This window comes from Streptomyces sp. NPDC005492 (assembly GCF_040605995.1).
In the GTDB taxonomy this organism is placed as follows: domain Bacteria; phylum Actinomycetota; class Actinomycetes; order Streptomycetales; family Streptomycetaceae; genus Streptomyces.
Genome location: NZ_JBEXDX010000043.1, coordinates 1 through 57,671, shown reverse-complemented (window position 1 = coordinate 57,671; position 57,671 = coordinate 1). Strand labels below are relative to the sequence as shown.

At 70.5% G+C, this 57,671-nt stretch carries 48 protein-coding genes and 1 pseudogene; 25 read left to right on the top strand and 24 right to left on the bottom strand.

The features are described from left to right. Positions 1–69 precede the first annotated feature (69 nt). Both ABZT04_RS37030 and ABZT04_RS37025 read right to left on the bottom strand, forming a co-directional pair. On the bottom strand, positions 70–840 hold the full coding sequence (locus ABZT04_RS37030; RefSeq protein WP_356062525.1) for an IclR family transcriptional regulator: 771 nt from the start codon (positions 838–840) through the stop codon (positions 70–72). Positions 841–869: 29 nt separating this feature from the next. Then, a complete protein-coding gene (locus ABZT04_RS37025; protein WP_043671884.1) occupies positions 870–1,295 on the bottom strand; it encodes a MarR family transcriptional regulator in 426 nt (141 codons plus the stop codon). Positions 1,296–1,501: 206 nt separating this feature from the next. Here ABZT04_RS37025 and ABZT04_RS37020 point away from each other — a divergent pair, with 206 nt between their 5' ends. From ABZT04_RS37020 to ABZT04_RS37005, 4 genes are read left to right on the top strand one after another with little or no spacing between them, the layout of a single operon-like run. After that, positions 1,502–2,419, top strand: coding sequence for an SDR family oxidoreductase (locus ABZT04_RS37020; RefSeq protein ID WP_356062522.1), 918 nt, complete (start codon positions 1,502–1,504; stop codon positions 2,417–2,419). An 11-nt stretch (positions 2,420–2,430) separates the two neighbouring features. After that, on the top strand, positions 2,431–3,300 hold the full coding sequence (locus ABZT04_RS37015; protein WP_356062556.1) for an amidohydrolase family protein: 870 nt from the start codon (positions 2,431–2,433) through the stop codon (positions 3,298–3,300). 10 nt (positions 3,301–3,310) lie between these two features. Then, positions 3,311–4,897 (top strand): long-chain fatty acid--CoA ligase, encoded by a 1,587-nt coding sequence (locus ABZT04_RS37010; RefSeq protein WP_356062519.1) that lies wholly within the window; start codon positions 3,311–3,313, stop codon positions 4,895–4,897. A 56-nt stretch (positions 4,898–4,953) separates the two neighbouring features. Further along, positions 4,954–5,409: a MaoC family dehydratase gene (locus ABZT04_RS37005; RefSeq protein WP_356062516.1), complete on the top strand. Its 456-nt coding sequence runs from the start codon at positions 4,954–4,956 to the stop codon at positions 5,407–5,409. A gap of 49 nt (positions 5,410–5,458) precedes the next feature. On the opposite strand, the gene ABZT04_RS37000 is transcribed toward ABZT04_RS37005, so the two are convergent. From ABZT04_RS37000 to ABZT04_RS36965, 8 genes are all read right to left on the bottom strand, one after another. Beyond that, positions 5,459–6,298 carry a hypothetical protein gene (locus tag ABZT04_RS37000; RefSeq protein WP_356062554.1) on the bottom strand — a complete coding sequence of 280 codons (840 nt, stop codon included), beginning with the start codon at positions 6,296–6,298 and terminating at the stop codon, positions 5,459–5,461. Positions 6,299–6,309: 11 nt separating this feature from the next. Beyond that, on the bottom strand, positions 6,310–7,983 hold the full coding sequence (locus tag ABZT04_RS36995; protein ID WP_356062513.1) for a PHP domain-containing protein: 1,674 nt from the start codon (positions 7,981–7,983) through the stop codon (positions 6,310–6,312). Positions 7,984–8,010: 27 nt separating this feature from the next. Then, the gene (locus tag ABZT04_RS36990) at positions 8,011–9,840 is read right to left on the bottom strand and encodes a LamG-like jellyroll fold domain-containing protein (RefSeq protein ID WP_356062510.1); all 1,830 of its coding nucleotides are present in this window, start codon (positions 9,838–9,840) and stop codon (positions 8,011–8,013) included. Between the two features lie 52 nt (positions 9,841–9,892). Further along, entirely contained in the window at positions 9,893–12,880 is a 2,988-nt protein-coding gene (locus tag ABZT04_RS36985; protein WP_356062507.1) for a glycoside hydrolase family 2 TIM barrel-domain containing protein, read from the bottom strand. Continuing rightward, positions 12,880–13,743 carry a carbohydrate ABC transporter permease gene (locus tag ABZT04_RS36980; RefSeq protein WP_356062504.1) on the bottom strand — a complete coding sequence of 288 codons (864 nt, stop codon included), beginning with the start codon at positions 13,741–13,743 and terminating at the stop codon, positions 12,880–12,882. The genes ABZT04_RS36985 and ABZT04_RS36980 overlap by 1 nt, the downstream gene beginning before the upstream one ends. Before the next feature lie 13 nt (positions 13,744–13,756). Beyond that, positions 13,757–14,716, bottom strand: coding sequence for a sugar ABC transporter permease (locus ABZT04_RS36975; protein WP_356062502.1), 960 nt, complete (start codon positions 14,714–14,716; stop codon positions 13,757–13,759). Further along, positions 14,716–16,002, bottom strand: a complete 1,287-nt coding sequence (locus ABZT04_RS36970; protein WP_356062499.1) for an extracellular solute-binding protein — start codon at positions 16,000–16,002, stop codon at positions 14,716–14,718. The genes ABZT04_RS36975 and ABZT04_RS36970 overlap by 1 nt, the downstream gene beginning before the upstream one ends. 120 nt (positions 16,003–16,122) lie before the next feature. Then, positions 16,123–17,139: a carbohydrate kinase family protein gene (locus tag ABZT04_RS36965; RefSeq protein WP_356062496.1), complete on the bottom strand. Its 1,017-nt coding sequence runs from the start codon at positions 17,137–17,139 to the stop codon at positions 16,123–16,125. Positions 17,140–17,266: 127 nt separating this feature from the next. Here ABZT04_RS36965 and ABZT04_RS36960 point away from each other — a divergent pair, with 127 nt between their 5' ends. From ABZT04_RS36960 to ABZT04_RS36945, 4 genes are all read left to right on the top strand, one after another. Continuing rightward, positions 17,267–18,031, top strand: coding sequence for a DeoR/GlpR family DNA-binding transcription regulator (locus ABZT04_RS36960; protein ID WP_317879370.1), 765 nt, complete (start codon positions 17,267–17,269; stop codon positions 18,029–18,031). Beyond that, positions 18,028–19,365 carry a 6-phospho-beta-glucosidase gene (locus ABZT04_RS36955; protein ID WP_356062493.1) on the top strand — a complete coding sequence of 446 codons (1,338 nt, stop codon included), beginning with the start codon at positions 18,028–18,030 and terminating at the stop codon, positions 19,363–19,365. Before ABZT04_RS36960 ends, ABZT04_RS36955 begins: the two co-directional genes overlap by 4 nt. A 100-nt stretch (positions 19,366–19,465) precedes the next feature. Then, positions 19,466–22,522 (top strand): glycoside hydrolase family 38 C-terminal domain-containing protein, encoded by a 3,057-nt coding sequence (locus ABZT04_RS36950; RefSeq protein ID WP_356062490.1) that lies wholly within the window; start codon positions 19,466–19,468, stop codon positions 22,520–22,522. Between the two features lie 91 nt (positions 22,523–22,613). Further along, entirely contained in the window at positions 22,614–23,864 is a 1,251-nt protein-coding gene (locus ABZT04_RS36945) for an alpha-L-fucosidase (protein ID WP_356062488.1), read from the top strand. A gap of 77 nt (positions 23,865–23,941) precedes the next feature. On the opposite strand, the gene ABZT04_RS36940 is transcribed toward ABZT04_RS36945, so the two are convergent. Together ABZT04_RS36940 and ABZT04_RS36935 are read right to left on the bottom strand one after the other, a co-directional pair. After that, complete coding sequence (locus tag ABZT04_RS36940; RefSeq protein WP_356062485.1) at positions 23,942–25,627, bottom strand: carbohydrate binding domain-containing protein; 1,686 nt, start codon at positions 25,625–25,627, stop codon at positions 23,942–23,944. Positions 25,628–25,757: 130 nt separating this feature from the next. Beyond that, positions 25,758–26,909: an ATP-grasp domain-containing protein gene (locus tag ABZT04_RS36935; RefSeq protein WP_356062482.1), complete on the bottom strand. Its 1,152-nt coding sequence runs from the start codon at positions 26,907–26,909 to the stop codon at positions 25,758–25,760. Positions 26,910–27,258: 349 nt separating this feature from the next. Here ABZT04_RS36935 and ABZT04_RS36930 point away from each other — a divergent pair, with 349 nt between their 5' ends. Together ABZT04_RS36930 and ABZT04_RS36925 are read left to right on the top strand one after the other, a co-directional pair. Beyond that, positions 27,259–28,164 (top strand): metallophosphoesterase, encoded by a 906-nt coding sequence (locus ABZT04_RS36930; RefSeq protein ID WP_356062480.1) that lies wholly within the window; start codon positions 27,259–27,261, stop codon positions 28,162–28,164. Further along, the gene (locus tag ABZT04_RS36925; RefSeq protein ID WP_356062477.1) at positions 28,112–28,792 is read left to right on the top strand and encodes a 4'-phosphopantetheinyl transferase superfamily protein; all 681 of its coding nucleotides are present in this window, start codon (positions 28,112–28,114) and stop codon (positions 28,790–28,792) included. Before ABZT04_RS36930 ends, ABZT04_RS36925 begins: the two co-directional genes overlap by 53 nt. Before the next feature lie 37 nt (positions 28,793–28,829). Here ABZT04_RS36925 and ABZT04_RS36920 read toward each other — a convergent pair whose 3' ends face one another. Further along, on the bottom strand, positions 28,830–29,057 hold the full coding sequence (locus ABZT04_RS36920; RefSeq protein WP_355923188.1) for a hypothetical protein: 228 nt from the start codon (positions 29,055–29,057) through the stop codon (positions 28,830–28,832). A gap of 218 nt (positions 29,058–29,275) precedes the next feature. Between ABZT04_RS36920 and ABZT04_RS36915 the strand changes: the two genes are divergently transcribed. Further along, the gene (locus ABZT04_RS36915) at positions 29,276–30,304 is read left to right on the top strand and encodes an alpha/beta hydrolase (RefSeq protein ID WP_356062474.1); all 1,029 of its coding nucleotides are present in this window, start codon (positions 29,276–29,278) and stop codon (positions 30,302–30,304) included. Between the two features lie 12 nt (positions 30,305–30,316). Here the strand turns inward: ABZT04_RS36915 and ABZT04_RS36910 are convergent, their stop codons facing one another. Next, entirely contained in the window at positions 30,317–30,973 is a 657-nt protein-coding gene (locus ABZT04_RS36910; protein WP_356062471.1) for a helix-turn-helix transcriptional regulator, read from the bottom strand. Positions 30,974–31,197: 224 nt separating this feature from the next. Here ABZT04_RS36910 and ABZT04_RS36905 point away from each other — a divergent pair, with 224 nt between their 5' ends. The 12 genes and pseudogenes from ABZT04_RS36905 (at position 31,198) to ABZT04_RS36850 (ending at position 43,610) form a co-directional block, all read left to right on the top strand. Further along, positions 31,198–31,857, top strand: coding sequence for a hypothetical protein (locus ABZT04_RS36905; protein WP_356062468.1), 660 nt, complete (start codon positions 31,198–31,200; stop codon positions 31,855–31,857). A gap of 94 nt (positions 31,858–31,951) precedes the next feature. Beyond that, complete coding sequence (locus tag ABZT04_RS36900) at positions 31,952–33,106, top strand: FAD-binding oxidoreductase (RefSeq protein ID WP_356062465.1); 1,155 nt, start codon at positions 31,952–31,954, stop codon at positions 33,104–33,106. Then, the gene (locus tag ABZT04_RS36895) at positions 33,103–33,405 is read left to right on the top strand and encodes a (2Fe-2S)-binding protein (protein WP_356062462.1); all 303 of its coding nucleotides are present in this window, start codon (positions 33,103–33,105) and stop codon (positions 33,403–33,405) included. The genes ABZT04_RS36900 and ABZT04_RS36895 overlap by 4 nt, the downstream gene beginning before the upstream one ends. Then, positions 33,398–34,825 carry an FAD-dependent oxidoreductase gene (locus tag ABZT04_RS36890; RefSeq protein WP_356062459.1) on the top strand — a complete coding sequence of 476 codons (1,428 nt, stop codon included), beginning with the start codon at positions 33,398–33,400 and terminating at the stop codon, positions 34,823–34,825. The genes ABZT04_RS36895 and ABZT04_RS36890 overlap by 8 nt, the downstream gene beginning before the upstream one ends. Further along, positions 34,822–35,718, top strand: a complete 897-nt coding sequence (locus ABZT04_RS36885) for a dihydrodipicolinate synthase family protein (protein WP_356062456.1) — start codon at positions 34,822–34,824, stop codon at positions 35,716–35,718. Before ABZT04_RS36890 ends, ABZT04_RS36885 begins: the two co-directional genes overlap by 4 nt. 36 nt (positions 35,719–35,754) lie before the next feature. After that, positions 35,755–36,756: a proline racemase family protein gene (locus tag ABZT04_RS36880; protein ID WP_356062454.1), complete on the top strand. Its 1,002-nt coding sequence runs from the start codon at positions 35,755–35,757 to the stop codon at positions 36,754–36,756. A gap of 105 nt (positions 36,757–36,861) precedes the next feature. Continuing rightward, complete coding sequence (locus ABZT04_RS36875; RefSeq protein ID WP_356062451.1) at positions 36,862–37,557, top strand: GntR family transcriptional regulator; 696 nt, start codon at positions 36,862–36,864, stop codon at positions 37,555–37,557. Between the two features lie 94 nt (positions 37,558–37,651). Further along, positions 37,652–38,650, top strand: coding sequence for a LacI family DNA-binding transcriptional regulator (locus ABZT04_RS36870; protein WP_355923208.1), 999 nt, complete (start codon positions 37,652–37,654; stop codon positions 38,648–38,650). Positions 38,651–38,760: 110 nt separating this feature from the next. Beyond that, positions 38,761–40,107, top strand: a complete 1,347-nt coding sequence (locus ABZT04_RS36865; RefSeq protein WP_356062448.1) for an extracellular solute-binding protein — start codon at positions 38,761–38,763, stop codon at positions 40,105–40,107. Positions 40,108–40,111: 4 nt separating this feature from the next. Continuing rightward, positions 40,112–41,094 (top strand): annotated as a pseudogene (locus tag ABZT04_RS36860) (sugar ABC transporter permease). Next, complete coding sequence (locus ABZT04_RS36855; protein WP_356062445.1) at positions 41,091–41,969, top strand: carbohydrate ABC transporter permease; 879 nt, start codon at positions 41,091–41,093, stop codon at positions 41,967–41,969. Before ABZT04_RS36860 ends, ABZT04_RS36855 begins: the two are co-directional and overlap by 4 nt. A 39-nt stretch (positions 41,970–42,008) precedes the next feature. Next, complete coding sequence (locus tag ABZT04_RS36850; protein ID WP_356062442.1) at positions 42,009–43,610, top strand: glycoside hydrolase family 13 protein; 1,602 nt, start codon at positions 42,009–42,011, stop codon at positions 43,608–43,610. A 1-nt stretch (position 43,611) separates the two neighbouring features. Here ABZT04_RS36850 and ABZT04_RS36845 read toward each other — a convergent pair whose 3' ends face one another. The 4 genes from ABZT04_RS36845 to ABZT04_RS36830 are packed head-to-tail and all read right to left on the bottom strand — an operon-like array spanning position 43,612 to position 46,974. Then, on the bottom strand, positions 43,612–44,439 hold the full coding sequence (locus ABZT04_RS36845; RefSeq protein ID WP_356062439.1) for an ABC transporter ATP-binding protein: 828 nt from the start codon (positions 44,437–44,439) through the stop codon (positions 43,612–43,614). A gap of 20 nt (positions 44,440–44,459) precedes the next feature. Beyond that, on the bottom strand, positions 44,460–45,239 hold the full coding sequence (locus ABZT04_RS36840; RefSeq protein WP_356062436.1) for an ABC transporter permease subunit: 780 nt from the start codon (positions 45,237–45,239) through the stop codon (positions 44,460–44,462). Continuing rightward, positions 45,236–46,009 carry an ABC transporter permease gene (locus ABZT04_RS36835; protein WP_356062433.1) on the bottom strand — a complete coding sequence of 258 codons (774 nt, stop codon included), beginning with the start codon at positions 46,007–46,009 and terminating at the stop codon, positions 45,236–45,238. The genes ABZT04_RS36840 and ABZT04_RS36835 overlap by 4 nt, the downstream gene beginning before the upstream one ends. Further along, entirely contained in the window at positions 46,006–46,974 is a 969-nt protein-coding gene (locus tag ABZT04_RS36830) for an ABC transporter substrate-binding protein (RefSeq protein ID WP_356062430.1), read from the bottom strand. The genes ABZT04_RS36835 and ABZT04_RS36830 overlap by 4 nt, the downstream gene beginning before the upstream one ends. Before the next feature lie 200 nt (positions 46,975–47,174). On the opposite strand from ABZT04_RS36830, the gene ABZT04_RS36825 reads away from it, so the two are divergent. Then, a complete protein-coding gene (locus tag ABZT04_RS36825; protein WP_356062427.1) occupies positions 47,175–47,948 on the top strand; it encodes an IclR family transcriptional regulator C-terminal domain-containing protein in 774 nt (257 codons plus the stop codon). Here the strand turns inward: ABZT04_RS36825 and ABZT04_RS36820 are convergent. From ABZT04_RS36820 to ABZT04_RS36805, 4 genes are all read right to left on the bottom strand, one after another. Continuing rightward, positions 47,899–48,834 carry a PDR/VanB family oxidoreductase gene (locus tag ABZT04_RS36820; protein WP_356062424.1) on the bottom strand — a complete coding sequence of 312 codons (936 nt, stop codon included), beginning with the start codon at positions 48,832–48,834 and terminating at the stop codon, positions 47,899–47,901. The genes ABZT04_RS36825 and ABZT04_RS36820 overlap by 50 nt on opposite strands. Further along, complete coding sequence (locus ABZT04_RS36815; protein ID WP_356062421.1) at positions 48,831–49,013, bottom strand: hypothetical protein; 183 nt, start codon at positions 49,011–49,013, stop codon at positions 48,831–48,833. Before ABZT04_RS36815 ends, ABZT04_RS36820 begins: the two co-directional genes overlap by 4 nt. Further along, complete coding sequence (locus ABZT04_RS36810; RefSeq protein ID WP_356062418.1) at positions 49,010–50,074, bottom strand: aromatic ring-hydroxylating dioxygenase subunit alpha; 1,065 nt, start codon at positions 50,072–50,074, stop codon at positions 49,010–49,012. The genes ABZT04_RS36815 and ABZT04_RS36810 overlap by 4 nt, the downstream gene beginning before the upstream one ends. A 138-nt stretch (positions 50,075–50,212) precedes the next feature. Beyond that, positions 50,213–51,472, bottom strand: a complete 1,260-nt coding sequence (locus tag ABZT04_RS36805) for an MFS transporter (RefSeq protein ID WP_356062415.1) — start codon at positions 51,470–51,472, stop codon at positions 50,213–50,215. Positions 51,473–51,633: 161 nt separating this feature from the next. On the opposite strand from ABZT04_RS36805, the gene ABZT04_RS36800 reads away from it, so the two are divergent. Further along, positions 51,634–52,704, top strand: coding sequence for an ABC transporter ATP-binding protein (locus ABZT04_RS36800; protein ID WP_356062552.1), 1,071 nt, complete (start codon positions 51,634–51,636; stop codon positions 52,702–52,704). On the opposite strand, the gene ABZT04_RS36795 is transcribed toward ABZT04_RS36800, so the two are convergent. Both ABZT04_RS36795 and ABZT04_RS36790 read right to left on the bottom strand, forming a co-directional pair. Then, the gene (locus ABZT04_RS36795; protein WP_356062412.1) at positions 52,591–55,368 is read right to left on the bottom strand and encodes a hypothetical protein; all 2,778 of its coding nucleotides are present in this window, start codon (positions 55,366–55,368) and stop codon (positions 52,591–52,593) included. The two genes, ABZT04_RS36800 and ABZT04_RS36795, sit on opposite strands and share 114 nt — an antisense overlap. A 178-nt stretch (positions 55,369–55,546) precedes the next feature. Beyond that, a partial coding sequence (locus ABZT04_RS36790) for an ABC transporter permease (RefSeq protein WP_356062409.1) occupies positions 55,547–57,671 on the bottom strand: 2,125 nt, incomplete at its 5' end.

Genomic DNA, 57,671 nt, shown 5'->3' with positions numbered 1-57,671 from the left:
TATCGCGAGCCCCCGCGGACCCGGCCTCGCCGGTGAGAGGGATATCCCCGCCCGGCAGGGCGGACCTTCCTACGGCTCCGGCCGCCACCCCAGCGCCCGGGATATCCCGCGTGCCGCGAGCCGCACCGCCGGGATCAACGCCGGTACCTGGGCGTCCACTTGAGGCACCACGACCGACACCGCGGCCACCACCGCACCGCCAGGACCGCGCACCGGAGCGGCCACCGACAGCGCGTCGTCCGTGACCTGACGGCTGCTCACCGCGACGCCGGTGCGCCGGACTTCGGCCAGCACCCGCCGCAGCCGTACCGGATCGGTGATCGTGTACGGCGTGAAGGACGCCAACGGGCCCGCGCAGTACGCCTCCTGGGCGTTCGGGCCGTCGTGGGCCAGCAGGGCCAGGCCCACGCCGGTGGCGTGCAGCGGCCAGCGGGCGCCGACCCGGATGTGCACGCCGACCGCCGAACGGCCCGAGATCCACTCGGTGTAGACGACCTCGTCGCCGTCCCGCACCGCCAACTGCACGTTCTCGTGCGTCGATTCGTACAGGTCCTCCAGGTAGGGGAGGGCCAGTTGGCGCAGGGCGAGGCCGCGCGGTGCGAGGGCGGCGATCTCCCACAGCCGTAGACCGACGTGGTAGACGCCCGACGCGTCCCGCTCCAGCGCGCCCCACTCGGTGAGGGCGCCCGCGAGCCGGTGGGCGGTGGTCAGGGTGAGGCCGGCCCGGCGGCTGATGTCGGACAGGGACAGGGCCGTGTGCTCGTGGTCGAAGGCGGCGAGCACGGCGAGCAGCCGGTCGGGCGCGGACCGTGTGGTGGGCACGGACCGGGTGGTGGTCATGGCGGCCGGGCCTCCGTCCGGTGTCGGTGTCAGGCGAGTCCGTCCTCGGCGACCCGCTGCAACAGCGTGTGCAGGGTCTCCCGCTCGGTCGCGTCCAGCGGGCCGAGCAGTTCGTTCGTGACGCGCAGCCCGGCCTCGTCCGTGTCGCGCAGGAAGCCGCGGCCGTTCTCCGTCAGGACCACGATGCGGCTGCGGCGGTCGTCGGGGGAAGGGCGGCGCTCGGCGAAACCCAGCTTCTCCAGATCGTCGACCAGGCCGACGATCGCGCTCGGGTCGTAGCCGAGCCGGGTGCTCAACTCGCGCTGGAGGGCGCCCTCGGATGTGGCGAGGAAACGCAGCAGGGCGTAGTGGCGCAGCCGTAGACCCGACTCCTGGAGGAACGTGTTGAACAACTGGCCGGAGCGCAGCCCCAGTCGGTACATGAGGTAGCCCGTGTCCGCGTGCAGCCCGCGCATCCACGGCTCGTGCGCGTCGATGGGCTTGGGGGTGACGTGCTGGCGTGCGATGGCGGGCTCCCTGGGTCCGAGGCGTCCTGGAGATTCCAGCATGTCGCACTGCGAGGCTGCCAACAACTATTGACGTCAACAATTATTGCTCTTAGCTTCGATCCTGGCACCGCACCCCATGCGGGACGCCGCACCCCATGTGAAGGGACCCATCCGTGCCCAGCATCGATCTGACCGGCAAGGTCGCCGTCGTCACCGGCAGTGGCCGGGGCCTCGGCCTCGCCTACGCGCACGCCCTGGCCGCCCACGGCGCGTCCGTGGTGGTGAACGACATCGACGAGGCGGTCGCCGAGCAGGCCGTGAAGTCGATCACCGGGGCGGGCGGCACCGCCGTCGCCGAGGTGGTCCCGGTCGGTACGACGGAGGCCGCCGAGCGGCTGGTGAACCGGGCCGTCGAGGAGTTCGGCCGGCTCGATGTGCTGGTCACCAACGCGGGCATCCTGCGCGACAAGGTGCTGTGGAAGATGACCGACGACGACTTCGACGCGGTGATCACCACCCACCTCAAGGGCACCTTCACTTGCGCCCGCGCCGCCGCCGTACGGATGCGCGAGCAGGGCGAGGGCGGCACGCTGATCCTGGTCGGCTCGCCGGCCGGCCAGCGCGGCAACTTCGGCCAGACCAACTATTCGGCCGCCAAGGCGGGCATCGCCGCCTTCGCCCGCACCTGGTCGATGGAGCTGGGGCGCGCGGGCATCACCGTCAACGCGATCGTGCCGGTCGCCGCGACCGCGATGACCGAGACGATCCCCGCCTTCGCCCCGTACATCGAGGCACTGAAGAACGGGGAGCCCTTCCCGGACTTCCTCCGCAAGGGCGAGGGCTTCGGCACCCCCGAGGACTGCGCCGCCCTCGTCCCCTTCCTCGCCTCCGAGGCCGCGCGCTCCATCACCGGCCAGGCCATCGGCATCGGCGGTGACAAGGTGGCACTCTGGTCCCACCCGCAGGAGATCAGCGCCGCCTACGCCGACGGCGGCTGGACCCCCGACACCCTGGCCGACGCCTTCCCCACCTCGGTCGGCGCCGAACTCCAGTCGGTGGGCATTCCCGCACCGAAGCTCCCGGAGGCGTGATGGCATCCCCCATGAACCTCGGCGAACTCGTCGCGATCGACGTCCACACCCACGCGGAGGTGTCCTCCAAGGGCCACGCCTCCCTGGACGACGAACTGCACGACGCCTCCTCCGCCTACTTCAAGGTCGAGGGCAAGCGGAAGCCGACCCTGGAGGAGACCGCCGCCTACTACCGCGAACGGAAGATGGCCGCCGTGATCTTCACGGTCGACGCCGAGTCCGCGACCGGCACCGAGCCCGTCCCGAACGAGGAGGTCGCGGAGGCCGCCGCCGCCAACGCCGACGTGCTCATCCCCTTCGCGTCCATCGACCCGTTCCGGGGCCGGGCGGGCGTGAAGCAGGCACGGCGGCTGGTCGAGGAGTACGGGGTCAAGGGCTTCAAGTTCCACCCCAACATCCAGGGCTTCTTCCCCAACGACCGGGCCGTGGCCTACGACCTGTACGAGGTCATCGAGGAGACGGGCACCATCGCCCTCTTCCACACCGGACAGACGGGCATCGGCGCGGGGGTACCGGGAGGCGGCGGCATCCGCCTCAAGTACTCCAACCCCCTGCACGTGGACGACGTCGCCGCCGACTTCCCGCAACTCAAGATCATCCTGGCGCACCCGTCCTTCCCCTGGCAGGACGAGGCCCTCGCCGTCGCCACCCACAAGCCGGGCGTGCACATCGACCTCTCCGGCTGGTCGCCGAAGTACTTCCCGCCGCAGTTGGTGCAGTACGCGAACACCCTGCTCAAGGACAAGGTCCTCTTCGGCTCCGACTATCCCGTCCTCACCCCGGACCGCTGGCTCGCCGACTTCGAGAAGCTGCCGATCAAGGACGAGGTCAGGCCGAAGATCCTCAAGGAGAACGCCGCCCGCCTGCTCGGGCTGACATAAGGGGCGCCGGATGCGCAACGAGGGACTGGGGTCATGGCCCGCACGCCGGGCCCGCAAGACCCCGCACCGCACCGCCCTGGTCCACGGTGGATCGTCGACCGACCATGGCACATCGCATACGTCGACCGACGACAGCACTTCGCATACGTCGACTGACTACAACACATTGCATACGTCGACCGACTACGGCACATTGCATACACGAACCACTCGCCTCGCCCACGCTCTGCGCTCCCGGGGCGTCCGCCGCGGTGACCGCATCGCCTACCTCGGCCCCAACCACCCCTCCTACCTGGAGACCCTGTTCGCCGCCGGCATCCTCGGCGCGGTCTTCGTCCCCCTCAACACCCGCCTCGCCGGCCCCGAGATCGCCTACCAACTCGCCGACTCCGGCGCCAAGATCCTCGTCTACGGCCCGACGCACGCCGGACTCGTCGCCGGACTGCCGGGCAGCACCGACGTACGCATCTACGTCGAAGTCGGCGCCGAATACGAGGAGTTGCTCGACGCGGCCGCCGAGGACCCCATCGACGAGCCCGTCGCGGCCGACGACACCTGCATCATCATGTACACCTCGGGCACGACCGGCCGCCCCAAGGGCGCCATGCTCACCCACGGCAACCTCACCTGGAACGCGGTCAACGTCCTCGTCGACACCGACCTGATCGCCGATGAACGCGCCCTGGTCTCCGCCCCGTTGTTCCACACGGCCGGCCTCAACATGCTCACACTGCCGGTGCTGCTCAAGGGCGGCACCTGCGTCCTGGTCGAGGCCTTCGAACCGGCCGCCACCTTCGACCTCATCGAACAACACCGGATCACCTTCATGTTCGGCGTGCCCACGATGTTCGACCAGCTCGCCCGGCACCCCCGCTGGGCCGGCGCCGACCTCTCCTCGGTGCGCATCCTCACCTGCGGCGGCTCCCCGGTCCCCTCCCCGCTGATCGCCGCCTACCAGGAGCGCGGACTCACCTTCCTCCAGGGCTACGGCATGACGGAGGCCGCGCCCGGCACCCTCTTCCTCGACGCCGAACACGCCGTGAGCAAGGCCGGATCGGCGGGTGTGCCGCACTTCTTCAGCGACGTACGGGTCGTACGGCCGGACCTCACCCCCGCCGACGTCGGCGAGACCGGCGAGGTCGTGGTGCGCGGACCGCATGTCATGCCCGGCTACTGGGGGCTGCCCGAGGAGACGGCCGCGGTCTTCGCCGACGGCTGGTTCCGCAGCGGGGACGCGGCCCGGACCGACGAGGACGGGTACGTGTACATCGTCGACCGTATGAAGGACATGATCATCTCCGGTGGGGAGAACATCTACCCCGCCGAGATCGAGGACCTGCTGTTGGCCCACCCCGACATCGTCGAGTGCGCGGTCATCGGTGTCCCCGACGACAAGTGGGGCGAGGTGCCGAGGGCGGTCGTCGTGCCACGCGAAGGCGCCTCGCCCGACCCCGACGAGGTGCTCGCCTCGCTGGCAGGCCGGCTCGCCAAGTACAAGATCCCCAAGTCGATGGTGCTCGCCGACGAACTCCCGCGCACCGCCTCCGGAAAGCTCCTCAAGTCCCGGGTGCGCCAGCGCTTCGGCAGCAACTCCTGAGTACCGGCTCCCAAGCACCAGTTCCCAATTACCAATTCCTAAGTAGGGAAAGCCATATGGGCATCACCGTGAACGGCCTCGACGAACTCAAGAAGCTCGCGGACAGCGACCTGGGCACCAGCGAGTGGATCGAGATCACCCAGGAACGCATCGACACGTTCGCCGACGCGACGGGCGACCACCAGTGGATCCACGTCGACCCGGAGAAGGCCGCGGCGGGGCCGTTCGGCGCGCCGATCGCGCACGGCTATCTGACCCTCTCCCTCTTCATCCCGCTCTTCACCGAACTGCTGGACGTCGAGGGCGTGTCGACGAAAATCAACTACGGCCTGAACAAGGTGCGTTTCCCCGCACCGGTCAAGGTGGGGTCGCGGATCCGGCTGGTCGCGAGGCTCGCCTCGGTCGAGGACGTGCCGGGCGGGGTACAGATCGCCGTCGACGGCACGATAGAGATCGACGGCGGGCCGAAGCCCGCCGCCGTCCTGCAGAGTCTCTCGCGGTTCTACGCCTGAGCGACGCCTACGGTCGATTGTCTACTGCTGCCCGTCTACTGCCGCCTGTCTACTGTTGTTTGTACGAGTAGACGCTGGTCGACACCACGCACACGCCCGGCTGTACGACCTCGGCGCGGAGCGTGCCGCTGTTCACGTCGTAGTCGATGCCCTCGGCCTCGAACGTGCCCGTGCAGATGCTGCGTTGGGGCAGCGCGAACAGGCTCGTGACCGTACCGGTGATCGGCTGCCCGTCCAGCTTGTGCGGTAGGTCGACCTGGAGCAGCGGGCGGATCTCGGGGAACTTGCTCCCCGAGGCGTCGTCCGAGACACACACCAGGCGGGTGTCCGTCACGAAGTCGCAGCCCTGGATGTCGTTCACCGTCCTGTCCAGGGTGATCTGCCCGGCCTGCGGCAGCGCCCCGCCCGTCGCCGGCGTGGACGGGTTGAGCAGGGGAGTGGGGAAGACCTGGAGTCTGGACTGGTCGCCCCACTCGCCCGACACCATCCACTGTGTGTCGGGCGAGACGGCGTCGAAGGAGTTGTTGATCTTCTCGCCCGAGTCGAGCGTGTGGACGTACGTGTAGCGCGTCCCGGACGGCGTGGTCACCGCGAACATTTTGGACGTGCCCGTGTCGGCGGCCTGGTAGGCGTCGAAGACATAGCCGTTCGCGATGTCCGGGTCACCGATGTGGTTCCAGCCCTGGCTGCGCAGATCCAGCGGGATGGACGCCAGGCCGCGGTACAGCAGCGAGCCGTCCGCACGACTGGCGACACCCTCACCGCCGCCCAGGCTGTCGGTGTAGGCCGTGCCGGTCTCCACCCAGGGGGAGCCGACCGCGGAGGCGGTGCTCACGCCGAGCGTGAGAGCACCCAATAAGGCGGCGAGGACCGTGAGTTGACGCTTCATCAGAGACTTCATCAGATACCTGCCAGGTCGACGAAGATGGGGTTGGAATAGAACCATGTGTCGGCCCACGGGTCACCGTTGCCGGGCTCGTGGGGGATCGGGCCGTGCGGGTCGATCGAGGCGCCGAGGTAGCCCGCGCCGTGTCGCTTGCCGTCGCTGCCGCGCAGCCGCAGATAGAAGGACTCGTCCCCGGCGGTCACCGGGATGCGCAGGGTGTACGTCCCCTTGCGGCCGCTCACGTCGGCGGTACGGACCACCTTCGTGTCCGGCGCCCGCCACGCGTCCCGGTCGGACACCGCACCGCGCACCGCGCCCTGGATCACGTCCACGTGCGCCAACTCGGGCAGGATTCCCTGGGCGTTGGGCCGCGAGGCCGTCGTCACGGTGACCTCCAGGGTGAGCCGGTCACCCTTGCGGACCCGCAGCCGGCCGCCCAGCGTCACGCCCCGACCGTGGTCGCAGTCCCGCTTCAGCCGGACGTCGAGCCCGTCCAGCAGATGCCCGTGGTCGACCCAGACCCGGCCCGCACGCATACCGGCCATCACGGCGCCGTAGCCGTAACGCGTGACACCGACGTGCGTACGGCTGAACTCGCCGGGCCAGAAGTCGCTGCCGGGCTGCGGGGTGTCGGTGTTCACCGGGTCGGGCAGCTTGCCGGTGTTGTCGAAGTTCCGCCCCGCGGGCCAGGCGCCGTTGGCCCAAGTGTCGTAGACCGTACGGTGGTTGTCGGAGTTGGTGGTGATCGAGAACAGCCGGCCCTCGGCCAGCATCGAGTCCCACAGCCCGCCGACGGTCGCCGTCGCCCAGTCGAAACCGCCGTACGTCACATACGCGTCCGCCGGATAACCCGACCAGGACTGCGCCGACGGCTTGTTCTCGTACTCGCCGCGGATCGACGTGGCGCCGCGCCAGCCGGGGAGGGCCGCTCCCTGGGCGCCGGGTGCGCCCTCCATGCCGATCATGATCTCGGGGGCCGCGTCCCGCCAGGCCCGCATCTCGTGCGGGGAGTCGATACCGAGCCGCAGCGGGTGGTTGGCGAGCACGAGGACGTCGTCGACATAGCCCGAACGGCGCTGCTCGGCCAGCCACTTGATGGCCTTGACCGCGTGGGCCTCGTTGCGGGCGGTATCCGTGGCGCCGGCGGCGCCCTCCGTGTAGGCCAGGAGCTTGCCGTCGTAGGCCAGCTCGAACTGGGTGAGCAGGTCCACCTCGTGGCGGCCGGGCGCGGCGAACACGGTGCAGTGCTCGGCGGCCGGGACGTACCACTCCAGGCCCTGGAAGATGAGCTGGCGCGGGTTCTCGGCGCGCGCCTTGAGGATCTCGGCGTGCTCCAACTGGGCGCCGTAGTAGGCGTGTCCGAAGTTGGAGTGCTCGTTGAACACCATCCAGTCGAGGCCGTACTTCGCGGCGGCCTGCGCCTGCTGGGAGAACGTGTACTTGGCGTCGTGGCTGTACACGGAGTGCACATGGTGGTCGCCGACGAGGTAGGCGAGGCGCGGGTCGTTGCCGCCGTAGCCGCGACCGGCCGCCGAAGCGGAGGTGGCGAGCGGTCCCGCGCCGAGCGTGAACGCGGCGCCGAACAGGCCCGCGCGGCGCAGGAGTTGACGTCGGGAGACGCCCTGCGCGTCGAGGGCGGCGGGGGAGACGGACGGGTCGGCCCAGGTGGGCAGTTGCTGCTCGGTCATGATCGGTGCGGTTCCTCTGGAGGGCTGTCAGTGGGTCATGAAGGAGGACACGGGCAGCGCCCGGGAGACGATCCGTACGTCGCCGAGGCGGCCGTGCAGGATCTGGTCGATCTTGTCGGCGTACTCGTAGCCGCCGAGCAGCCACGGCTGCCCGGAGGAGGCGATGCCGATCGCGGGGGCGTGCGGATTGCGGGCCACCGGGCAGCCCTGCACATACATCGTGGTGTGCCGTCCGTCGTTGACGACGGCGAGGTGCCACCAGATCTCGGGGTCGGTCTCGTCGCCCCAGTTGGTCGCCAACTGCCGCTGGTTGAGCGGGTGCACCGCCCACTGCGGTCCCGGGCCGTCGGAGAGGGACAGGGTGGCGAGCGGCTCGTCGGGGTCGTCCGTGACCGTGCCGACGGAGCCGTTGCGGCCGGTGCGGCTGACCAGTCCCGCCCAGGCGTTGTGCGAGGCGTTCCAGTCGGCGGGCAGCCAGTAGAACGCCTCGATGGTGTAACCGTCCTTGAACGTCGCCGAGTTGAGCGGCGCACCGTCGACGGTCCGCAGGTACGCGCCCTTCAGCGGGGACTTGTAGCCGGTGAACTCCAGGCTGCCGTGGCCCGGTTGGTCGGGGTGGTGCTCGGCCGACCAGCCCAGGGTGCCGCCGTTCACGGAGACCACGGTGAGGTCGTTGCCGCGGCCGGACAGGTCACGGACGGTGCCGGAGACCGGGGACTCGAAGCGCCAGTAGGCGGCCGTGCCCGGGATCACCATCTTCGACGCGGGGCGCGCCGGCCGCACCGGCACCGGGTCGAAGCCGGCGAAGCGGTCCGCGAAGTCGATGTCGACGGAGAACCGGTCGGCGTCGCCGCTGAGTTCGATCTCCTGCCGCTCCAGCTCGTTGAGACCCTTCGCCGCCCGGCCCAGGATCCACGGTGACACCGTCTCCACGTCGATGACGTCGCGGTCCAGGTCGAAGTGGTAGAGGCGGATCATCGCCGCGCCGCCGAAATAACGGTTCTGATAGTTCGTCAGGTGAAGGTGGACGTCGTTGCCCGCCGCGTTCCTGCGGGTCGCCCGGCGGGCGGGCCAGTAGTGGCCGTTCAGGGTCAGGAAGATCTGATCGTGGTCGGCGACGAGTTGGTCCCACAGTTGCTGCCCGTAGTCCGACAACGCGTCGTCGTCGACGACCAGTTCGTGCGTGGTGAGGATGACCGGAGTCTTCGGGTGCCGGGCGATGACGTCCTTGGCCCAGGCGTAGCCCTTCGCGGACAGCCGCCAGTCCAGCGCGAGCACGAGCCACTCCCGCCCGGCCGCCTTGAACACGTGATACGTGTTGTAGCCGTCCGAAGAGGCCCCGCCGAACGTGGACTTGTTCTTGAAGCGCTGCGGGCCGAACGCGTCCAGGTACGGCGACGTGCCGCGCTGGTCGTCCGTCGACGACCGGATGTCGTGGTTGCCGGCCAGCACGCTGTAGCCGACGCCCCGCCGGTCCAGCAGCCCGAACGCCTCGCCGATCGCGGCGAATTCGGGCTCGGCCCCGTTCTGCGTCAGGTCGCCCAGGTGGGACAGGAAGACGATGTTCTTCTCCTTGCCGTGCTCCAGGAGATAGCGCAGCGAGGCCTCGATCGGCGCCTTGTCGATGCTCGGCCCGTCGAAGAGGTACTGGGTGTCCGGCATCACGGCCAGCGTGAAGCGGCGGCTGTCGGTGTCGGGCCGCCAACTCGCCGTCGCCGGGGCCGCTTCGGCGCTGGCCGGCAGCGCGACACCGGCCGTCGCGGCGGCGCCGAGCAGGGCCGTCGCGCGGAGGAAATTGCGCCGTCCGGCGCCGGCCTGGGCCGTCTCGCACTGATCGTGCTCATGCGAAGTACACACGTGTGCTCCGTACAGGGTGAGTGCTCGTGAAAGCAGCTGAGAACTGGGGAGTTCAGAGAACGCGCAGGGTCCAGCTCCAGCGATGGACGCCCGGTGCGACGAGGTACTGAGCCGAGGTGTCGGGGCCGCACGAGGCCGTGCCAATACCCCGGTGCGCCGCGTCGAGATGCACCACGCAGGAGGCGCGCAGCACCAGTTCGTCGTGATGCCGTACGGCGGTCAGATCCTCGGCGCGATAGCGGGTGACCGAGATCTGGCGGGGCTCGTCGAGGTCGACGGTGAAACCGGTGGCGTCCGGCGCCGACAGCGTGAACCGCCGCACCCCGTGCCGGCCACCGCTCTCCTGCGGCCGCAGATACGGGGTGAACAACTCGTCGACGGGGACCGAGTGATGACCCACGGGCGCGCCCGTGCTCCGGTCGGGGTACGACTCCCACGGACCCCGGCCGAACCACTCCAGCAGATCAAGACCGGGCGCCGTCTCGAACACGGTGCCCACCCGGGCCACGTCGTCGAACTCCTCGGGCAGTTCGGCCGACTCCTCCACCCGGACCCCGCCCTCGACCGGCGTGAACACCTGGCAGTGCCGGACCACACCGACCGCCCCGGCGTACTCGGCGACCGTCGTCACACGCTCGCCGTCCCGCCGTACCGAAACGACCTTCCGGACCAGCGAATCGAGCCCCCAGGCCCGCCAGCGCAGCGCCATTCCGCCCAACTCGTCGTTGTCGGTGGGCGCCCGCCACAGGGACAGGGTCGGGGCGAGGGCCAGCAGCGGGTGGAGGAGGAGGCCCTCGCCGTCGACCTCCACCCGACCGCTGGTCACGGGGCGTGCCGTCGCGCGCGCCGCCGCCCGCAGCCGTACCTGGGGCGTACACACCTCCGTGCCGCGAGGCGCCCACGCCTGGTCCTCGGCCGTTCTCACCCGCAGCGTCAGCCAGGCCTCCCCGCCGTCCTCCGGCAGCTCGAACGGCAGCGGAACCGCCACCGTCTCGCCCGGGCACAGCGCGGGCAGTTCGGCCGGAGCCGTCAGCGTGCGGCCGTCCGCGAGCGCCAACTCCCAGGTCCCGGCAAGCCAGTCGAGGCCCCGGAAGTGCTGGTGGTTGCCGAGGACGATGCCCTCGTGCCGGAAGCACTCGATGCGCACCGGCGCCGCGATCTCCCGGTGCTCGAACATCACCGGCTTGGGTGTCCGGTCGGGAAACACCACGCCGTCCGCGATGAACGCGCCGTCGTGGACGCTCTCGCCGAAGTCACCGCCGTACGCCCAGCGGTGACCGGGCGCGGCGACACCGTTGTCGTAGAGGCCGGCTCCCGCTCGGCCGGTGGGTCTTCCGTCGCTCACACGCTGCAGGATCCCGTGGTCCCAGAACTCCCAGATGAAGCCGCCCTGAAGACCCGGGGTTGACTCGATGGCAGCCCAGTGGTCGGCGAGCGTGCCGTTGCTGTTGCCCATCGCGTGCGAGTACTCGCACTGGATCAGCGGTTTCGTCTGCTCCCCGGACAGCGCGTGCGCGACACAGTCCTCCAGCGACGCGTACATCGGGCAGGCGATGTCGGAGGCGAGATCCGGGTCCGCCCAGCCGCGCTTGGCCGCGCCCTCGTACTGGATCGGCCGGGTCGGGTCGTGCCGGCGGACCCAGCCGGCCGCCGCGTCGTGGTTCGCGCCGTAGTCGGACTCATTGCCCAGCGACCACACGATGACGGAGGGGTGGTTCTTGTCGCGGAGCACCATCCGCGACACCCGGTCCACGAACGCGTTCAGATAGCGCGCGTCGTCAGCGATCTCGTGGGCGTGGTCGTGCGACTCGATGTTCGCCTCGTCGACGACGTAGAAGCCCAGTTCGTCGGCGAGGTCGTAGAACGCCGGGTCGTTCGGGTAGTGCGAGGTGCGGACCGCGTTGAAACCGAACCGCTTCAGCAGGACCAGGTCCGCGCGCATGTCGTCGTACGTCACGGTCCGGCCGGTCAGCGGATGGAAGTCGTGCCGGTTGACGCCCCGGACGAACACCCGCTCCCCGTTGACGAGCAGGTCCCGTCCGACGATCTCCACGTCACGGAAACCGATGCGACGGTACGACGTGTCCGCGACCGATCCGTCGGCCCGGTGCAGCCGGACCGTCAGGCCGTACAGCTCGGGCGTCTCGGCGTTCCAGGCGCGGACCTCGGGGACCGTGGCCCTGATGCGGGCCTCACCGAGGAAGTCGGAGACCCGGTCGTCCTCCTGGTTGAACCGGTCGAACTCCTCGTCCTGGCACAGGAGTTGGCCGTCCAGATCGCCGACGACATACCACCCGGCGGGCAGCGCACCGCCCGCGTTTCGCACCTGGCAGTCGACCCGCAGCTCCCCGTCGTACCGAGCTCGCACGGTCACGTCGGCGAGATACAGCGGATCGGTCGCGTACAGCAGCACCGACCGGGTGATACCCGCGTGCCACCACTGGTCCTGGTCCTCGATGTGCGAGGCGTCCGACCACTTGACGACGGTCAGCCGTACGGTGGCGCGCCCGCCGGGACGTACGACGTCCGAGAGGTCGAAGTCGGCGGCGAGGTGGGAGTCCTTGGAGACGCCCACGGGCCGCCCGTCCACGTGCACGAGCAGCACGCTCTCGGCGGCCCCGACCTGGAGCACGATCCGCCGCCCGGCCCACTCGGCCGGGATGTCGATCTCCCGCTCGTACACACCCGTCGGATTGTCGACCGGCGACAGTGGAGGGAATTCTGCATACGGCATACGGACGTTCGTGTACTGCGGAAGGTCGGCACCGGCGTCGGCACCGGCACCGGCACCGGCACCGGCGTCGGCGGTGCCGGTGACGCTGGCGGCGTCGGTGGATTCCATAGTCCATACACTCGGCACGTATACCGAGGACCACGCGTCCCCGACCGGCGCGTCCGGCGCCGGCAGCAGTTGGAAGCGCCAGTCCCCGTCGAGCGCGAGCGCGCCGACGCGGCGGTCGACGGCTGACATCGGCAACCGCCCCCAGGAGGTCACTTCGGGTGACTCCCAGGGGCGGAGCGCGAACAGCGGGTCCGTCATCAGCGGATGGCTCCCTTGCCGAGGTCGCCGATGATCTGCTTGGCGCCGACCGCGAACACGATCAGCAGGGGGACGAGGGCGAGGAGCGCGCCGGTCATGACCATTCCGTAGTCGGTGGTGCCGTGCGTGCCGTTGAGCTGGGACAGCGCGACCTGGAGCGTCACGTTGTTCGGGTTGGTGAGGGCGATCAGGGGCCAGGCGTAGTCGTTCCACTGGCCCATGAAGGTGAAGATGCCGAGGAAGGCGAGGCCCGGCCGGACCACCGGGAGGGCCACGTGCCAGTACTGGCGCAGGAAGTGCGCGCCGTCGATGCGGGAGGCGTCGAGGAGTTCGTCGTGGATCGCGCTCCTCATGTACTGGCGCATCCAGAAGATGCCGAACGCGTTGGCCGCCGCCGGCACGATCAGCGCGGTCATCGAGCCGATCCAGCCGAGCTTCGCCATGATCACGAACTGCGGGATCGCCGCGAGCTGCGCCGGCACCATGAAGATGACCATCAGCAGGGCGAACAGCACGTTCCTGCCCGGGAAGTGGAACTTGGCGAAGACGAACGCGGCCAGCGAGTCGAAGAACAGGACCAGGAAGGTCACCGACCCCGCCACCAGCACCGAGTTGAACATCGAGCCGAAGAAGTCGATGTTGTCGAAGAGGCTGCGCACGTTCTCCAGGAAGTGCGAACCCGGCAGCAGCTTCGGCGGGTAGGAGAAGATCTCCGACGAGGTGTGCGTCGACATGATCACGGCCCAGTAGAACGGGAAGGCCGAGAGCAACACGCCCAGGATCAGGGAGACATGCAGGGCGACGCCGCGGCTCCGGGTGCCCCGGATCGCCTTCGGTCGCCGTGTGCCTTGAAGGAATGCCATGGTGACCGACTCCCTAGTCTTCGCCCCGGCGCTGCACCAGGCGCCAGTTGACGATGGAGAAGAGGATGACGACGAGGAAGATGCCCCAGGCCACGGCGGCGCCGTAACCGAAGTCGTTGTTGTCGAAGGTCTGTTGGAAGAAGTACAGGACCATCGTCTGGCCGGAGTGGCCCGGGCCGCCCGCGAACGTCGAGTCGTTCGAGGTGTTCTGTAGCAGCACCTGTGGTTCGGAGAAGCTCTGCAGTCCGGTGACCGTCGAGATGACGAGCACGAACAGCAGCACCGGGCGCAGCAGCGGCAGCGTGATCCGGAAGAAGGTCTGCACCGGTCCGGCGCCGTCCATACGGGCCGCTTCATACAGTTCACCGGGGATTGTCTGCAGTCCGGCCAGGAAGATGATCGCGTTGTAGCCGGTCCACTGCCAGGTCATCAGCGTCGCGATGGCGATCTTGATGCCCCACGGGGTGTTCAGCCAGGCGATCTGGTCGATCCCCACCGCCTGCAACAGGGCGTTCACCAGGCCGAAGTTGGTGGAGAACACCGAGCCGAAGACGATCGCGATCGCTACCACCGAGGTGACGTTCGGCAGGAAGTAGGCGAAGCGGTAGACGTTCTTGAAGCGGACCGCCGAGTTGAGCATCACGGCCGTGACCATCGCCAGGAAGATCATGGGGAAGGTGGCCAGCGCCCAGATGATCAGCGTGTTGCCGATCGAGTTCCAGAAGTCGGTGTCGCTCAGCAGGTACTTGTACTGCGACAGACCCGCCCACTCCATCGAGCCGAGGCCGTCCCAGCGGTGGAAGGAGAGGTAGAGCGAGAAGCCGACGGGGATCAACCCGAAGCAGAGGAACAGCAGATAGAACGGAGAGATCGCGGCATACAGGTGCCAGTACTTGCGGAACCCCTTCTTGGGCTGCGGGGAGGCGGACGTCCTGTCCACGGCGGCCGGGGGCCTGTCCAGTGCGGTGGCCATCAGTAGCTCACCCCCAGGTGGTCCGCGATGCGCCGGCACTTGCTCATGGCGTCACTCCAGGCCTTCTCGGGGTCCTTGCCGAGGACACCGACGTTCTTGATCTCGTCCTTGATGGGCTGCCCGAGCGCGACGTCGAACGGGCTGTTGTAGGCGACGGTGATCTTCCGCGCGGCCGGACCGAAGACGTCCGTCGTCACCTGACCGCCGAAGAACGGGTCGGGCGCCCGCAGTTGCTTCAGGCCGTACGAGGCGGGCGTGGACGGGAAGAGGCCCGCATCCACGTAACCCGAGGCCTGGTTGGCCGCGTTGAGCATCCACGCGATGATCTCGAAGGCCCGCTCGGGCTCCCGGCAGGCCTTGGTGATCGACAGGAACGAACCGCCGTTGTTGGACGGTCGCACCGGCATGTCGGCGACCCGCCACTTGCCCTTCGTCTTCGGGTTGCCGCTCTTGATGTCGTACGTCGCCCAGGACGCGCCGAGTTGACTGGGCAGCTTCCCGGTGTCGACCGCCGAGATCTGGTCCGGGGTACCGGTGACGAGGTCCGAGACGATCCCGCGCCGCTTGGCCTCCACCGCGAGCGCCCAGGCGTTGCGCACATGTTCCTGGTCGCCGATGAAGTGCCGGTCCTTGTCGACGTAGCGCTTGCTTCCCTGCTCGACCACCTTCTCGAAGACGCTGTTGACGTCGGTCAGCAGCGAGGTCCCCGGGATGCGCTTCTTCAACTGCACACCGGCCGCGAAGAACTTCTCCCAGGTGTTCAACTCCCTGGAGACGTCGGCCGGTTCGTACGGCAGCCCCGCCTTGCGGAACACCGCGTACTGGTAGAAGTGCGCCACCGGCCCGCAGTCGATCGGGAAGCCGACCATCGTGCCGTCGTCGGCGATGCCCTGCTCCCACTTCCAGGTCAGGAACTGGCTCTTGTACTTGTCCGCGCCGAGCGTCCTGAGGTCCACGAACTGGTCGGAGTTGGGCAGATAGGACGCCATGTCCTCGCCCTTGAGGCCGGCGATGTCGGGGATGTGGGCCCGGCCGGCCATCGTGGTGATCAGCTTCGACCGGTAGTAGCCGCCGATCTTGATCGCCTGGAGGTCGACCGTACTGTCGTAACGCGCCTTGGCCTTCTTGACGACCGTGTCGCCGAGGCCGCCGTCCCAGTACCACAGGACCATGTTCCGGCCGGTGGAACCGGTCGGAACGGCACAGCCGGACGCCAGGCCGCCGAGCGCCGTGGCGGCCGTACCGGCCAGGCCCGCACGGAGCAGGCCTCTTCGTGAGAGCCGCACAGCTCCCACCGCCTTTCGGATCTGTTCGATCTGTTCGGGTCGTGCACAGAGGGGCTGAGTGGGGGGGGAATTCCGGGGGACTTGCGAGGGGGTGACCAAGGGGGGGCTGCGATGTGGGGGCTACTGCGGTGCGGGGGGAGTGACCGGCGCGTAGGCGATCGGCGGGCCGGGGTCCGCCGGGATCCTGTCGACGAGGAAGCCGTATGCACGCTGCAGTTCGGGATCGTGGACTGTATGCAGCCAACGGTCGACGCCGTACCAGCCCGGCGCCGCCAGTGCGCCGCCGTGGTGCTGGACGGACAGCCCGGCCGCGAGCACCGCGAACCGGAGCCGTTCCTCCAGCGGCCAGCCGCCGAGCGAGGCCGCGACGAAACTCGCGCCGAACACGTCACCCGCGCCCGTCGCGTCCAGCACGTCCACGTCCAGCGCCGGGACCTCCGCGTACTCGCCCGTCGTCTGGTCGACGGCCACCGCACCGTCGCCGCCGCGCGTGATCACCGCGACGGGCACCAGTTCGCTGAGCGTGCCGAGCGCCGCGACCGCGCTGTCGGTGCGGGTGTAGGCCATCGCCTCGGCCTCGTTGGGGAGGAAGGCGTGGCACAGGGCGAGCTGGTCCAGGAGGTCGCGGGACCACTGCTGGGTGGGGTCCCAGCCGACGTCCGCGTAGATGTGCGTGCCGTTCGCGGAGGCCTTGGCGAGCCACTCGCGCGGCTCGGCCTCGATGTGCACCAGCGCCGTCCGCGCCTCGGGCGGGTCGCCCATCAACTCGTCCTGGGAGTACGGCGGTTCCTGGCCGTGGGTGACCAGCGCCCGATCGTCCCCGTGCGCGAGCGAGACGGTGACGGGGGTGTGCCAGCCGTTCGCGGTGCGGGACAGGGAGAGGTCGACGCCCTCCTGGTCGGCGAGGACCTCGTGGCAGTACGTGCCGTAGAAGTCGTCGCCGAAGACCGTGGCCAGGGAGGTGTTCAGGCCGAAGCGGGACGCGGCGACGGCCAGGTTGGCGATGCCGCCGGGGCCGCAGCCCATGCCGGACGTCCAGATCTCCTCGCCCGGCGTCGGCGGCTGCCCCAGACCCGTGAGGACGAGGTCGTAGAAGAGCAGCCCGGTCAGCAGCACATCGGGCCGGTCGTCATCCACGCGCACATCCTCTCGTCAAAATTCTTCATTTCGGTGACGGGAATCGTGCGCCGCTCGACGAGATTGGTCAATACCCGAGCAGAACTGAGCATAGAAATGATTGAAGATGACGAGTAGTGTTCGCGGCGTGCTGGCAGAACGACGACATCAACTCATCCTGCGGGCCCTGCGCTCCGGTGGCCCCGCGGCCGTGACCGATCTCTCCGAGCAGTTGGGTGTGAGCCCCGCCACGATCCGGCGCGATCTGCTCAAGCTGGAGGAGGACGGGCTGCTCACCCGGGTCCACGGCGGTGCCGTGGCCGACGAGGGCGACCAGCCCTTCGCCGAGGTCGCCGAGGTGCGGGTGGCCGAGAAGGACGCGATAGCCGCACACGCCGCCGCCATGGTCGCGGACGGCCAGTCGGTCCTCCTCGACATCGGCACCACCGCCTACCGCCTCGCCCGGCAACTGCACGGCCGCCGGCTCACCGTGATCACCAGCAACCTCGTGGTCTACGAGGAGCTGGCCGACGACGAGGGCATCGAACTGGTGCTGCTCGGCGGCATGGTCCGACGCGAGTACCGCTCCCTGGTGGGCTTCCTCACCGAGGACAACCTGCGCCAACTGCACGCCGACTGGCTCTTCCTCGGCACCAGCGGGGTGCGCCCCGGCGGGCAGGTGATGGACACGACGGTCGTCGAGGTGCCGGTCAAGCGGGCCATGATCAAGGCCGGCGAAAAGGTCGTCCTGCTCGCCGACGCGCAGAAGTTCCCGGGTACGGGCATGGCGAAGGTGTGTGGTCCCGAGGACCTGGACGCGGTGGTGACGAACGCCCCGGTCGACCCGGCGACCCGCTCCTCCCTGGAGGAAGCGGGCGTCGAGGTCGTCGTGGCAGGAAAGGTGAAAGCGTGAAGCTGACGATTCTGGGCGGCGGCGGGTTCCGCGTGCCGCTCGTGTACGGGGCACTGCTGACCGACCGCGGCGAGGGCCGGGTCACCGAGGTGGTGCTGCACGACCTGGACGACAGTCGACTGTATGCAGTCGCCCGTGTGCTGGCCGAACAGGCCGCCATCGTTCCCGACGCCCCCAAGGTCACCGCCACCACCGACCTCGACGAGGCCCTGCGCGGCGCCGACTTCGTCTTCTCCGCGATCCGCGTCGGTGGCCTGGAGGGCCGCGCGAACGACGAACGGGTGGCGCTGGCGGAAGGCGTCCTCGGCCAGGAGACGGTCGGCGCGGGCGGGATCGCCTATGGTCTACGAACCGTCCCGGTCGCCGTCGACATCGCACAGCGGGTGGCCCGGCTCGCCCCCGACGCCTGGGTCATCAACTTCACCAACCCGGCGGGCCTGGTCACCGAGGCCATGTCCCGCCACCTCGGCGACCGCGTCATCGGCATCTGCGACTCACCGGTCGGCCTCGGCCGCCGTATCGCCAAGGTCCTCGGCGCCAACCCGCGCGAGGCCTTCATCGACTACGTCGGCCTCAACCACCTCGGCTGGGTGCGCGGCCTGCGTGTGGCCGGCCGCGACGAACTCCCGCGCCTGCTCGCCGACCCGGACCTGCTCGGCTCCTTCGAGGAGGGCAAGCTCTTCGGCACCGATTGGCTCCAGTCCCTCGGCGCGATCCCGAACGAGTACCTGCACTACTACTACTTCAACCGCGAGACAGTCCGCGCCTACCGCGAGGTCGAGAAGACCCGCGGCGCGTTCCTCCGCGACCAGCAGGCGCGGTTCTACGACGAGATGAAGCGCCCCGACGCCTCCGCGCTGACCGCCTGGGACCGCACCCGCGCCGAGCGCGAGGCGACCTACATGTCGGAGAACCGGGAGACGGCGGGTGCCGGTGAGCGCGACGCCGACGACCTCTCCGGCGGTTACGAGAAGGTCGCCCTCGCCCTGATGCGGGCCATCGCCCGCGACGAACGCACCACCCTGATCCTCAACGTCCGCAACCAGGGCGCCCTGTCGGTCCTCGACGCGGACGCCGTCATCGAGGTGCCGTGCCTGGTCGACGCCAACGGCGCCCACCCCGTCGCGGTCGATCCGCTTCCCGACCACGCGACCGGCCTGGTCTGCGCGGTCAAGGGCGTCGAGCGCGAGGTCCTCGCGGCGGCCGAGAGCGGCTCCCGTGCGACAGCGGTGAAGGCCTTCGCGCTGCACCCGCTGGTCGACTCGGTGAACGTCGCGCGCAGGCTGGTCGAGGGCTATACCGAGGTCCACCCGGGCCTGGCGTACCTTAAGTAGGCAGCCACCCGGTAAGCGCTTTCCCTCCGCTCTCGGCAGCTCGCTGCTCGCAGCGGCTTCCCCATCTCTCAGCAGCTCCCTGGTTCCCTGGAGACTCCCCATGCACGACGAACGCCGCCGGATCGAGGAGCGCGTCGAGCGCGCCCACAACCAGCGCATCAAGCCCGCGATCTACGCGGCCACCGCGCCCCTCACGGTCGAGGCCTGGCAGGCCCCCGGGGAGCCGGTCCCCTTCGAGGAGGCCGCGGCGGCGCTGTACGCGCCGTTCGCGATGGACACCCCGTGGGGTCCGCCCTGGGGTACCACCTGGTTCCGGATGCACGGACAGGTTCCCGCCGAGTGGGCCGGGAAGCGCGTCGAGGCCGTCATCGACCTCGGCTTCACGGGCGACTGGCCCGGCAACCAGGCCGAGGCTCTGGTCCACCTCACGGACGGGACCCCGCTCAAGGCCGTCAACCCGCTCAACCAGTACGTGGCGATCGCCAACCCGGCGACCGGCGGCGAGGTGATCGACTATCTGGTCGAGGCGGCCTCCAACCCCGACATCCTCGCCAACGACTTCGCGGAGCCGACCCCCCTCGGCGATGTACTGACGGCGGGCGACCGTCCACTGTATACATTCCGCCGTGCCGACCTCGCCGTGCTCGACGAGGAGGTCTTCCACCTCGACCTCGACATCCAGGTGCTGCGCGAACTGATGCTGGAGTTGGGCGAGCACGACCCGCGTCGGCACGAGATCATGCACGCGCTGGACCGGGCCATGGACCTGCTCGACCTGGACGACGTCTCCGGTACGGCGGCCGACGTACGGGCCGCGCTCAAGCCGGTGCTGTCCAAGCCCGCCAACGCCAGCGCGCACATCGTCTCCGGGGTCGGGCACGCACACATCGACTCCGCGTGGCTGTGGCCGATCCGCGAGACCAAGCGCAAGACGTCCCGCACCTTCTCGAACGTGACCTCCCTCGCCGACGAGTACGAGGACTTCATCTTCGCCTGCTCGCAGGCCCAGCAGTACGAGTGGGTGCGCGACAACTACCCGCAGGTGTGGGCCCGTATCCAGGAGTCCGTCAAGCGCGGCCAGTGGGCGCCGGTCGGCGGCATGTGGGTCGAGTCCGACGGCAACCTGCCCGGCGGCGAGGCCATCGCCCGCCAACTCGTCCACGGCAAGCGGTTCTTCATCGAGCACTTCGGCATCGAGACCAAGGGCGTCTGGCTGCCCGACTCCTTCGGCTACAACGCGGCCTACCCGCAGCTCGCCAAGCTGGCCGGCAACGAGTGGTTCCTCACCCAGAAGATCTCCTGGAACCAGACCAACAAGTTCCCCCACCACACCTTCTGGTGGGAGGGCATCGACGGCACCCGCATCTTCACCCACTTCCCGCCGGTCGACACCTACAACGCCCGCTTCAGCGGCGTCGAGATGTCCCGCGCGGTCCGCAACTACCAGGAGAAGGGCAACGCCACCCGCTCCCTGGCGCCGTTCGGCTGGGGCGACGGCGGTGGCGGCCCGACCCGCGAGATCATGGAACGGGCGCGCAGGCTCGCCGACTTGGAGGGCTCGCCCAAGGTCGTCGTCGAGCACCCGGACGAGTTCTTCGCCAAGGCCCGCGCCGAGTACCCGGACGCCCCGGTCTGGGTCGGCGAGCTCTACCTCGAACTCCACCGCGCCACCTACACCTCCCAGGCCCGCACCAAGCAGGGCAACCGGCGCAGCGAACACCGCCTGCGCGAGGCCGAGTTGTGGGCGACCACGGCCGCGCTGCACGCACCGGGCTACGCCTACCCGTACGAGAAGCTCGACCGGCTGTGGAAGACGGTCCTGCTGCACCAGTTCCACGACATCCTGCCGGGCTCCTCGATCGCCTGGGTGCACCGCGAGGCCGAGGCCGAATACGCGCGGGTGGCAACCGAGTTGGAGGAGCTGACGGCGACGGCCGTGGCCGCGCTCGGCGGCGGCGGAACCCGTGTCTTCAACACCAGCCCCTACGACCGCGCCGAGGTCATCCGCACGGCGACCGGGGTCCCGATGTACGCGACGGTTCCGGCGAACGGCAGTGCCCCGCTGGCCGCCGAGTACGTCCCGCAGGCGGTGACCGTCACCGACCGCGTCCTCGACAACGGGATCGTCCGCGTCGAACTCGCCGACGACGGCACCCTCGCCTCCGTGCGCGACCTGCGCCACGGCGGCCGTGAAGTCCTCGCCGACCAGGGCAACCTGCTGCGTCTGCACACGGACCTGCCCAACTACTGGGACGCCTGGGACGTCGACAAGCACTACAAGAACCGCTACACCGACCTCCTGGACGCCGAGTCGATCACGGTTGTCGAGCAGGATCCGCTGCTCGGCGCGATCCGGGTGGAGCGGTCCTTCGGCAAGGGCTCGAAGATCGTGCAGACGATCACGGTCCGCGCGGGCAGCCCCCGGATCGACTTCGAGACCGACATCGACTGGCACGAGGCCGAGAAGTTCCTCAAGGCCGGGTTCCCGGTGGACATCCGGGCGGCGCACTCCTCCGCCGAGATCCAGTTCGGCCACATCCAGCGGCCCACGCACACCAACACCAGTTGGGAGGCGGCCCGTTTCGAGGTCTCCGGTCACCGCTGGGTGCACCTCGCCGAGCCCGGCTACGGCGTCGCCGTCATCAACGACTCGACGTACGGCCACGACGTCTCCCGCACGGTCCGCGAGGACGGCGGTACGACGACCACGGTCCGCCTGAGCCTGGTGCGCGCCCCGCGCATCCCGGACCCGGGAGCCGACCAGGGCAGGCACCGCTTCACCTACTCGCTGCTGCCCGGCGCGAGCATCGAGGACGCGGTCGCCGAGGGCTACGCCCTCAACCTCCCGCTGCGGGTGGCCGATTCGGGGGGCGCCCCGGAGCCGGTCGTCTCCGTCGACGGCGAGAGCGTCACCGTCGAGGCGGTCAAGCTCGCCGACGACGAGTCCGGCGATGTCGTGGTCCGGCTCTACGAGTCGAGCGGCGGCCGCGCCCAGGGCGTCCTGCGCACGGGCTTCCCGCTCGCGGGCGCCCAGATCACCGACCTGCTGGAGCGCCCTCTGGAGGCGGCGGTGGTCGACGGCGACTCGGTGGCCGTGGCCCTGCGTCCCTTCCAGATCCTGACGCTCCGTCTGAAGCGGGCGGACGCGGGCCAGTAGAACCCCAGGGGGCGGGCCCGGTCGTCGCACGCCGGGCCCGTCCCCTGGCACGTTTTCCCCAACCGACCTTGTACGGAACGGGAGTTCAGCCGTGCCCATGCAACCGTGGTTCACCGACGCCAAGTTGGGGATCTTCGTCCACTGGGGGATCTACGCCGTCGACGGCGTCCAGGAGTCCTGGTCGTTCTACGACGGCGTCGTGCCGCACGAGCGGTACATGTGCCAGCTCGACCGCTTCACCGGAGCCAACTACGACCCGCGCGCCTGGGCCGACCTGTTCGCCCGTGCCGGTGCCAGGTACGCCGTCCTCACCAGCCGCCACCACGACGGTGTCGCCCTGTGGGACACGGAGTTCGGCGAGCTCAACCTCGGCAGGGACTACCTCACGGGCTACGCGGACGCCCTCCGCGAGCGGGGCCTCAAGGTCGGCCTCTACTACTCGCACTCCGACTGGAGCCACCCCGACTACGCCACCACTCGCAAGCCGGGCCGCCCGCCGGAGCAGGAGGACAACCGGTACTCCGAGTGCGCGGCCGAGGACGAGGACCTGGTGGCCTGGGAGCGGTTCCTCGCCTACCGGGACGGCCAGATACGGGAGTTGGCCTCCCGCCACCGGCCCGACCTGATGTGGTTCGACGGCGAGTGGGAGCGCGGCGAGGAACAGTGGCGCATCGGAGAACTCGCCGCGCTCATCCGCTCGTACACACCGGACGTCGTCTTCAACGCCCGCATGCTGAGCGAGGGCGACTACGCGACACCGGAACAGGGCGCCCCCATCGAACCCCCGGACGGGCCCTGGGAGTTGTGCCTCACCATCAACGACTCGTGGGGCTACCAGCACCACGACGACAACCACAAGTCGCTGAGCCAGCTTGTCCGTTACTTCACGGAGACGATCGGAGGGGGCGGCAACCTCCTCCTCGACGTCGGCCCGATGGAGGACGGCACGATCCCGCAGCCGCAGGTGGAGCGCCTGGAAGGCCTGGGGGAGTGGATCCGCAAGCACGCCGACGCCGTGTACGGCACGGTGCGCGGGCTCCCGGCCGGGCACCACTACGGTCCGAGCACCCTCTCCGCCGACCGGCGCACCCTCTATCTCACCCTGTACGACATCCCGCGCGCCGAGATCGGCGTCCGTGGACTGGTCACCCCGGTCCGCGGGGTCACCGTGCTCGGCACCGGTACCGAACTCGCCCACCGGGTCGTCGGCGGACTCCACGAGGCCGTGGGGCAGTTGTGGATCGACCCGCCGCCCCTGGCCGATCTCGACCCGCTCGCCACGGTCCTCGCCGTGGAACTGGACGGGGAGTTGGAGCTGTACCGGGGATCGGGCCGTTCCTGACGGACGGCGAGGACCGCTCGGGCACATACCGAGGCGGCCGGCCCACACGGGGGACCGGCCGCCAGGGGTGGGGGTCGTCAGCCGGTGAAACCGGCCGTGATGGAGGTGAACTGCCAGGTGTTCTGGCTGATGCCGGAGCAGTTGCTCACCACTCCGCCGCCGGCACACCCGCGGTCACGGTTGACCGACCAGAAGGCGAGCCGGGCGATGTGGTGCGAGTTCGACCAGTCGCGGATCTGGGTCCAGATCGCGGGAGTCGTCGTCTCCTGCTGGTCCGACAGGCCGTTCATGCCGGAGATCCCGATGTGCGAGTAGGCCGTGGCGTCGTCCCACCCGAAGGTGGACTTCAGCTTGGTCTTCAGGCCCTCGGCCGCGGCGACGGTGTTGCCGTACATGTCGGAGCCGCCGCCGAAGTCGAACGGCATGATGGTGAAGACGTCGATGCCGGCGTTGAGTGACTGCGCCTGTTCGATGAGCCGGTTGCCGTAGTACGTCGGGCCGGTCGTCGAGGTGCCGAAGGTGACGATCGTCTTCAGGCCCGGGTTGTTGGCCTTGACGGTCTTCAGCGCGGTCAGGATCTTCGCCTGGACGGCCTCGTTCTCGAACTCGTCCGTGTTCTCGATGTCCATGTCGATGGCCTTGAGGCCGTAGGCGCTGATCACCTTCTGCAGCGCCCCGGCCAGCGCGCTCGCCGAGGAGCAGTTGGCGCCGAGCTTGCTGCCCTGCCATCCGCCGAACGACGGGACGATGTCACCGCCCGCCGCGCGGATCTGGTTGATGGCGGTCTGGTCGACGCCACCGGTCAGCGCCCGGCTGCCGTCCCAGGCGGGGTTGCAGCCGCCGGAGTCCAGCACGAACGCCATCGTGAACCACTTGATGCCGGTCGCGCTCATCACCGTGCTCGGGCTCGGCGGATCGCCCCAGCCCTCGTAGAGATACGGCGCGGCCTGGGTGAACCCGGTGCCGCCACCGGTACCGGCGCTCGTCGTGACGCTCACCGCGTTGGAGGCCGCCGAGGTGTTGCCGGCCGCGTCCCGGGCCTTCACGGTGAACGTGTAGGCGGTGCTGGCCGCGAGCCCGCTGACCGTGCCGCTCGTACCGGAGACGCTGAGGACCTGGTTCGAACCGCTGTAGATGTCGTACGCCGTGACGCCCACGTTGTCCGTCGAGGCGCCCCACGACAGCGAGACGCTGGAGGAGGTCTTGCCCGTGGACGTCAGTCCGGTCGGCGCGGTGGGCGCCTGGGTGTCCGTGCCACCGCCGCCGCCCGGTCCGTCGAGGCTGATGTCGTCCGCGTAGTAGGTGCCCTGCGCGTACCAGCCGTGGACGTAGATGGTGGCGCTGGTCTGCGAGGCGCCGGTCGTGAACGACGTCGTCAACTGGCTGTACGCCGACGGGGACGAAGTCCACGTGGAGGAACCGCCGTTGACACCGAGGTAGACGTAACTTCCGCGCACCCAGCCGCTGAGCGAGTAGGCCGTGTTCGGTTGCACGGCCACCGTCTGGGTGCATTGCGCTGTGTCGCTCGAACTCACCGCTCCCGCAAGGGCCTTGGAGCCGCCGTGCACGGGCGAGGAGACGACCGAGCCGAGGTTCCCGGTGCAGGACCAGGGGGAGAGGCTGCCCGACTCGAAGCCGGGGTTGGTCAGCACGTTGGCCGCCTGCGCGGTACCGGGCAGCGCGATGGCCCCGGCCATGGCCAGGGCGACGGTGCCGAGGAGGGCGAGGAGGCGATGTCTGGAACGTCTGAGTGTGTTGCGCACGCGATCTCCCTGAAGGAATGGGGGTGTTCGGGAGTGCAGGAAGGTGCGCAACCAAGTTGGTATGGACCAATCACGGTGTCAAGGTGCTGCGCCATGATTGGTCCAGACCGGTATGAAGGTGTGGTGGGGCTCAGGCGCGGGCCGCTGCCCGAGTGCCGGTCCCGGAGGTCTCCGGCGCCGTCTGAACCGCGTCCTGCGCGGCTACGGGCGCTGCCGGCAACAGGGGCTCCGACTCCTCCGCGCGCTGGTGCGGGAGCGACACGGGACGCAGTTGCCGCGGGCCGGACACCACCGCGTAGTCCGCGCCGAGGAACGGCGGCTCCATCGTGCCCGGGTCCTCACCGAGCGCCAACTGCACTGCCGCCCAAGGGGCGTTGACCCCGCACAGCGAGAGCTGGTGCAGACCGCCGGCCGGGCGGGTGTTGACGTCCATCAGAACGGGCCTGTCGCCGAACATCCGGAACTGGATGTTGGACAGGTAGTGCAGCCCGAAGCCCTCCGCGATCCGCCGGGCCGGCTCCAGCCACCGCTCGTCCAGGGTGAAACCGCGACGACGGCCGTTCTTCGTGCGGCCCACGGCGAGCCGGACCACATTGTCGGGACCGGTCAGGCAGTCCACCGACACCTCCGGCTCCTCCAGGCGCGGCATCACCAGCCAGTCGACCTGTTCGTCGGCCTGCTCCAGCGCGGTGACAACCGTGTCGAGCGGGACGTAGGGGCTGGGGAAGCCGTTGAGGTGCATGAGTGAGAAGGGGGCGCGCGTGATCACGCGGAAGCCCACCCCACCCGCACCGGACGCCGGCTTGAAGCACGCCTTGTGCCCGGCCGTCTCCAACTCCTCGACGGCGGCGACGAGTTCGGGCGCGGTGCGGACCCGCCACCACGGCGGCACGGGCACCCCGACGGCCTGGACGGCCTCGTACGCGATCACCTTGTCGTGGAAGACGGCGACCGCCTCGGGGGTCGGCGCGAGCAGCGCGGTGCCCACCGCGGCGAAGTCCGCGCGGTGCGCCACGATCTCCGACTGGTGCAGCCGGGGCACGAACACGTCGATGCCGCGACGGGCGCACTGGTCGAGGGCGAACTCGACGTACGCGGCCGGGGACAGGCCCTCGGGCTCCAGGTCGGCGGTGTCGGCGGCGGCCAGTACGGGGGAGTCCGCGTCGCCGTGCGTGGCATGGATCTCGACGGCCCGATCGCTGGGATTTCTCCGCAGCTGATCCATGAAGAACACGTTCTCCGCGTACGTGCGGTTGAGCCAGACGCGTACGCGAGAGACCATGCAGGGCCGTCCTTTCGGGTTCGCGGGCACGGCGAAGCAGGGCCGTGCCCGGCCAGGGTGTTTGGAGGTACACCAAACCGCCCTCGGCGAAGGGGCGTTCGTGACGGTGGTGTTGGGGCGATCATACGGCTTTCCAGGGGCGCCGCGTGCAACGCCCGTGTTACGGATTTGCCGATGGTGCCCACCCGGCAAGTGAACCCCCGTCGCCGTGCCCCCCGATGCCTTCGTCCGTCCGGTCGCCCTGCCACGGCCGTCCTGTCGGGCTGTCGCCTCGCCGTCTCGCCGTCTTGTCGCGGTACGGCGGGATGTGATCTCGTGGGGTCAGTCGGGAGCGCGGAGGGGGCCAGGGGTGGAGTCGACGGGCGGCGGGGGACAACTGCTGGCCATCAGCGACCTCCACATCGGATACGCCGAGAACCGCGCCCTGGTCGAGAACATGCGCCCCGTCACGGACGACGACTGGCTGATCGTGGCCGGTGACATCGCCGAGACCGTGGCCGACATCCGCTGGGTCCTCGAACTGCTCGCCGGCCGCTTCCGCAAGGTCCTCTGGGCCCCCGGAAACCACGAACTGTGGACCCATCCCAAGGACCCCGTCACCCTGCGCGGCGTCGCCCGCTACGAACATCTCGTCGCCCTGTGCCGGGAGTTGGGCGTCAACACGCCGGAGGATCCGTACCCCGTATGGGAGGGCCCCGGCGGCCCGGTGGTCGTCGCCCCCCTCTTCCTGCTCTACGACTACACGTTCCTCCCGCCGGGCTGCGCCACCAAGGACGAGGGACTGACGTACGCGCACGGCACCGGCATCGTCTGCAACGACGAATTCCTGCTGCACCCCGACCCCTACCCCAGCCGCGAGGCCTGGTGCCGGGCCCGGGTAGCCGAGACCGAACGCCGGCTCGCCGAACTGCCCGACACCCTGCCCACGGTCCTGATCAACCACTACCCGCTGGACCGGCACCCCACCGAGGTCCTGTGGTACCCCGAGTTCGCCATGTGGTGCGGCACCGCGCTGACCGCCGACTGGCACCGCAGGTTCCGCGTGGACACCATGGTCTACGGCCATCTCCACATCCCGCGGACCACCCACCACGAGGGCGTCCGCTTCGAGGAGGTGTCCGTGGGATACCCCCGCGAGTGGCAGAAGCGCCCGGAACCCCCGGGCAGACTGCGCCGCATCCTGCCGATGGAGGTCGGAACCGGTGATCGAGGAGCTGCTCCCGGACTCCGTGGTGACCGTGGAGACACACGGTGACGAGAGACTTCAGGACGCCCCGCTGTACCCCGAGGAGGAGGCCCGCGTGGCCCGCGCGGTGCCCAAGCGCCGCCGCGAGTTCACCGCCGTCCGGGCCTGTGCCCGGCGTGCCATGGAGAAGCTCGGCGTGCCGGCGCAGGCGATCCCGCCCGGCGCCCACGGCGCACCGACCTGGCCCGACGGTGTCATCGGGAGCATGACCCACTGCGACGGCTACTGCGCCGCCGCGCTGGCCCGTGCAGGCGACCTCGCCTCGCTCGGCATCGACGCCGAACCGCACGCCCCGCTCCCGGACGGCGTCCTGTCCTCCGTCTCCCTGCCCGCCGAACAGGCCCGCCTGGCACGCCTGTCCGCGGAGCGGCCCGCAGTGCACTGGGACCGGCTCCTGTTCAGCGCCAAGGAGTCCGTCTACAAGGCGTGGTTCCCCCTCACCGGGAAGTGGCTGGACTTCTCGGAGGCCGACATCGAACTCTTCGCGGACCCCGGGGACGAACCACGCGGCGGTCTGCGCGCCCGCCTCCTCGTCCCCGGCCCGGTGGTCGACGGCGAGCGCCTCGACGTCTTCGAGGGCCGCTGGAGCGTGGGGCGCGGACTGGTCGCCACGGCGATCACGGTCCCGCACCCCTGAACCCGCCCCTCGGCCCCATTCCTGAGCCTCCCGCTCCTCACCCCTCCGGGCACCAACTCTCCAACAGCCCGAAGAACGCCTCCTCGTTGCCCGCGAGCCCGGCGTCCGTCAGCGCCTGGTCCGCCTCGGCCAGCACCGAGGGCGGGACGAGCACGGGGCGAGCGGCGCCCGGGGGGCCGTCGAAGGCTGCGCGGACCGTGTGCAGCAGCCGTAGATAGGCCTGGACGGCGGCGCGTTCGCGGTCGGTCATCACTGCGGTCTGCATAGGACGGCTCTCCCCTGGTCGGCGTCATGCGCCCCCGCACGGCGGTGGCACGACTCCAGCTTGCCGGGTGCCACTGACAATCCCGTTCCACCGGGCCCCGGTTCGCCCGCTTAGCCGAGGCGAAACGTCACCGAAATCCCCCGTGGAACAGCGGCCCTACGCTGGAGGGAAGGGCTTTCGGCCGTCCCCGGGCGGCCAGGTGAACGGGAGGCGAGCGCGTGGCGGACGTCCCGGCACGGCGCCCGGCGCGCGCCGCACGGCTGCGCCGGGTGGGCGACGGAGAAGTCGAGTTGCAGTACCGCGTCGTGCACGGATACCGCCGTGCGTTCCGCATGGCCGGCCGGGGCCCGGCCCTGGTCCTCATCCACGGCATCGGCGACTCCTCGGCCACCTGGGCCGACTTGATCCCCGACCTCGCCCGCACCCACACGGTGATCGCCCCCGACCTCCTGGGCCACGGCGCCTCCGACAAACCGCGGGCCGACTACTCCGTCGCCGCCTACGCCAACGGCCTGCGCGATCTGCTCACCACCCTCGGCATCGAGTCCGCGACCCTGCTCGGGCACTCGCTGGGCGGGGGAGTGGCCATGCAGTTCGCCTACCAATTCCCCGAGCGCACCGAACGGCTCGTCCTCGTCAGCGCCGGCGGAGTGGGCCGCGAGGTCAACCCCGTGCTACGGCTCGTCACGCTCCCGGGCTCCCATCTCGCCCTGTCCGCACTCCGGTTGCCCGGAATGCGCCTGCAAGTCGGCCTCACCGTAGGCCTGATGAGACTGCTCGGCACCGACCTCGGCCGGGACGCCCCCGAACTCCTCACCGTCGTCGACGCGCTGCCGGACGAGACCGCCCGCAACGCCTTCATCCGGACCCTGCGCGCGGTCGTCGACTGGCGGGGCCAGGTGGTGACCATGCTCGACCGCTGCTATCTGACCGAGGGAATGCCGACCATGCTGCTGTGGGGCGACCGGGACAGTGTGGTGCCCGTACGGCACGCGTACGGCGCCCACGAGGCGATGCCCGGCAGCCGGCTGGAGATCTTCGAGGGCGCGGGACACTTCCCGTTCCACACCGACCCGGCCCGATTCCTCACCCTGGTCGAGGAGTTCACCCGCACCACCGCCCCCGCCGACTGGAGCCGCGACCACTGGCGCGACCTCCTGCGCGAGGGCCACCCGGGCACCACCACGGCCCACGGCGCGGTGGTGGAACGGGACTTGAGAGAGGCGAGCGAACGCAGCGCGACCTGACGCCGCATCACCTCATGACTCGGGACGCTTCACGCTCTCCAGGAGCATGTCCAGCCACTCGGCGACCTTGTCGCGGTGCTGGTCGGTGGGCAACTGGGCGGCGCGCCAGGCGATTCCGCGCACTCCGTGGTCCTGGAGCAGCCGCTCCAGCGGGTCCTCCGCGGCCTCGGCCGCCGCCCGTTCGCGGTCCGCGAGCTTCTGCAGGAGTTCCTGCTCGGTGCGTTGGAGCGCTCCCGCGAGGGCTTCGGGCTCCTCGGCGGTGAGGAATCCGGCATGCACGCGGAAGAAGCGCTGGAGGGCGTCGCAGTGCTCCATGGTGGGGCGCCGGTCGCCGTTGATGAGCGCGCCCGCCTGCTGGCGGGACATGCCCGCGCCGTCGGCGATCTCCTGCTGGGTGTACTTGCGTCCGTTGGGCTTGAGCCTGGTGCGGCGCAGCAGGTCGAGGCGCTGCAGGAACCTGGCCTGCACATCCGGCTCGCCCGCGGGACGGCCGTTCAGCAGGGCTCTGACCACGGACTCCGGGACCCCGCAGGCCACCGACAGCCGGCCCACGTGGAAGACCTCGGCCTGCGGAACGTCGAGCCGCTCGGCGAGCGCGGTGACACGCTCGACGACGGCGGGCAGCACGGCGTCCGCCGTCGCACCCGGTACCTCGAAGCCATCCGACACCGACAGATCTCCTACGTCTCTCACAGGCTTCTCACAAACGGGGGGCCGTGAACATCCCGGAGAGTAGCGGTTCGTTCGAACTCGCATCCAGGTCTCGCCACAACTGTGGCCAATTTCAGCCGTCAACCACCGCGAAATGCCACGATAGTTGACACGGCTCGCGTCGGGGCAGCAGGATCAAGGCGCCGCGAGAAGGCCGCATAGGCAAGAGGGGTGACCTCCCGATGGCGTACCAGGCAGGTGGGCAGCGGTCAGCGCCGCGGCCCGTCCCCGAGAGTCCCGAGGCCCGGGCGTATCTGCTGGACTACGCCACGCTGCTGGAGGCCGTCCCCTTCCCCTCCGTCGTCATGGACCACCGCTGGGACGTGGTGTTGACCAACGGCGCGTTCAAGTCACTTTTCCGGGAGGTCGGCCCGCATCCGACGGCCATGCCCGGGGACAACTTCCTTCGCTTCGTCCTCTTCCACCCCGACGCGGGCACCGTTCTCGGTGAGCACGAGTCGCGTTGGTGTCTGCCGATGCTGGCCCACTTCGCCTCCGTCGTGGAGAGCCACGGCCACGACCACGCCCTGCAGGCGATCCGCCGCGACATCGCCCAGGACCCCATCATGGAGGCCGCCTACCGGCAGGGGCTGCCGCACTGGATCCGCGCGGTCGGCGCGGAGGCCGTGGAGCACGACGGAGCGGTCCGCCCGGTGCTGCACCCCGACCCGCGCTGGGGCGCCACGGACTGCCGGATCGTCGGCGAAACCCCTAAAACCCTTGAGAACATGGGCTATTGGCGCCTGACACTGGTCCTCCGCGAGACACGCCGCGCACCCGTCAGGGCCCGCGGAAAGGGACGCGGCACCGCGCATCTGCGGGTGGTCCCGGCGGCCGACTGAGCCCCTGACCCGGATCCCGATCCAGACCCCGCCTCGGTCGAACGACGTGCGCGGCGTCATTCCCAGCATGTGCGCCATGTGACATAGTACTGCCGTGAGCAAGGTACTGACCTGCGATGTCGTGGTCGTCGGAGCCGGAATGGTGGGCGCGGCCTGCGCCCTCTACACAGCTCGTGCGGGCCTCGATGTCGTCGTCGTGGACCGCGGCCCGGTCTCCGGTGGCACGACCGGCGCCGGCGAGGGCAACCTGCTCGTCTCCGACAAGGAACCCGGCCCGGAACTCGATCTCGCCCTCCTCTCCGGCCGTCTATGGACCGAACTCGCCCAGGAACTCGGCGAGTTCGTCGAGTACGAGGCCAAGGGCGGCCTCGTCGTCGCCTCCACGCCGGAGAGCCTCACCGCGCTCAAGCGTTTCGCCGAGGGCCAGCGCACCGCCGGAGTCGTCGCCGAACCGGTCGACGGCGAGGCGCTCTACGACCTCGAACCCCGGCTCGCCTCTGGCCTCCCGGGCGGCGTGCACTACACCCAGGACGCCCAGGTGATGCCCGCCCTGGCCGCCGCCCACCTCCTCCGGGTCTCGGGCGCCCGTCTGCTCACCGGCCGCACGGTGACGGACGTACTCCTCAAGCCGGACGGCACCGTCGACGGCGTACGCACCGACCGGGGCGACCTCCTCGCCCCCACCGTCGTCAACGCGGCCGGCACCTGGGGCGGTGAACTCGCCGCCCTCGCCGGAGTCGCCCTCCCCGTCCTCCCGCGCCGCGGCTTCGTCCTCGTCACCGAGCCGCTGCCGCGCATGGTCCGCCACAAGGTGTACGCCGCCGACTACGTGGCCGACGTGGCCAGCGACTCGGCCGCCCTCCAGACCTCACCGGTCGTGGAGGGCACGGCCGCCGGGCCCGTTCTGATCGGCGCGAGCCGCGAACGCGTCGGCTACGACCGGACGTTCTCGCTGCCGGTCCTGCGGGCGCTGGCGGCGGGCGCGACCGAGCTGTTCCCGTTCCTGTCCGAGGTCCGCGCGATGCGCTCCTACCTCGGCTTCCGCCCGTACCTGCCGGACCACCTCCCCGCCATCGGCCCCGATCCCCGTGTCCCCGGCCTCGTGCACGCCTGCGGGCACGAGGGCGCCGGTATCGGACTCGCCACCGGCACCGGGCACCTGATCGCCCAACTGCTGAGCGGCAGGCCCCCGGACCTCGATCCGACACCCTTCCGCCCCGACCGCTTCCCCGTCGAGGAGGGCGCGTGAGATCTCCCCTGCACCTCGCCGGGGCCCACCCGGACCCGGCCTTCACGGTCACTCTCGACGGCCGCGAGATCGAAGCACTCCCCGGCCAGACCGTCGCCGCCGCACTCTGGACGGCGGGCGTGACGTCCTGGCGCACCACTCGCGGCGAGGGACGCCCGCGAGGCGTCTTCTGCGGAATCGGGATCTGCTACGACTGCCTCGTCACCGTCAACGACCGCCCGAACCAACGCGCTTGCCTGGCGTCCCTGCACCCGGGGGACGCCATCCGCACGCAGGAGGGGACGGGCCACGGTGACTGACCGACCGCACCTCGCCGTGATCGGTGCGGGCCCGGCGGGACTCGCCGCCACGACGGCCGCCGCCACGCACGGCGTGCGGGTCACTCTGCTCGACTCGGCGGCACGGGCGGGCGGACAGTTCTACCGGCAGCCCGCCACCGGACTGAACGCCCGTCGCCCACAGGCCCTGCACCACCAGTGGCGCACATGGGAGCGGCTGCGGTACGCCCTCGACGAGCATGTAAGGGCAGGTCGCGCGACACACTTGACGGATCATCATGTCTGGTTCGTGGAACGCCGGTCGGACCACTTCACCGTGCACGCCCTGCTCGGCCCCACGCAGGAGGACCCGGCCGAAGTGCGCGCCGACGCCGTCCTCATCGCCACCGGCGGCTACGAGAAGGTCCTGCCCTTCCCGGGCTGGACCCTCCCCGGCGTCCTCACCGCGGGCGGCGCCCAGGCCATGCTCAAAGGCACCCTCGCCGTCCCCGGCCGCACCGCCGTGGTCGCCGGCACCGGCCCCCTCCTCCTCCCTGTGGCGACCGGACTCGCGGCCGCCGGAGTCGACGTGGCCGCGTTCGTCGAGTCCGCCGACCCCAAGGCGTTTCTACGACGGACCCGCGCGCTCGGCGCGCAGCCCGGCAAGGTCGCCGAGGGTGCCCGCTACGCGGCCCAACTCCTGCGCCACCGTGTCGAGTTGCTCACCCGTCACACCGTCGTCGAGGCGCACGGCGAGCAGCGGCTGGAGGCGGTGACCGTCGCCGCGCTCGACACCGACGGACGGGTCCGGCCCGGCACCGCACGCCGCATCGCCTGCGACACCCTCGCCGTCGGCCACGGCATGCTCCCGCACACCGACCTCGCCGAGACCCTCGGCTGCCGGCTCGACGGGACGGACGTCCACGTCGACGACGAACAACGCACCGATGTCCCCGGCGTCTGGGCGGCGGGCGAGATCACCGGCATCGGCGGAGCGGCCCTCTCCCTCGCCGAGGGCCACATCGCGGGACGCTCCGCCGCCGCACGCCTGAACGGCACCGAACCCGACCCGCGCACCTGGGCCACGGCCGCCAAGTCCCGTAGCGGACTGCGGGAGTTCGCCGCCGCGCTCGCCACCGTGTACGCGCCGCCCGCCCGTTGGACCGACCGCGTCACCGACGACACCGTCGTCTGCCGCTGCGAGGAGGTCACCGCCGGCGCGGTCCGCGAGGCCATGGACGGACTCGGCGCCGGTGACGCACGGACCGTGAAGCTGCTGACCCGGGCCGGGATGGGCTGGTGCCAGGGGCGGGTGTGCGGGCCCGCGGTCGCGGGGCTCGCCGGGTGCGAACTCGCCGTTTCCCGGCGGCCGTTCGCGCAGCCTGTGCCGCTCGGCGTGCTGGCGCGCGCCGGCGAGACCGACAACGACCGATCAGAACCATCGAGAGGGGACTCCCCATGACCACCACCCCGAACCGCCCCTGGCGCGGCGTCCTCGTCGCCACCGCGCTCCCGCTGACCGACGAACTGGCCGTCGACCACGGCAAGTTCGCCGAGCACTGCACGTGGCTGGTCGACAACGGCTGCGACGGCGTCGTACCCAACGGCTCGCTCGGTGAGTACCAGGTGCTCACCCCCGAGGAACGCGCCAAGGTCGTCGAGACAGCCGTCGCCGCGATCGGCGGTGCGCGCGTGATGCCCGGTGTCGCCGCCTACGGCTCCGCCGAATCCCGGCGCTGGGCCGAACAGGCCCGCGACGCCGGCTGCGCCTCCGTGATGCTGCTGCCGCCCAACGCCTACCGCGCCGACGAGCGTTCCGTCCTCGCGCACTACGCGGAGGTCGCGAAGGCGGGGCTGCCGATCGTGGCGTACAACAACCCCATCGACACCAAGGTCGACCTGGTGCCGGAACTCCTCGCCAAGCTGCACGGCGAGGGCTACATCCACGCCGTCAAGGAGTTCTCCGGAGACGTCCGCCGCGCCTACCAGCTCGCCGAACTCGCCCCGGAACTCGACCTGTTGATCGGCGCCGACGACGTCCTGCTGGAGCTGGCGCTCGCGGGTGCCAAGGGCTGGGTGGCCGGTTACCCGAACGCGCTGCCCGCCGCGAGCGTCGAGCTGTACCACGCGGCCACCGGCGGCGACCTGGCCACCGCGAAGAAGCTGTACGAGCAACTGCACCCGCTGCTGCGCTGGGACTCCAAGGTCGAGTTCGTACAGGCCATCAAGCTGTCCATGGACATCGTCGGCAGGCACGGTGGCCCGGTCCGCCCGCCGCGCGTGCCGCTGCTGCCCGAGCAGGAAGCCGTCGTGCGCACCGCCACCGAGAAGGCGGTCGCGGTCGGACTCGCCTGAGCACCCTCGCATCGCCATCGATCCACCAGGAGCGTCATGCGCAGCACACTCGTCCTGCACGCCGTCGACTCGCACACCGAGGGCATGCCCACCCGGGTGATCACCGGCGGCATCGGCACCATCCCCGGCGCGACCATGAACGAGCGGCGGCTGTACTTCCGCGAACACCGCGACCACATCCGGCAGTTCCTGATGAACGAGCCGCGCGGTCACTCCGCGATGAGTGGCGCGCTCCTCCAGCCGCCCACTCGCCCGGACTGCGACTGGGGCGTCGTCTACATCGAGGTGTCCGGCTATCTGCCGATGTGCGGGCACGGCACGATCGGCGTGGCCACCGTGCTCGTCGAGACCGGCATGGTCGAGGTCGTCGAGCCGGTCACCACGATCCGCCTCGACACCCCCGCCGGACTCGTCGTCGCCGAGGTCGCGGTCGAGAACGGCGCCGCGAAGAACGTCACCCTCAGGAACGTCCCGTCGTTCTCCGTCGGCCTGGACCGCAAGGCCACCCTCGCCGACGGGCGGACGGTGACATACGACATGGCGTACGGCGGCAACTTCTACGCCATCCTGCCGCTGGACCAGTTCGAGCTGCCCTTCGACCGGTCCCGCAAGGACGACATCATCAAGGCGGGCCTGTCGCTCATGGAGGCGATCAACGAGCGGGACGAGCCCGTCCACCCCGAGGACCCGTCCATCCGCGGCTGCCACCACGTCCACCTGTACGCACCCGGCGCCACCGCCCGGCACTCGCGGCACGCGATGGCGATCCACCCGGGCTGGTTCGACCGCTCGCCCTGCGGCACGGGCACCAGCGCCCGCATGGCACAACTCCATGCACGCGGTGAACTCCCGCTGCACACCGAGTTCGTGAACGAGTCGTTCATCGGGACACAGTTCGCGGGGCGGCTCCTGGGCACCACGGAGGTGGCCGGCCTTCCCGCCGTCCTGCCGAGCTTCACCGGGCGCGCGTGGATCACCGGCACCGCCCAGTACCTGCTCGATCCCGCCGATCCGTTCCCGGGCGGATTCGTTCTCTAGGTCGGGGATAATCGGGAGGCAATGTCACGCGTGACATTGCATCGCGCACAACCTGCACCATGCCCGACGTGCAGCATGTGTGACATTGCACCACTAGGAGACCCGATGGCCGCCCCGCGCACCAGTGCCCCGCCCGCCACCGCTCCGCAGCTGCCCTCGCTGGGCGGCACGAAGAGCAGCTACCGCGAGCGGGTCGGCGATGCCCTGCGGGCCGCGCTGGTCGCGGGTGAACTGCGGCCGGGCGAGGTGTACTCCGCGCCGACGCTCGCCGCCCGCTTCGGTGTCTCGGCGACCCCGGTGCGCGAGGCCATGCTGGACCTCGCCAAGGAGGGGCTGGTCGACACCGTCCCGAACAAGGGGTTCCGGGTCACCGCGGTCTCCGAGAGGCAGCTCGACGAGTACACCCACATCCGCGCGCTGATCGAGATCCCCACGGTGCTGGGGCTGGCCGCGAGCGTCGATCCCGTGTCGCTGGAGGCGCTGCGTCCGGCCGCCCGGGAGATCGTCGGCGCCGCCGTGACCGGCGACCTCATCGCGTACGTCGAGGCCGACACCCGCTTCCATCTCGGACTGCTCGCCCTGGCCGGCAACGCCCATCTCGTCGAGGTCGTCGGCGATCTGCGGAAGCGCTCCCGCCTCTACGGGCTGACCTCTCTCGTCGAGGCCGGACGCCTGCTGGCCTCCGCCCAGGAGCACTTGGAACTCCTCGACGCCCTGTTGGACCGGGACGAGCAGGCCGTGCGTGAGATCATGACCCGTCATCTGGGGCACGTCCGAGGGCTGTGGGCCGCCCACGACTGACTGGCACACTGACCGGCACCAGGAACACTGATCCGTTCCATTCTTCCGCCCGATAACGCAAACCACTTGCGTACCTTGCGCTATTCTTGCGCACATGACGCGACGACTTGCTGAGGTGGCGAAGAAGGTCGGGGTCAGTGAGGCCACGGTCAGCCGGGTGCTCAACGGCAAACCGGGAGTCTCCGAGCCGACCCGACAGGCGGTGCTCTCCGCCCTGGACGTCCTCGGCTACGAGCGGCCCACCCAACTGCGCGGGGAACGCGCGCGGCTCGTGGGACTGGTGCTGCCCGAACTGCAGAACCCCATCTTCCCCGCCTTCGCCGAGGTGATCGGCGGCGCGCTCGCCCAACTCGGCCTCACCCCGGTGCTCTGCACCCAGACCAAGGGCGGCGTCTCCGAGGCCGACTACGTGACCCTGCTGCTGGAACAGCAGGTCTCCGGAGTGGTCTTCGCCGGCGGTCTGTACGCGCAGGCGGACGCGCCGCACGACCACTACCGGCTGCTCGCCGAGCGCAACATCCCGGTGGTCCTGGTGAACGCGGCCATCGACCACCTCGGTTTCCCCGCCGTCTCCTGCGACGACGCGGTCGCCGTCGAGCAGGCCTGGCGGCACCTCGCCTCCCTCGGGCACGAGCGCATCGGGCTCGTCCTCGGGCCCGCCGACCACATGCCGTCGGCAAGGAAATTGGCCGCCGCCCGGGCCCTGGCCGGGGACCTGCCGGACGAGTTCGTCGCGCGGGCCATCTTCTCCATCGAGGGCGGCCACGCCGCGGCCTCGCGGCTGATCGACCGGGGTGTCACCGGCATCATCTGCGCCAGCGACCCTCTTGCCCTGGGTGCCATAAGGGCCGCCCGCCGCAAGGGACTTGACGTACCGTCACAGATTTCTGTCGTCGGTTACGACGACTCCGCCTTCATGAACTGCACCGAGCCCCCGCTGACCACCGTCCGCCAGCCCATCGAAGCCATGGGCAGGGCGGCCGTGGAGCTCCTGAACTCACAGGTCGGCGGCACCGCCGTACCTGCCGAGGAACTGCTCTTCGAACCGGAACTGGTGGTCCGCGGTTCCACCGCGCAAGCGCCGCGCGGCTGAGAGCCGTCACGCTGTCGAATAATTACAGATTCTGCGCGACATCTTGCGGACAGGTGTCGGCGGTGCTTGAGTGTGCGGCGCCCACCGCTCCTGCCCAAAGGGGTCCACCGATGAGAAGCACCGGGTTCCGCCGCACCTTCGCCGCAATCGGCGTCTGTTCGCTCGCGCTCACCGCCGCCGCCTGCGGGTCCGGCGACGACTCGGCGAGCGGCAAGACGCGCATCACGGTCAACTGCGAGCCGCCCAAGAGCGCCAAGGTCGACCGCACGTTCTTCGATTCCGACGTCGCGTCCTTCGAGAAGCAGAACCCGGACATCGACGTCGTCACCCACGACGCGTTCCCGTGTCAGGACCCGAAGACCTTCGACGCCAAACTCGCCGGCGGTCAGATGGAGGACGTGTTCTACACGTACTTCACCGACGCCAAGCACGTCGTGAACATCAAGCAGGCGGCCGATCTCACGCCGTACATCAAGGAGTTGAAGAGCTACGACACTCTTCAGCGGCAACTGCGCGACATCTACACCGTCGACGGCAAGATCTACGGCATCCCGCGCACCGGCTACTCGATGGGCCTGATCTACAACCGCAAGCTCTTCCAGCAGGCCGGCCTCGACCCCGACAAGCCCCCGGCCACCTGGGACGAGGTCCGCGCCGACGCCAAGAAGATCGCCGCGCTCGGCAAGGGCACCGTCGGCTACGCCGACTACAGCGCCCAGAACCAAGGGGGTTGGCACTTCACCGCCGAGATGTACTCCCAGGGCGGCGACGTCGTCAGCGCCGACGGCAAGAAGGCCACCGTCGACACACCCCAGGGCAAGGCCGTCCTGCAGAACCTGCACGACATGCGCTGGAGCGACAACTCGATGGGCAGCAAGCAGCTCCTCGTCATCAACGACGTGCAGCAGCTCATGGGTTCGGGCAAGCTCGGCATGTATCTCTCCGCCCCGGACAACATCCCGATCCTGGTCAAGGAGAAGGGCGGCAACTACGACGACCTCGCCCTCGGCCCGATGCCGGGCGGCCAGGGCACGCTCATCGGCGGCGACGGCTACATGTTCAACAAGCACGACACGCCCGCCCAGATCCGCGCCGGCCTCAAGTGGCTCGACCACATGTTCCTGACGCCCGGAACCGGCTTCCTCGGCGACTACGCCCGCGCCAAGAAGGCGAACGCCCCTGTCGGACTGCCCGAGCCACGTCTGTTCACCGGCGCCGCCGACGCCAAGGACCAGCAGGTCAAGAAGGCCAACGCCAATGTGCCGGTGCAGAACTACCAGGCCTTCCTCGACGGCAACCAGTCCCTCCAGATGAAGATCGAGCCGCCGGACGCCCAGCAGATCTACTCCGTCCTCGACGGTGCCGTCTCCGCCGTCCTCACCAAGAAGGACGCCAACATCGACCAGCTCCTCAAGGACGCCTCCGGAAAGATCGACGGCATCCTGGCCCGGGGCTGACCCGATGACCCGGACGGCCACCCGGAGCCCCGTCGAGCCGACGGCGGTAGAACCGGTCCATGCTGCCGGTTCTCGTGCGAATCAGCCCGACGAGCCACGGCAGGGGGCCGGGGGCGGCGCCGCCTCCTGGATCAGGCCCGCGCCTACGCGTTCCTCGTCGGCGGGCTCATCTGCTTCGCCCTGTTCTCCTGGTACCCGGCGATCCGCGCGGTCGTGATCGCCTTCCAGAAGTACACGCCGGGCTCCTCGCCCGAGTGGGTCGGCACCGCCAACTTCACCCGCGTCTGGCACGACCCCGAGTTCACCGCCGCCTGGCGCAACACCCTCGTCTTCACCCTGCTGGCCCTGCTCATCGGCTTCGCGATCCCCTTCGTACTCGCCCTGGTCCTCAACGAGTTGAGGCACTGGAAGGCGTTCTTCAGGATCGTCGTCTACCTCCCCGTGATGATCCCGCCGGTGGTCACCGCCCTGCTGTGGAAATGGTTCTACGACCCCGGAGCGGGCCTCGCCAACGAGGCGCTGCGCTTTCTGCACCTGCCCACCTCGAACTGGTCCAACGGCACCGACACCGCCCTCATCTCCCTGGTCATCGTGGCCACTTGGGCCAACATGGGCGGCACCGTCCTGATCTACCTGGCCGCGCTCCAGTCCATCCCCGGCGAGCTGTACGAGGCCGCAGAACTCGACGGCGCGAGCCTCCTCCAGCGTGTGCGGTACGTGACGATCCCTCAGACCCGCTTCGTCATCCTCATGCTGATGCTCCTTCAGATCATCGCCACGATGCAGGTCTTCACGGAACCGTTCGTCATCACGGGCGGCGGCCCGGAGAACGCCACGGTCACCGTCCTCTACCTGATCTACAAATACGCCTTCCTCTACAACGACTTCGGCGGCGCCTGCGCGCTCAGCGTGATGCTCCTCGTGCTGCTCGGCGTCTTCTCCGCCGGGTATCTGCGGCTGACCCGCTCCGGAGAGGACGACCTGTGACCGCCACCCGTACGCTGCTCTCCCCGGCGACACTCGGCAGGCCCCGCGGCAGGGCCGTCTACTGGACCGTGTTCACCGGCGTCGTCGTGCTCTTCGCCCTCGCCTTCCTCTTCCCCGTCTACTGGATGGTCACCGGCGCCATGAAGTCGCCGGACGAGGTGGCGCGGACCCCGCCCACCCTGATCCCCGAGCACTGGCATCTCAGCGGCTACACCGACGCGTGGGACCTGATGCAACTCCCGCAGCACCTGTGGAACACGGTCGTCCAGGCCGCCGGTGCCTGGGCGTTCCAACTGGTCCTGTGCACGGCCGCCGCCTACGCCCTCTCCCAACTGAAGCCCGCCTTCGGCAAGTTGATCCTCGGCGGCATCCTGGCGACGCTGATGGTCCCGGCGCAGGCCCTGGTCGTACCGAAGTACCTGACCGTCGCCGACCTCCCGCTGATCCACACCAGCCTCCTCAACGCCCCCCTCGGCATCTGGCTGCCGGCCGTCGCCAACGCCTTCAACCTGTATCTCCTCAAGCGGTTCTTCGACCAGCTCCCGCGCGACGTCATGGAGGCCGCCGAGATCGACGGCGCCGGAAAACTCCGCATCCTGTGGTCCATCGTGCTGCCCATGTCCCGGCCCGTGCTCGGCGTCGTGTCGATCTTCGCGCTGGTCGCCGTCTGGCAGGACTTCCTGTGGCCGCTGATGGTCTTCTCCGACACCGGCAAACAGCCGATCAGCGTGGCGCTCGTCCAGTTGTCGCAGAACATCCAACTGACCGTGCTCATCGCCGCGATGGTGATCGCGAGCATCCCCATGGTCGCCATGTTCCTGGTCTTCCAGCGCCACATCATCGCCGGGATCAGCGCGGGCAGCACGAAGGGCTGACATCGCCCCTCGACGCCCTCCGACAGAAAGGCCAGCACCGTGGGACAGCCCACCCCTGCCCTCAGCCACGACTGGTGGCGCTCCGCCGTCATCTACCAGGTGTACGTCCGCAGCTTCGCGGACGGCGACGGCGACGGCACCGGCGATCTGGCGGGCGTCCGCTCCAGACTGCCCTACCTCGCCGAACTCGGCGTGGACGCCCTGTGGTTCAACCCCTGGTATCTGTCACCGCTGAAGGACGGCGGCTACGACGTCGCCGACTACCGCGCCATCGACCCGGCCTTCGGATCTCTCGCAGAGGCCGAGAAACTCATCGCCGAGGCACGGGAGTTGGGCATCCGCACGATCGTCGACATCGTGCCCAACCATGTCTCCGACCAGCACCCGTGGTTCCGCGCCGCCCTGGCCGGCGGCCCCGAGCGCGAGCTGTTCCATTTCCGCCCGGGGCGCGGCGAGCACGGTGAACTCCCGCCCAACGACTGGCCGTCGCAGTTCGCCGGCTCCACCGAACCCGTGTGGACCCGCCTCCCCGACGGAGACTGGTACCTCCATCTGTTCACCCCCGAACAGCCCGACCTCAACTGGGCCCACCCGGCGGTGCGTCAGGAGCACGAGGACATCCTGCGCTTCTGGTTCGAGCGCGGGGTCGCGGGCGTCCGCATCGACTCGGCCGCGCTGCTCGCCAAGGACCCCGACCTGCCCGACTTCGTCCAAGGCCGCGACCCGAACCCGTTCGTCGACCGCGACGAACTCCACGACATCTACCGCGCCTGGCGGGCCGTCGCCGACGAGTACGGCGCCGTCTTCGTCGGCGAGGTCTGGCTCCCCGACACCGAGCGCTTCGCCCGCTATCTGCGTCCGGACGAACTGCACACCGCCTTCAACTTCGCCTTTCTGTCCTGCCCATGGGATCCCGACCGGCTACGCGCCTCGATCGACGAGACCCTCGCCGAGCACGCCCCGATCGGCGCGCCCGCCACCTGGGTCCTGTGCAACCACGACGTGACCCGCACGGTCACCCGCTACGGCCGCGCCGACACCGGCTTCGACTTCGCCACCAAGACCTTCGGCACCCCGACCGATCTCGCCCTCGGCACCCGCCGCGCCCGGGCGGCGGCGCTGCTGTCGCTGGCCCTACCCGGGGTGGTCTATCTGTACCAGGGGGAGGAGTTGGGGCTGCCCGAGGTCGAGCTGCCGGTCGACCGCATACAGGATCCGATGTACTTCAGGTCGGGCGGCACCGACCCAGGCCGCGACGGCTGCCGGGTGCCGCTGCCCTGGGTGGCCGACGCACCGTACGCGGGCTTCGGCTCGCGCGGTGAACCGTGGCTTCCCCAGCCCGTCGGCTGGACATCGTATGCGGTCGACCGTCAGCAGCGGACCGTCGACTCCATGCTCCACCTCTACCGTGAGGCGATCCGCCTCCGGCCGGCCTTCGGCAACGGCCCTCTCACCTGGCTGCCCGCCCCCGAAGGCGTCCTCGCCTTCACCCGCACGGACGGCGCGACCTGCGTGGTCAACCTGTCGGACACGCCCGCCGACCTCCCGCCGTACACCCAACTCCTGCTCGCCAGCGGCCCCTTGGACGATGGGGGCCGCCTTCCCCGGGACACGGCTGTCTGGCTGCGCACGGAGCGGTAGTTCAGCGCAGCGGAGGCGTGTCCGACTTGGTGAGCCGGTCCTGGACCGGGAGAGTTCCGCGCTTCGCCGCCTGGATCTGCTCGTAGACATGGGTCCGCAGTTCGGCGAAGCGCGGGGCGACCCGGGTGTGCAACTGGTCGCGCTCCACGGGCAGATCGACCTTCAACTGCTCCTGCACGACGGTCGGGGACGCGGACAGGACGACCACCCGCTCGCCCAGGTACACGGCCTCGTCGATGTCGTGCGTCACGAACAGGATGGTGATCCCGCGCTCCCGCCACAAACCCCGTACCAGGTCCTCCAGATCGGCCCGGGTCTGTGCGTCGACCGCCGCGAACGGCTCGTCCATCAGCAGGACCTCGGGCTCGTACGCCAACGCGCGGGCGATCGCGACCCGCTGCTGCATACCGCCCGACAACTGCCACGGATAGGCTCCCGCGGCCTCCGTCAGCCCCACCGACTCCAGCGCGTCCGCGACCAGCTCACGCCTGCGTGCCTTGCTCAACGCCTTCTGCTTGAGCGGGAGTTCGATGTTCTCGGCGACCCGCATCCAGGGGAACAGGCTGCGTCCGTACTCCTGGAAAACGAACGCCATGCCGGGCGGCGGACCGCTCACCTTCTGGCCGCCCAGGCGGACTTCGCCCGCGGTCGGGGTGAGCAGTCCGCCCATGCACTTCAGCAGGGTCGTCTTGCCGCAGCCCGACGGGCCTACGAGACAGACGAGTTCACCGGTGTCGACGGTGAACGTGAGGTCCCGCACCGCCTCCACCCGGCGACCGGAGCCCTCGTAGACCTTGTTCAGGCCGGATACGTCGAGTAGCGCGTGCATGGACCGCCCTTTCACGATGTTCACGGGGACCGGCGGGTGGCCGCGCGCAGACCGTGGTACCAGCCGAGCACCCGCCGCTCGACCACCTGGAAGACGACGGAGAGCAGGAATCCCAGCATCCCGAGGACGAGGATGCCGGTCCACATGTCGGGGATCGCGAAGCTGCGCTGGAACTGGACGACGGCGTAGCCCAGTCCGTCCGTGGCCCCGAACATCTCGCTGATGACCATGAGGATGATCCCGATGGACAGCGCCTGCCGCAGCCCCGCGAAGATCTGCGGGCTCGCCGAGCGCAGCACCAGGCTGCGCAGCCGGGCGGTGCCCGTGATGCCGTAGGAGAGGGCCGTCTCCTGCATCACCGGGTCGACCGCGCGGACGCCCTCGACGGTGTTGAGAAGGACGGGCCAGACACAGCCGCTCGCGATGACCACGATCTTCATCGTGTCGCCGATGCCCGCGAACAGCATGATGACCGGGACCAGGACCGGTGGCGGCACCGCACGCAGGAACTCCAGGACCGGTTCGCACACCGCCCGCACCCGCCGGTAGGAGCCGATCAGGGTGCCGAGCGCGACCCCGGCCACGGCGGCGGCCGCGTAGCCGGCCGCGAGCCGCCACATGCTGGGCAGTACGTCCGCCTTGAACCGGTCGGCGGTCCACACGTCCGGGAAGGTCGTGAGGATCGTCCGCAGCGGCGGCCAGAACACGTTGGTGCTGCCGTCCGAGGCCAGCCACCACACGGTGACCAGGACCGCAGGCAGCGCGACGACGAACAGCAGACGGATCAGCACCCGCCTCATACCGCCACCTCCCCTCGCACCGACTGGTGCCAGGCCAGCGCCCGCCGCTCGACCGTACGCGCGCCCACGTTGATGAGCAGCCCCAGCAGACCGGTCACGACGATCAGGGCGTACATCTCGGGGACGGCCTGCGAGCTCTGCGCGATCATGATCGTCGCTCCCAACCCCGGTGCCCCGATGACCAGTTCGGCGGTGATGGTGAGAATCAGCGCGACCGCCGCCGCCAGCCGCACACCCGTCATGACGTACGGCAGCGCGCTCGGCCACAGCACATGCCGCACCCGGGCCCAGGTGCCCAGGCCGTAGGACCGCGCCGTCTCCTCGGCGACCGGGTCGACGTCCTGGACGCCGTAGAGGACCTGGATGAGGATCTGCCAGAAGGAGGCGTAGACGACGAGCAGGAGCACCGACTTCAGTGCGGTGCCGTACAGCAGCACCGCGAGGGGGATGAGGGCGACCGAGGGGATCGGGCGCAGGAACTCGATCGTCGAGGCGGTCGCCTCGCGCAGGTGCGGGACGACGGAGAGCAGGACGCCGACGACGATGCCCGCGCCGACGGCGATCGCGAGGCCCAGGGCCCAGCCGGTGAGCGTGTCGCCGAGCGCCGACCAGAACGCGCCGTCCTTCAGCTCGTCCCAGAACGCGGAGGCGATCTTGCTGGTCGGCGGGAAGTAGGCCTCCTTGACGATGCCGACGCGCGGCACGACCTCGCCGAGGGCGAGGAAGGCCGCGAGTCCGGCCGCACCGAGTGCGGTGTTCAGTCCCTTCACGGGAGCAGCGTGTCCAGGTCGGGGGACTTCTTGAAGAGCCCGTCGGACTGGCTGAGCTTCTCCAGCGCCTCGATCGAGGAACGGTTCGGGTCGGCCGGCCACTTCGGCAGGATCACCTTGGCCAGCACGCTCGCGGGGACCTTGGTGTAGGTGGCGACGATCTGCCGGACCTCGTCCGGGTGGGCGTCGGCGTAGGCCAGGGACTCGGCGGTGGCCTCCTGGAACTCCTTGACGACAGCCGGGTTCTTCGCGGCGTAGGCCTGCGAGGTGAAGTACATGGCGACGGTGAGGTTCTTCGCCACGTCGACCATCGGCCAGGCGATCTGCTGGGCGCCCTGGTTCAGCATGGTGGTGAGCGCGGGTTCGACGGCCATCGCGGCGTCGATCTGCCCCTTGTCGAGCGCGGCCGGCATCTGGTCGAAGGCCAGCTCGACGAACTTCACCTTGTCCGGGTCGCCGCCGGCCTTGCGGACGGATTCGCGTACGGCCGTCTCGTTGATGTTCTTCAGCGTGTTGACCGCGACCTTCTTGCCCTCCAGCTCCTTCGCCGACTTGAGGGTGCTGCCCTTCTTGACGACCAGGGCGCCGAAGTCCTTGCCGGAGACGCCTGTTGAGGCCACGCCGTTGGCGATGGCCTTCACGGGGACGTCGTTGGTCTGGGCGAGCATCAGCGAGGTCATGTTGGAGAAGCCGAACTGGAACTGGCCGCTGACCACACCCGGCACGATGGCCGCGCCGCCCTGCGCGAGGGTCGTGGTCAGTTTCAGGCCGTGCTTGCTGTAGAAGCCCTTCTTCTGGCCGAGATAGAGCGGGGCGACATCGACGATGGGGATGACGCCCACCTTGACCGTGGTGGTGCCTCCGGACGACGTGCTCTTCGACGTACTCGAGCCGTCGGACGAGCCACAGGCCGCGGTGGCGAGCAGGAATGTGCCGGCCGTGAGACCGGCGAGCAGACGACGCATGGCTCCTCCTGTGCAGACATCGTTGTTCCGACAGGCTGTGCGCACAGCGCACAGTGGTGCTCTTCTTGGTGCTCAGCGGGAACGTAGAACCCGGCGTCCGATCCGGTCAATGGTTTGGCTAACAAAATTGTTGACAGTTATTGAATCGCGCTTCTACCGTGCTCCCGGAGCGCACTTCGTGCGTCCGTCTGGAGGCGACGATGCCTGCGGCAGTCCGCGCACCGCACTTCGTGAGGTCCTTCGAGCGCGGTCTCGCCGTCATCCGCTCCTTCGACGCCGAGCACCCCGCCCGGACGCTCAGCGAGGTGGCGCGCGCCTGTGAACTGACCCGCGCGGCCGCCCGCCGGCTGCTGCTGACCCTGGCCGACCTCGGCTACGTCCAGTCCGACGGGCGCCTGTTCCGGCTCACCCCGCGCGTCCTGGAGCTCGGCTACTCCTACCTCGCCGGCTCCACCCTGCCGCAGATCGTGGCCCCGCATCTGGAGCAACTCGTCGCGCGGACAGGGGAGTCGGCGTCCCTGTGCGTCCTCGACGGCGACGACGTCGTCCACGTCGCCGCGTTCCCGGCCCGCCGTATCCTGGCCGCCACGATCACCGTCGGCACCCGCCACCCTGCCCACGCCACCGCCGCGGGCCGGGTGCTCCTCGCCCACCTGCCGGACGAGGAAGTCGACGCACGACCGTCAACCGACGTGCTGCGCAAGGAACTTCGGCGGATACGGCACGAGGGGTACGCGCTCCTCGACGAGGAAATGGAGGAGGGGCTCAGAGCGGTCGCCGCCCCGGTGCGGGACCGGGACGGCGCGGTGGTCGCCGGCGTGAGCGTCGGGGCGCACGCCGGCCGGCACTCCGCCGACGCCGTACGACGGGACCTGCTGCCTCAGTTGCTCGCGGCGGTGGCGCGGATCGACGACGATCTGCGGATCACAGATCGAGCACGAGTCGCTTTCCCAGACAGCGCGAGACACAGATGAGCATCGTCTCGCCGGCCGCCCGCTCCTCCTCGCTGAGCACCGAGTCCCGGTGGTCCGGAGTACCTTCGAGGACGTCGGTCTCGCAGGTCCCACAGGTGCCCTCGGTGCAGGAGAAGAGCACCTCGACCCCGGCGGCGCGCACGGTGTCGAGCACGGAGACCCCGACCGGGACGGTGACCGTCCTGCCGCTCTGCTCCAGCACCACCTCGAACTCGCTGTCGGCGCCCGTCTGTTGGACCTTCGGCTGGAACCGCTCCACGCGCAGGATCCCGCTCGGGCACCGCTCCTCGACCGCGTCGAGCAGCGGCCCTGGGCCGCAGCAGTAGACGAGGGTGCCCTCGGGGACGTCGTCGAGGACCGAGGCCAGGTCCAGCAGCCCGACCTCGTCCTGCGGGGCGAGGGTGACGCGCTCGCCGTAGCGGCTCAACTCCCCGACGAACGCCAGGGATTCGCGGGTGCGACCGCCGTAGAGGAGGCTCCACTCCGCGCCCGCCGCCTCCGCCGCGGCCAGCATCGGCAGGAGGGGGGTGATGCCGATGCCGCCCGCGACGAAGCGGTAGCGCGGCGCGGGCTCCAGCCGGAAGTTGTTGCGCGGACCGCGCACCCGCACCTTGTCGCCCTGCCCCAACTCCTCGTGGACATGGGCCGATCCACCCCGCCCGGCCGGCTCCCGCAGTACCGCGATCCGCCAGGCCGTACGGTCCGCCGGGTCGCCGCAGAGCGAGTACTGGCGCTCCAGGTCCGGGCCGAGCACGACGTCGATGTGCGCACCCGGCTCCCACGCGGGGAGTTGCTCGCCGAGCGGGTGGCGCAGGGTGAGGGCGAGCACGCCGTCGGCCGCGAACTCCCGTTCCGCCACGACGAGTTCGGTTTCGTAGTCGGTCATGTGTCGGCTCCCTGTGGCTGGTCGTCGACCGTGTGGCCGCGGGGGTGGGCGAGCATCCACTCCCACATCTCGAGCGGGTCCTGCGAGGTGTGCTCGCGGCCGCAGTGGCAGGTGCCGTGCAGGACGTCGGTGCCCGGCAGCCAGTCGATGCGGTAGACCTCGCCGGTCGGAGCGGTCACTGGACCCTCTCCATGGGCTTGGCGCCCTCCTCGACCAGCCGGGCGAGGATACGGCGGGCGGCGAGACCACCGGTGTCGATGTTGATGCTCAGCTCCTGATAGCCGCTCCGCTCCGAACCCAGCGTCTTCTGAAGGAGGTTGAGGGCGTCCACGTCCTGCATCACGACCGTGTGGTTGTTGCTCCGCAGGAACTCGGTGACCTCGGCGTCGTCGGTGGCCCAGTCGCGCGAGACCGCCCAGAAGTCGTACACCTTGCCGTCGGAGGAGGGCGTGATGGCGTAGGTGATCTCGGTGTGGAAGCCGTTCGGGTCGCTGCCGTCCGCCTCGGGGAGCACGCCCACCGGGGCGATCCGGCTGTGCAGGAGGTAGAGGCAGGGCGCGTGGTATTCGATGTCCTGCCAGCGCGTGATCCGCCCGGTGATGCCCGTGGACCTGGCGTAGAACGGCGGGCACTCGGCGTCGTCCATGTGCCGGCTCACCCGTACGATGCCGGCGCCCTCGTCGACCTCCGTGGTGATCGGGGTCTCGGCGACCTCGGGGGAGCCGATGTAGCCGCCGTGCAGATACGTCTCGTGGGAGAGGTCGAGGAGGTTGTCGACGAGGAGGCCGTAGTCGGCGTCGATCGGCTCCATGCCGCTGACCGTGACCCAGTCGGGGGAGGCGAGGTGCGGGGCGCGGGGGAGGACCTGCGGGTCGGCGAGGGCAGGGTCGCCGATCCACACCCAGACCAGCGCGTCCTGCTCCACCACCGGGTACGCGGCGACGCGGGCGGTGCGGGGGACGCGTTTCTGCCCCGGCACGTACACACAGGCGCCCGTCGTGTCGTAGGTGAACCCGTGGTACCCGCACACGATCCGGTCCCCGTCGAGCCGGCTCTCGGAGAGCGGGAACCTGCGGTGCACACAGCGGTCGTGCAGCGCGACCACGGTGCCGTCGTCCTCGGTGCGGTAGAAGACGAGGGGCTCACCGAGGATCGTCCGGCCGAGCAGGTCGCGGCCGACCTCGTGGCTGTAGGCGGCGACGTACCACTGGTTCCTGGCGAAGGCGGTCATGTGAGGCATGGCGTTCCCGTCCCTGTCGGCGGGGCGCCGTCGCCCCGTGTGCCGTGGTTGGATCCAGGGTCGTGAGGGTCGCGGGGGGTCGGCAAGGCGGCTTCTGTCAGACGGAAGGGGTTCCTTGCCGCCGACCAAGGAGCGCCGTCAACTGACGGGCGGGCCAGGGTCGGTCTTCGCCGCAGCGGGTCCCGTCGGCGGCACCGTGCGCAGGAAGGGGAGGCACCCCAGGAGGAGCAGGCCGGCCAGGGCCCAGGGGGCGTCGAGTCCGGCGTGCCGAGCCAGGGCGCCGCCCGCCGCGGCGCCGAGCGGCATGGCTCCCCAGGCGGCGAGCCGGTAGCCGCTGGTCATCCGCCCCAGCATGCCGGGCGGGGTCAGGCGCTGCCGGAGGGAGACCGTGCACACGTTCCACAGCACCACTCCGGCGCTGTTGAGGGCCAGCATGACGGCGACCATCGGCCATCGGGGCAGTACGGCGACGACCAGATAGCTGAGCGCCGAGACGGACACCGACACCTTCATGCTCCGGCCCGAACCCAGCCGGCGCACGATCCGGGGCGCGCTCCTCGCCCCGGCGAGACTGCCGACGGCCGCGGCGACCAGCATGAGGCTGTAGCCGAAGGGGCGCAGATGGAGCCGCTGTTCGACGTAGACCACCAGCACCGCGTAGACCGCCTGTTGCGCCACTCCCAGGACCGCGACCACCATCATGAGGCGCCGCAGGATCCGGTCGCGTGCCAGGAACCGCAGCCCGGCCCAGGTGCCTCGCAGCAGGCTCCGCATTCCTCGCTCGCCGTCGACCGCGGCCGGCGCGGTCTCCGGGAGCCCGGTGAGCAGCAGCGCCGACGCGAGGAACGTCAGGCCGTCCAGGAGGAACGGGAGCGGGTGCCACGCCGCCCAGAGCGCGGCGCCCACGGGCGGACCCACGAAGCCGGTTCCGACGATCTGCGCGGAGATGACGCGGGAGTTGGCGCGCTCCAGTTGGTGATCGGCGGCCACCGTGGGCACCACGGCCTGGGCGGCGCTGTCGAAGAACACCTCGGCGAGGCCCGCGCCGAACGCCAGTGGCACCAGGACCGTCACCGGCGTCCATCCCGTCACCACGAGGGCGCACAGCAGGAACAGCGTCGCGCACCGGGTCAGGTCCGCCCCCACCAACGACCGGCGCAGCGGCGCGCGGTCCACGAGGGTGCCGATGACCGGTGCCAGGAGCCAGGCCGCACGGCTCGCGGCCGCCACGACGGACACCCAGAACACGTCTCCGGTGCTCCAGGCGGCCAGCAGGGGGAGCGCCGCGAACCGCGCACCGTCTCCCACCGCGCTGAGCCCGTTGGCGGTGATCAGCCGGCGCAGAGCCCTCGTGCCGGATCGGTCCGACGGGGGAGGGGCGGGAGCGGTGGAAGCCATCGAGGAGACATATCCCTTCGTCGCCGGACGGAGACACGGCTGCCCTGTGTCCGGCGCACCATTCGTGACTACCCTGACGCCTGTCCGACAGCCGCATCCACCAACCCCACCTCCCGGGAGACCGCGTGGCACTGCACGAACAGCCGGTCGGGGTACCGGACTTGGACGAGTTGCGAAGGCGGGCCGCCGCCGCTGCCGCGCCGCGGCGTGAGGAGGGGCTGGTCGTCTGCGAGAACCTGGTGCGGATCTACCGGACCGAGGGCGTCGAGGTGCAGGCCCTCCAGGGGCTCGATCTCGACGTGGGTCAGGGCGAGATGGTCGCGGTGATCGGGGCGTCCGGCTCCGGCAAGTCCACGCTGCTCGGCATACTCTCCGGCCAGGACGTGCCCACCGCGGGGGCCGCCGAGGTCGCCGGGCACGACCTGCTGGCGATGAAACGCCGCGAGCGGCTGGCGTACCGACGGAGCACCGTGGGGTTCGTCTGGCAGCAGACCTCCCGCAATCTGCTGCCCTACCTCTCGGCGGCCGAGAACGTGATGCTGCCGATGACGTACACCGGGATCAAACGCTCCCGACGCCGGGCCCGCGCCGAGGAGTTGCTCGATCTGCTGTCCGTCGGCCACTGCCGGGACCGGACGCCGGACACCCTCTCCGGCGGCGAGCAGCAGCGGGTGGCCGTCGCCGTCGCCAACGCCAACGAGCCCCGGGTGCTGTTCGCCGACGAACCCACCGGCGAACTCGACACCGCCACCAGCGACGAGGTCTTCGCCGCGCTGCGCCGGGCCAACGAGGACCTGGGCGTCACCGTGGTCGTGGTGACCCACGACGCGCTGGTGTCCGAGCAGGTGCAGCGCACCGTACTCATCCGCAACGGCCGGACCTCGACCGAGGTGCTGCGCCGGGTCGCCACGGGCAAGGACGGCGTCGATGTGCTCACCGCCGAGGAGTACGCCGTACTGGACGGCAGTGGTCGGCTGCAACTGCCGGGCGAGTTCACCGAGCGGCTGCACATGCGCAAGCGGGTGCGGCTGGCCCTGGAGAGCGACCACATCGGCGTGTGGCCCGACGAGGCCGCCCGGCGGGCGAAATCCGACGCGGAGGGCGCGGCGCGCGGGCGTTCACATGAGGCGCAGTACGGAACCCAGGCGGCGCCTGCGGGCGAGGACGGTCTCGGTGGCCGCGGCGGCCAGGATCAGCACGGTCACCCCGGCGACGAGGGCGACGGTCAGTGAGTAGTCGGTCCGCAGCGCCGGTTGGGCGGGGCCGTCGGTGAACTGCCGCAGGTCCATGGTCCGTTCCATGAGCCGCGGTTCGAGCAGCCCGAGCAGCGTGCCGCCCACGGCCGAGGCCACCGCCAGGGGCAGCAGTTGCAGGAAGTGCATCGCCCCGGCCGCCCTGCCGCCGAGGCCGAGCGTGCGCAGGAACGAGGTGGTACGGCTCCGCTCGTGGGACGTGAGGACCAGTTCCAGGGCGAGCGCGAGCAGGCCCGACAGCGCGGCCAGGATCGAGCCGACGGTGTAGACCGTGGAGAGTCCGCGAGTCAGGCCGTCGGCGCGCAGAGCGCTCAGTGTCTCGGCGCGGACGTGGATCTGGGCCAACGGCCCGAGTGCCCTGGCCGCCGCCGACCGCAGTGCGGAGGGACCGTCGCCCTTGAGGAGCAGGACGGTGCTTCCCGAGGACTGCGGGGGCATCAGCGTCTCGGCGGTGGCGGTGGTGATCAGCATGGGTGTGCCGGCGGCGAGCTGGTCGGTGACCGGTCCGAGGAGCGGGTCGCGCAGGTCGGTGGTGGTGAGGGTGCCGACCGGTTCGAAGGTCAGGTTCACCGGGCGCTCTCCTTCGGGCACGACCGTGGCGGTGAAGCCACCTGTGCGCTCGCTCGACCGTAGGCCGGGGGACAGGAAGGACGGCAGCGAGGTGTTCGCGTCGACCCGGGTTCCCTGCGGGGTGGCCAGCCCGGAGAGCAGCGCGTCGGCGAGCGGTGACTGCGGGGCTACGGCGGCCAGTTGACGCGGGTCCACGGTGATCACGGCGACCTGGGGGACCACCGCGCCGTCCGCCTGACCCACCAGGTCGAGGCCGCGCAGATGCTGGAGGGCGGTGCGTATCCCGGGGGGAGTGCCGGGCGCGGGAGTCGTGGTCCCGGCCACGGTCGCGCTCGCGTCGGCGCCGCTCGTCCAGGCCGCACCCGTCGCCAGGCCGTCGTCGATCGTACGGTGCACAAGGCCGCCGAACACGGCCGTGCCCAGGGTCAGGACCAGGACGAACAGGGCCAGCCCGGTCGCCGGGGCGTCGTGCGCGGCCCGGGCCGCACCGACGAAGGCCACTGCTCCCCGGCCGCGCCGGGTCCGCCGCAGCACCAGGCGCAGGACGAGGGGGGAGATACGGAGCAGTACGAGTACGACGGCCAGCGCGACCAGCACCGGTACCGCGCCCAGAATCCCGTCGGGGCCCTGCGAGCGCAGCGCGAGCACGCCCGCCGCCGTCGTGAGCAGCACCGTCACTTCCAGGACCACGCGCCGACCGACGAGGCTCCCGCGGCGCGGTCGGCCGGGCCTGCGCGGTTCGCGGACCGCGAGCCAGGTCATCAGCGGCACCGTCAGCGCCACCACCCCGGCGGCGAGGGCGGCGGCCACCGGATGCGGCGCACCGGACGTGCCGGTGGGCGCCAGGGCCGTACCGGCGGCCCAGCCCAGCAGCGCGGCGATCAGCACCACCGGCCAGGCCACGGCACAGCGCAGCAGCACCAGCCGCGCGGTGGACGCGCCCCGCGCGCGCTGCAACCGCAGATGCGCCTGCCGCCGACGCAGCAGCAGTCGTACCGCTACGGCGACGGTGGCCAGCGCGACCGCGGCCAGCGCGTCGACGGCGAACGTCGCCAGCGACCTGGCCTGCTCGTCCTGGGCGGTGAACGCGGACAGCAGCGGGGTCAGGGAGTCGGTCACCAGCAGGGGCCCGGTGGTCTGGGCGCCGAACCGGCAGCCGACGTCGCCGGTGATCGGGTCGCTTCCCTGGCACAGGTCCGCGCTCAGGTCCGCGCTGTAGTGGGACAGCGGCCCGGTCAGTGCCCGCGCCCGGTCGAACGCGGCTCCCCACAGATCGGCGCGCACCTGCCAGGTCACCCGGGGGCCGCCCACCCCGGCACCGGCCAGCAGGTCGGCGGCGTCCAGGCCGACGAGGCCGCGGACGGCGAGCACCGTGCCGGCGGAGTGCTCCGCCGGATAGCGCGAGGGCTGGTCCAACGTCTCCTGGCCGGTCCAGAAACCGTCCGTCGCTGCCGTGGTGCGGTAGACCCCGCTCACCAGCAACTCCGCGTGCGGCGACGCGTTCTGCACGGCGGGCGTCCTGGCGAACTCGAGGGACAGCTTGCTGCCGGCCCGGACGCCGAGCGCCCGCGCGATGCGCTGCGACAGGCCGATCTGGGGCGCGGTGCCCACCGGTGTGTGATCGGCGGGCGCGTGACCGCTGACGTAGCGGAGATGGGCCCGCGCGGACGGCAGATAACTGACCGTCAGCCGGGCGTCGGTGTGAGCGGGTCCCGGTGGCCGCGGTGACAGCAGGGACGCCGGGTCGTAGTCGTAGGTGCCACCGGCGAAGCTCAGGAGCCGTCCGCCGGAGCCGCCGAGCCGGTCGGTGAGGGTGCGGCCGGAGCCGAGGAGGGCGGCGGTGTCCAGCGCGGGTGGCTCGGTGGCGAAGATCTCCGGCGTGGTGCTGAGACTGATCAACGGCGCCTGCGCCTGCACGGCACCGACCCGCTGCCGCAACGCCCGGTCCTCCTGCCGGCCCACGAGCGCGGGGGCCCAGGCACAGAGCGCCGTCAGCACGAGCACCAGCACGGCGAGACAGGCCAGCAGGGGGAGGTCGCCCCGGGTCTCTTTGCGGATGAGGCGGCGGGTCACGGCCGCGTGGGCGGGGCGTGGCGGTGGCGGTGCATTCCGGGCGGGCGCGGGCGGCCGGTTCATCGGTCTTCTCCGGCCTGTGGGTTCTGCGCCTTCAGCGGCAGGTTGCCGCGGGTTTCTTCGCGTGCCCGGCGCCGTGCCGTCGCCGCGCGTGCGGGCACGGGTCTCTTCGTACGGCTCAACGGTCCTCCCCCGCCCGCAGTACGCGCACCAGATCCACCCGGGCCAGCAGTCGGGCCAGGATCAGGACCACCGCGGTGATGGCGAGGGCGGTGGTCAGTGCGGTCAGGGTCACGGTGGTCCAGGGGAGGCGTTGGGGCAGGGGTGGGTAGGGGGTCTGGCCGGTGTCGTCGACGGTGACCAGCGGCAGGACCGCCGATGCCAGGGCCATGCCCATCAGGGCGCCCGGCAGCACCGCGAAGAGGGCCAGGCCCAGTTGCTCGGCGGCCAGCAGCGCGGACAGGCTCTTGGTGCGGACGCCGATCGCCCGGAGCAGGGCGAACTCGGTGCGGCGCTGCCGGGTGGAGACCACCGCGTGGACGGTGAAGGCGATCACCGCGAAACCGGGGGCCAGATACCGGACCAGTTCCAGCACCCGGCGCAGCCCGCCCCGGAACGGGTCGGCCTGGAGGGACGCGGAGGTGCGTGCCGTGGTGGTGACCCGGCCCAGCGCGGGCTGCGCCTCGGCGGCGGTGGCCGTGCGCGTGCTGTCGGTGCTGGCGAGCCACCAGAACGCGGGATCCTCCTGGTCGCCACCGGCCCGTGTCACCGTTGCGGACAACTCGCGCTGATCGGCGATCAGATGGCCCTGGCCGCGACCCAGGCCGGAGGGCGACTCGACCCGGCCCACGATCCTGGCGGTGACCCGGCCGCCCGCGCCCAGGTCGAGTGTGGTGGTGGAGCCCACCTTCAGGCGCGCGTCGCGCAGCGCCGTGGCGTCGGCGCGCACCGGAAGCGGCGCCGGAGGGCCGGCCCGGCCCGCCACGAAGCGCACCGTCCCGCCGGGCCGGGTGTCGTAGTCGCCGGCGGCCAGTCCGCCGAAGGCGTCGCTGGTCGCCGTCGAGGCCCGGATGCCGGTGCTGATGGTGGTTCGGAGAGCCTCGGCGCGGGCGGGGGCGATCGAGCACACGCCGGGGGTGCCGAGGTCGTAGGCGCCGGTCAGTTTTCCCGCGCAGGCACCGGCGGTTGCGTCGGCGGCGTGGTCCGTGCCGTCGGCCCAGCTCTGCCCGTGGGGGAGCGAGGAGACCCAGGTGTCCGTGGGACCGCGCGTGCCGACCCGGAGCAGCTCCAGGTCCAGCCGGGCGGGACGGGTGTTCGGCTGCGGCAGGACGTTGACGGCGGTCACCGTCAGCGGATACGCCCGGGGGTGGCCGCCGCTCAGCGCCACGCCGAGCGGGACCTCCACCGTGTGCCTGGCTCCGTCGGCGGCGGGCAGATGGGTGGTCACGGCGCCGACGAGGCCGGACGCGTCCTGCACGGTCAGTTCCAGGTCCGGTGCCGCGCTGCCGGCGTCGCTGCGCAGCCGCTCGTCCAGCAGCAGCGCGGTCGGACGTCCGGGGAGCGGGATCCCGGGGACGATCGGTGACGGGGTGCGGGGCGCGGGCCCGCCGATCGTGCCGACCAGGCTCTCGGTGGCGCCGCCGGGCAGGTTCACCGTGGACTGCGTCACCGGTGTCACGGCGGTCACCGCGGGCAGCGCGCGATAGGCGGAGTCCAGAACGGAGGCGGGGTAGCCGTTGTCCGCGGACGGGTCGATCCGTACGTCCGCGCCGACGGTGAACGCGGCCTGTTCGGACGCCAGGCCGCCCAGGCAGGCCAGCGCGGTGGTGGCGAAGGCGCTCACCGAGACGGCCAGGCACATCAGCACCACCGGTCCTGCGGAGCGCGCGGCCCGCCTGCTCACCTGCCAGCCCGCGAGCGCCAGGACCAGGCCCCGGCTGCGCCGGCCGAACGCGTCCAGCAGCAGGGCGGTCAGCGGCAGCAGCCGTAGCAGCAGGAGCGCGGCGGTGCCGGCCACCAGGGCCGGCACCAGGACCAGCACCGGGTCGGCGGCCGCGCCGCCGGTGCCCACGTCGGCGATCAGTGAGTGGTGGCGCCGCAGCTCCAGATACCCCAACACCCCCACGGCCAGCAGCGCCAGATCGGCGCCCAGCCGCTGCGCGGCGGCGGCCCGCGCGCCCCGGGACGGCCGCGACCGCGCCGACGGCAGCACCGGCAGCAGTACGGCCGCGGCGTGCACCAGCAGGGTCAGCCCCACCGCCGCCCACGCGTCGGCGCCCCGGCCGCCGGGGCGCAGCAGCCCG

Coding starts and splice junctions, on each gene's coding strand:
- ABZT04_RS36840 (WP_356062436.1), bottom strand. CDS start 45,239: ATGAGGCGGGTGCTGATCCGTCTGCTGTTCGTCGTCGCGCTGCCTGCG.
- ABZT04_RS36885 (WP_356062456.1), top strand. CDS start 34,822: ATGACCACCACCCCGAACCGCCCCTGGCGCGGCGTCCTCGTCGCCACC.
- ABZT04_RS36830 (WP_356062430.1), bottom strand. CDS start 46,974: ATGCGTCGTCTGCTCGCCGGTCTCACGGCCGGCACATTCCTGCTCGCC.
- ABZT04_RS37030 (WP_356062525.1), bottom strand. CDS start 840: ATGACCACCACCCGGTCCGTGCCCACCACACGGTCCGCGCCCGACCGG.
- ABZT04_RS36810 (WP_356062418.1), bottom strand. CDS start 50,074: ATGCCTCACATGACCGCCTTCGCCAGGAACCAGTGGTACGTCGCCGCC.
- ABZT04_RS36935 (WP_356062482.1), bottom strand. CDS start 26,909: ATGGTCTCTCGCGTACGCGTCTGGCTCAACCGCACGTACGCGGAGAAC.
- ABZT04_RS36995 (WP_356062513.1), bottom strand. CDS start 7,983: ATGACCGAGCAGCAACTGCCCACCTGGGCCGACCCGTCCGTCTCCCCC.
- ABZT04_RS36875 (WP_356062451.1), top strand. CDS start 36,862: ATGGCCGCCCCGCGCACCAGTGCCCCGCCCGCCACCGCTCCGCAGCTG.
- ABZT04_RS36825 (WP_356062427.1), top strand. CDS start 47,175: ATGCCTGCGGCAGTCCGCGCACCGCACTTCGTGAGGTCCTTCGAGCGC.
- ABZT04_RS36870 (WP_355923208.1), top strand. CDS start 37,652: ATGACGCGACGACTTGCTGAGGTGGCGAAGAAGGTCGGGGTCAGTGAG.
- ABZT04_RS36980 (WP_356062504.1), bottom strand. CDS start 13,743: ATGGCATTCCTTCAAGGCACACGGCGACCGAAGGCGATCCGGGGCACC.
- ABZT04_RS36820 (WP_356062424.1), bottom strand. CDS start 48,834: ATGACCGACTACGAAACCGAACTCGTCGTGGCGGAACGGGAGTTCGCG.
- ABZT04_RS36880 (WP_356062454.1), top strand. CDS start 35,755: ATGCGCAGCACACTCGTCCTGCACGCCGTCGACTCGCACACCGAGGGC.
- ABZT04_RS36845 (WP_356062439.1), bottom strand. CDS start 44,439: ATGCACGCGCTACTCGACGTATCCGGCCTGAACAAGGTCTACGAGGGC.
- ABZT04_RS37000 (WP_356062554.1), bottom strand. CDS start 6,298: ATGAAGCGTCAACTCACGGTCCTCGCCGCCTTATTGGGTGCTCTCACG.
- ABZT04_RS36975 (WP_356062502.1), bottom strand. CDS start 14,716: ATGGCCACCGCACTGGACAGGCCCCCGGCCGCCGTGGACAGGACGTCC.
- ABZT04_RS36805 (WP_356062415.1), bottom strand. CDS start 51,472: ATGGCTTCCACCGCTCCCGCCCCTCCCCCGTCGGACCGATCCGGCACG.
- ABZT04_RS36985 (WP_356062507.1), bottom strand. CDS start 12,880: ATGACGGACCCGCTGTTCGCGCTCCGCCCCTGGGAGTCACCCGAAGTG.
- ABZT04_RS37025 (WP_043671884.1), bottom strand. CDS start 1,295: ATGCGCGGGCTGCACGCGGACACGGGCTACCTCATGTACCGACTGGGG.
- ABZT04_RS37010 (WP_356062519.1), top strand. CDS start 3,311: ATGCGCAACGAGGGACTGGGGTCATGGCCCGCACGCCGGGCCCGCAAG.
- ABZT04_RS36950 (WP_356062490.1), top strand. CDS start 19,466: ATGCACGACGAACGCCGCCGGATCGAGGAGCGCGTCGAGCGCGCCCAC.
- ABZT04_RS36865 (WP_356062448.1), top strand. CDS start 38,761: ATGAGAAGCACCGGGTTCCGCCGCACCTTCGCCGCAATCGGCGTCTGT.
- ABZT04_RS36905 (WP_356062468.1), top strand. CDS start 31,198: ATGGCGTACCAGGCAGGTGGGCAGCGGTCAGCGCCGCGGCCCGTCCCC.
- ABZT04_RS37015 (WP_356062556.1), top strand. CDS start 2,431: ATGAACCTCGGCGAACTCGTCGCGATCGACGTCCACACCCACGCGGAG.
- ABZT04_RS37005 (WP_356062516.1), top strand. CDS start 4,954: ATGGGCATCACCGTGAACGGCCTCGACGAACTCAAGAAGCTCGCGGAC.
- ABZT04_RS36920 (WP_355923188.1), bottom strand. CDS start 29,057: ATGCAGACCGCAGTGATGACCGACCGCGAACGCGCCGCCGTCCAGGCC.